The sequence below is a fragment of the Streptomyces hyaluromycini genome, from assembly GCF_002217755.1.
GTDB lineage: Bacteria > Actinomycetota > Actinomycetes > Streptomycetales > Streptomycetaceae > Streptomyces > Streptomyces hyaluromycini.
Genome location: NZ_BCFL01000043.1, coordinates 1 through 56,907, shown reverse-complemented (window position 1 = coordinate 56,907; position 56,907 = coordinate 1). Strand labels below are relative to the sequence as shown.

General features: G+C 71.5%; 51 protein-coding genes (1 of these 51 only partly in view). 34 read left to right on the top strand and 17 right to left on the bottom strand.

Features of this window, described 5'->3' with window-relative positions; translation table 11 throughout:
• From SSP29_RS50290 to SSP29_RS50265, 6 genes are all read left to right on the top strand, one after another.
• A protein-coding gene (locus SSP29_RS50290) for an exodeoxyribonuclease III (protein WP_089107739.1) crosses the window boundary here: on the top strand, nt 1–494 show its 3' portion. It extends 286 nt beyond the left edge of the window; the window shows 494 of its 780 coding nt (coding positions 287–780); its start codon lies beyond the left edge, outside the window; it ends in the stop codon at nt 492–494.
• Nucleotides 495–510: 16 nt separating this feature from the next.
• Nucleotides 511–918, top strand: coding sequence for a DUF6278 family protein (locus SSP29_RS50285; RefSeq protein WP_089107738.1), 408 nt, complete (start codon nt 511–513; stop codon nt 916–918).
• Between the two features lie 167 nt (nt 919–1,085).
• Nucleotides 1,086–1,829 (top strand): amino acid ABC transporter ATP-binding protein, encoded by a 744-nt coding sequence (locus tag SSP29_RS50280; protein WP_089107737.1) that lies wholly within the window; start codon nt 1,086–1,088, stop codon nt 1,827–1,829.
• 16 nt (nt 1,830–1,845) lie between these two features.
• Nucleotides 1,846–2,766 (top strand): glutamate ABC transporter substrate-binding protein, encoded by a 921-nt coding sequence (locus tag SSP29_RS50275; protein ID WP_089107736.1) that lies wholly within the window; start codon nt 1,846–1,848, stop codon nt 2,764–2,766.
• Between the two features lie 11 nt (nt 2,767–2,777).
• Nucleotides 2,778–3,422, top strand: a complete 645-nt coding sequence (locus SSP29_RS50270; RefSeq protein ID WP_089107735.1) for an amino acid ABC transporter permease — start codon at nt 2,778–2,780, stop codon at nt 3,420–3,422.
• Nucleotides 3,419–4,267, top strand: a complete 849-nt coding sequence (locus SSP29_RS50265; protein WP_089107734.1) for an amino acid ABC transporter permease — start codon at nt 3,419–3,421, stop codon at nt 4,265–4,267. Before SSP29_RS50270 ends, SSP29_RS50265 begins: the two co-directional genes overlap by 4 nt.
• Before the next feature lie 43 nt (nt 4,268–4,310).
• On the opposite strand, the gene SSP29_RS50260 is transcribed toward SSP29_RS50265, so the two are convergent.
• Together SSP29_RS50260 and SSP29_RS50255 are read right to left on the bottom strand one after the other, a co-directional pair.
• Nucleotides 4,311–5,879 carry a CocE/NonD family hydrolase gene (locus SSP29_RS50260; protein ID WP_089107733.1) on the bottom strand — a complete coding sequence of 523 codons (1,569 nt, stop codon included), beginning with the start codon at nt 5,877–5,879 and terminating at the stop codon, nt 4,311–4,313.
• Nucleotides 5,880–5,995: 116 nt separating this feature from the next.
• Complete coding sequence (locus SSP29_RS50255) at nt 5,996–6,760, bottom strand: hypothetical protein (protein ID WP_089107732.1); 765 nt, start codon at nt 6,758–6,760, stop codon at nt 5,996–5,998.
• Between the two features lie 143 nt (nt 6,761–6,903).
• On the opposite strand from SSP29_RS50255, the gene ggt reads away from it, so the two are divergent.
• On the top strand, nt 6,904–8,697 hold the full coding sequence (gene ggt, locus SSP29_RS50250) for a gamma-glutamyltransferase (RefSeq protein WP_174856078.1): 1,794 nt from the start codon (nt 6,904–6,906) through the stop codon (nt 8,695–8,697).
• An 85-nt stretch (nt 8,698–8,782) separates the two neighbouring features.
• On the opposite strand, the gene SSP29_RS50245 is transcribed toward ggt, so the two are convergent.
• Nucleotides 8,783–11,317 (bottom strand): ATP-dependent Clp protease ATP-binding subunit, encoded by a 2,535-nt coding sequence (locus SSP29_RS50245; RefSeq protein ID WP_089107731.1) that lies wholly within the window; start codon nt 11,315–11,317, stop codon nt 8,783–8,785.
• A 586-nt stretch (nt 11,318–11,903) separates the two neighbouring features.
• The gene (map, locus tag SSP29_RS50240) at nt 11,904–12,683 is read right to left on the bottom strand and encodes a type I methionyl aminopeptidase (RefSeq protein ID WP_089107730.1); all 780 of its coding nucleotides are present in this window, start codon (nt 12,681–12,683) and stop codon (nt 11,904–11,906) included.
• A gap of 57 nt (nt 12,684–12,740) precedes the next feature.
• Between map and SSP29_RS50235 the strand changes: the two genes are divergently transcribed.
• From SSP29_RS50235 to SSP29_RS50195, 9 genes are all read left to right on the top strand, one after another.
• Nucleotides 12,741–12,992: a helix-turn-helix domain-containing protein gene (locus tag SSP29_RS50235; protein WP_089107729.1), complete on the top strand. Its 252-nt coding sequence runs from the start codon at nt 12,741–12,743 to the stop codon at nt 12,990–12,992.
• A gap of 126 nt (nt 12,993–13,118) precedes the next feature.
• Nucleotides 13,119–14,594: a hypothetical protein gene (locus SSP29_RS50230; RefSeq protein ID WP_089107728.1), complete on the top strand. Its 1,476-nt coding sequence runs from the start codon at nt 13,119–13,121 to the stop codon at nt 14,592–14,594.
• A gap of 257 nt (nt 14,595–14,851) precedes the next feature.
• Nucleotides 14,852–15,694 carry a nitrilase-related carbon-nitrogen hydrolase gene (locus tag SSP29_RS50225; RefSeq protein ID WP_089107727.1) on the top strand — a complete coding sequence of 281 codons (843 nt, stop codon included), beginning with the start codon at nt 14,852–14,854 and terminating at the stop codon, nt 15,692–15,694.
• Nucleotides 15,691–16,974: an aspartate aminotransferase family protein gene (locus tag SSP29_RS50220; protein ID WP_089107726.1), complete on the top strand. Its 1,284-nt coding sequence runs from the start codon at nt 15,691–15,693 to the stop codon at nt 16,972–16,974. Before SSP29_RS50225 ends, SSP29_RS50220 begins: the two co-directional genes overlap by 4 nt.
• 219 nt (nt 16,975–17,193) lie before the next feature.
• On the top strand, nt 17,194–18,774 hold the full coding sequence (locus SSP29_RS50215; RefSeq protein ID WP_089107725.1) for a PucR family transcriptional regulator: 1,581 nt from the start codon (nt 17,194–17,196) through the stop codon (nt 18,772–18,774).
• Between the two features lie 170 nt (nt 18,775–18,944).
• Nucleotides 18,945–19,787, top strand: coding sequence for a nitrilase-related carbon-nitrogen hydrolase (locus SSP29_RS50210; protein ID WP_089107724.1), 843 nt, complete (start codon nt 18,945–18,947; stop codon nt 19,785–19,787).
• Nucleotides 19,788–19,880: 93 nt separating this feature from the next.
• Nucleotides 19,881–21,284 carry a dihydropyrimidinase gene (gene hydA / locus SSP29_RS50205; RefSeq protein ID WP_089107723.1) on the top strand — a complete coding sequence of 468 codons (1,404 nt, stop codon included), beginning with the start codon at nt 19,881–19,883 and terminating at the stop codon, nt 21,282–21,284.
• 11 nt (nt 21,285–21,295) lie between these two features.
• On the top strand, nt 21,296–22,315 hold the full coding sequence (locus tag SSP29_RS50200) for a TIGR03842 family LLM class F420-dependent oxidoreductase (protein ID WP_089107722.1): 1,020 nt from the start codon (nt 21,296–21,298) through the stop codon (nt 22,313–22,315).
• Between the two features lie 134 nt (nt 22,316–22,449).
• Nucleotides 22,450–23,970, top strand: a complete 1,521-nt coding sequence (locus tag SSP29_RS50195; RefSeq protein WP_089107721.1) for an NCS1 family nucleobase:cation symporter-1 — start codon at nt 22,450–22,452, stop codon at nt 23,968–23,970.
• Between the two features lie 35 nt (nt 23,971–24,005).
• Here SSP29_RS50195 and SSP29_RS50190 read toward each other — a convergent pair whose 3' ends face one another.
• Nucleotides 24,006–24,689, bottom strand: a complete 684-nt coding sequence (locus SSP29_RS50190; protein WP_089107744.1) for a hypothetical protein — start codon at nt 24,687–24,689, stop codon at nt 24,006–24,008.
• A 260-nt stretch (nt 24,690–24,949) separates the two neighbouring features.
• Nucleotides 24,950–25,219, bottom strand: coding sequence for a GlsB/YeaQ/YmgE family stress response membrane protein (locus SSP29_RS50185; RefSeq protein WP_089107720.1), 270 nt, complete (start codon nt 25,217–25,219; stop codon nt 24,950–24,952).
• A gap of 258 nt (nt 25,220–25,477) precedes the next feature.
• Between SSP29_RS50185 and SSP29_RS50180 the strand changes: the two genes are divergently transcribed.
• From SSP29_RS50180 to SSP29_RS50130, 11 genes are all read left to right on the top strand, one after another.
• A complete protein-coding gene (locus SSP29_RS50180) occupies nt 25,478–25,840 on the top strand; it encodes an ArsR/SmtB family transcription factor (RefSeq protein WP_089107719.1) in 363 nt (120 codons plus the stop codon).
• 227 nt (nt 25,841–26,067) lie between these two features.
• Nucleotides 26,068–27,771 (top strand): LCP family protein, encoded by a 1,704-nt coding sequence (locus SSP29_RS50175; RefSeq protein WP_150136515.1) that lies wholly within the window; start codon nt 26,068–26,070, stop codon nt 27,769–27,771.
• Between the two features lie 102 nt (nt 27,772–27,873).
• Complete coding sequence (locus tag SSP29_RS50170) at nt 27,874–29,670, top strand: gamma-glutamyltransferase family protein (RefSeq protein ID WP_089107718.1); 1,797 nt, start codon at nt 27,874–27,876, stop codon at nt 29,668–29,670.
• Nucleotides 29,671–29,801: 131 nt separating this feature from the next.
• Nucleotides 29,802–30,650: an inositol monophosphatase family protein gene (locus SSP29_RS50165; RefSeq protein ID WP_089107717.1), complete on the top strand. Its 849-nt coding sequence runs from the start codon at nt 29,802–29,804 to the stop codon at nt 30,648–30,650.
• A gap of 84 nt (nt 30,651–30,734) precedes the next feature.
• Complete coding sequence (locus SSP29_RS50160) at nt 30,735–32,144, top strand: phytoene desaturase family protein (protein WP_089107716.1); 1,410 nt, start codon at nt 30,735–30,737, stop codon at nt 32,142–32,144.
• Complete coding sequence (locus SSP29_RS50155) at nt 32,141–32,650, top strand: O-acetyl-ADP-ribose deacetylase (protein WP_089107715.1); 510 nt, start codon at nt 32,141–32,143, stop codon at nt 32,648–32,650. Before SSP29_RS50160 ends, SSP29_RS50155 begins: the two co-directional genes overlap by 4 nt.
• A gap of 72 nt (nt 32,651–32,722) precedes the next feature.
• A complete protein-coding gene (locus tag SSP29_RS50150; RefSeq protein ID WP_089107714.1) occupies nt 32,723–33,649 on the top strand; it encodes a YhjD/YihY/BrkB family envelope integrity protein in 927 nt (308 codons plus the stop codon).
• Nucleotides 33,650–33,913: 264 nt separating this feature from the next.
• Nucleotides 33,914–36,568, top strand: a complete 2,655-nt coding sequence (locus SSP29_RS50145; protein ID WP_150136514.1) for a winged helix-turn-helix domain-containing protein — start codon at nt 33,914–33,916, stop codon at nt 36,566–36,568.
• Nucleotides 36,569–36,679: 111 nt separating this feature from the next.
• Nucleotides 36,680–36,877 (top strand): DUF8691 family protein, encoded by a 198-nt coding sequence (locus SSP29_RS50140; RefSeq protein ID WP_089107713.1) that lies wholly within the window; start codon nt 36,680–36,682, stop codon nt 36,875–36,877.
• 126 nt (nt 36,878–37,003) lie between these two features.
• Nucleotides 37,004–37,474, top strand: coding sequence for an SHOCT domain-containing protein (locus tag SSP29_RS50135; protein WP_089107712.1), 471 nt, complete (start codon nt 37,004–37,006; stop codon nt 37,472–37,474).
• Between the two features lie 33 nt (nt 37,475–37,507).
• Entirely contained in the window at nt 37,508–37,954 is a 447-nt protein-coding gene (locus tag SSP29_RS50130) for a DUF7144 family membrane protein (protein WP_089107711.1), read from the top strand.
• Nucleotides 37,955–38,013: 59 nt separating this feature from the next.
• On the opposite strand, the gene SSP29_RS50125 is transcribed toward SSP29_RS50130, so the two are convergent.
• A complete protein-coding gene (locus SSP29_RS50125) occupies nt 38,014–38,904 on the bottom strand; it encodes a LysR family transcriptional regulator (protein WP_089107710.1) in 891 nt (296 codons plus the stop codon).
• Nucleotides 38,905–39,049: 145 nt separating this feature from the next.
• Here SSP29_RS50125 and SSP29_RS50120 point away from each other — a divergent pair, with 145 nt between their 5' ends.
• The 3 genes from SSP29_RS50120 to SSP29_RS50110 all read left to right on the top strand — a co-directional run bounded on the left by SSP29_RS50120 (nt 39,050) and on the right by SSP29_RS50110 (nt 41,996).
• Entirely contained in the window at nt 39,050–39,940 is an 891-nt protein-coding gene (locus tag SSP29_RS50120) for an SDR family oxidoreductase (RefSeq protein WP_089107709.1), read from the top strand.
• 96 nt (nt 39,941–40,036) lie between these two features.
• A complete protein-coding gene (locus SSP29_RS50115) occupies nt 40,037–41,503 on the top strand; it encodes an AlkA N-terminal domain-containing protein (RefSeq protein ID WP_089107708.1) in 1,467 nt (488 codons plus the stop codon).
• Between the two features lie 10 nt (nt 41,504–41,513).
• A complete protein-coding gene (locus tag SSP29_RS50110) occupies nt 41,514–41,996 on the top strand; it encodes a methylated-DNA--[protein]-cysteine S-methyltransferase (RefSeq protein WP_089107707.1) in 483 nt (160 codons plus the stop codon).
• A 16-nt stretch (nt 41,997–42,012) separates the two neighbouring features.
• On the opposite strand, the gene SSP29_RS50105 is transcribed toward SSP29_RS50110, so the two are convergent.
• The 5 genes from SSP29_RS50105 to SSP29_RS50085 form a co-directional block, all read right to left on the bottom strand.
• Nucleotides 42,013–43,356 carry a D-arabinono-1,4-lactone oxidase gene (locus tag SSP29_RS50105; RefSeq protein WP_089107706.1) on the bottom strand — a complete coding sequence of 448 codons (1,344 nt, stop codon included), beginning with the start codon at nt 43,354–43,356 and terminating at the stop codon, nt 42,013–42,015.
• A gap of 55 nt (nt 43,357–43,411) precedes the next feature.
• Entirely contained in the window at nt 43,412–44,683 is a 1,272-nt protein-coding gene (locus SSP29_RS50100; RefSeq protein ID WP_089107705.1) for an MFS transporter, read from the bottom strand.
• A 52-nt stretch (nt 44,684–44,735) separates the two neighbouring features.
• Nucleotides 44,736–45,914 (bottom strand): amino acid deaminase/aldolase, encoded by a 1,179-nt coding sequence (locus SSP29_RS50095; protein WP_218036983.1) that lies wholly within the window; start codon nt 45,912–45,914, stop codon nt 44,736–44,738.
• Nucleotides 45,915–46,043: 129 nt separating this feature from the next.
• Complete coding sequence (locus tag SSP29_RS50090) at nt 46,044–46,883, bottom strand: SDR family NAD(P)-dependent oxidoreductase (protein ID WP_089107703.1); 840 nt, start codon at nt 46,881–46,883, stop codon at nt 46,044–46,046.
• Between the two features lie 114 nt (nt 46,884–46,997).
• Nucleotides 46,998–47,969, bottom strand: a complete 972-nt coding sequence (locus SSP29_RS50085; protein WP_089107702.1) for an SMP-30/gluconolactonase/LRE family protein — start codon at nt 47,967–47,969, stop codon at nt 46,998–47,000.
• A 141-nt stretch (nt 47,970–48,110) separates the two neighbouring features.
• On the opposite strand from SSP29_RS50085, the gene SSP29_RS50080 reads away from it, so the two are divergent.
• Entirely contained in the window at nt 48,111–49,652 is a 1,542-nt protein-coding gene (locus SSP29_RS50080) for an aldehyde dehydrogenase family protein (protein WP_089107701.1), read from the top strand.
• An 83-nt stretch (nt 49,653–49,735) separates the two neighbouring features.
• Nucleotides 49,736–50,275 carry a class II aldolase/adducin family protein gene (locus SSP29_RS50075; protein ID WP_245883598.1) on the top strand — a complete coding sequence of 180 codons (540 nt, stop codon included), beginning with the start codon at nt 49,736–49,738 and terminating at the stop codon, nt 50,273–50,275.
• Here SSP29_RS50075 and SSP29_RS50070 read toward each other — a convergent pair.
• Complete coding sequence (locus tag SSP29_RS50070; RefSeq protein ID WP_150136510.1) at nt 50,272–50,874, bottom strand: TetR/AcrR family transcriptional regulator; 603 nt, start codon at nt 50,872–50,874, stop codon at nt 50,272–50,274. The genes SSP29_RS50075 and SSP29_RS50070 overlap by 4 nt on opposite strands.
• A 394-nt stretch (nt 50,875–51,268) precedes the next feature.
• On the bottom strand, nt 51,269–52,057 hold the full coding sequence (locus SSP29_RS50065; RefSeq protein WP_089107698.1) for an SAM-dependent methyltransferase: 789 nt from the start codon (nt 52,055–52,057) through the stop codon (nt 51,269–51,271).
• A 412-nt stretch (nt 52,058–52,469) separates the two neighbouring features.
• Here SSP29_RS50065 and SSP29_RS50060 point away from each other — a divergent pair, with 412 nt between their 5' ends.
• Nucleotides 52,470–53,234: a DeoR/GlpR family DNA-binding transcription regulator gene (locus SSP29_RS50060; protein WP_089107697.1), complete on the top strand. Its 765-nt coding sequence runs from the start codon at nt 52,470–52,472 to the stop codon at nt 53,232–53,234.
• Here the strand turns inward: SSP29_RS50060 and SSP29_RS50055 are convergent.
• From SSP29_RS50055 to SSP29_RS50045, 3 genes are read right to left on the bottom strand one after another with little or no spacing between them, the layout of a single operon-like run.
• Nucleotides 53,231–53,968 carry an SIR2 family NAD-dependent protein deacylase gene (locus SSP29_RS50055; RefSeq protein WP_089107696.1) on the bottom strand — a complete coding sequence of 246 codons (738 nt, stop codon included), beginning with the start codon at nt 53,966–53,968 and terminating at the stop codon, nt 53,231–53,233. The two genes, SSP29_RS50060 and SSP29_RS50055, sit on opposite strands and share 4 nt — an antisense overlap.
• A 56-nt stretch (nt 53,969–54,024) precedes the next feature.
• On the bottom strand, nt 54,025–54,519 hold the full coding sequence (locus SSP29_RS50050; protein ID WP_089107695.1) for an NUDIX domain-containing protein: 495 nt from the start codon (nt 54,517–54,519) through the stop codon (nt 54,025–54,027).
• On the bottom strand, nt 54,516–55,610 hold the full coding sequence (locus SSP29_RS50045; RefSeq protein WP_089107694.1) for an ADP-ribosylglycohydrolase family protein: 1,095 nt from the start codon (nt 55,608–55,610) through the stop codon (nt 54,516–54,518). Before SSP29_RS50045 ends, SSP29_RS50050 begins: the two co-directional genes overlap by 4 nt.
• Nucleotides 55,611–55,784: 174 nt before the next feature.
• On the opposite strand from SSP29_RS50045, the gene SSP29_RS50040 reads away from it, so the two are divergent.
• Entirely contained in the window at nt 55,785–56,903 is a 1,119-nt protein-coding gene (locus SSP29_RS50040) for a glycerate kinase (RefSeq protein ID WP_089107693.1), read from the top strand.
• The last annotated feature ends 4 nt before the right edge of the window (nt 56,904–56,907 follow it).

Here is a 56,907-nt window from a genome sequence, read left to right as displayed (position 1 = left end):
CGGCGACCTGCGGTCCGGTCCGGGTCTGGTCGGTGTACGTGCCCAACGGCCGTGAGGTGGACCACCCGCACTACGCCTACAAGCTCCAGTGGTTCGAGGCGCTGCAGGCCGCCGTCGCCGGGGACGCGGGCGGCAGCCGCCCGTTCGCCGTCCTCGGCGACTACAACGTGGCGCCGGCCGACGACGACGTCTTCGACACGGCCGCCTTCGAGGGCCTCACCCATGTCACCCCGGCCGAGCGCGCCGCGCTCACCGCGCTGCGCGGGACCGGCCTGACCGACGTCGTCCCGCGCCCGCTGAAGTACGACCACCCGTACACCTACTGGGACTACCGCCAGCTCGCCTTCCCCAAGAACCGCGGCATGCGCATCGACCTGGTGTACGGCAACGAGCCGTTCGCCAAGGCCGTCAAGGACGCCTACGTCGACCGCGAGGAGCGCAAGGGCAAAGGCGCGTCCGATCACGCCCCGGTGGTGGTGGACCTGGAGGTCTGAGTGTCAACCTGGGACCATGAACATCCCCTTTCTGGGTAACAGGCACGGCAAGACCGGTGATGTCCCGCACACCGCCGACCCCGATCTGCTCGCCGAGTGCGAGCTCCTGCGCGCCCAGGCGGCCGAGGAGGGTGTCGCGCTCGACGACACCCCGGCCTCGCTGGAGGCCCTCGACCAGCTGCTCCCGCGCTGGCGGGACGACGAGGAGACCCTGACCTGGCTCGGCACCGACGCCGGTCTGTATCTGGGCACCGTCCTGACCCGGACCGTGCCCGGCGCCGAGTGGGAGATCCGGGCGGACGGAGAGCCGGTCGTACGGCTCGCGTCCGGGCGGGAGTTCGAGGTCGTCGAGTCGGGTCACGACTGGGCCGCGAGCGGGGTCCCCGAACTCTCGCAGCTCTACGCGGAGGTCGCCGAGGCCTGAACAACGGCCGCCCGCGCGGAGACGGCGACGGACACGGAGTCGGCGACGGCGATAAAGACGGTGTAAATACGGCTAATGCCCGGAAAGTGCGTGTCGTGCCTCAAGGCCACCCACGGCTGGATAGTTTGCGGCAACCACGACACAGCTGAGAGCGGGTAGGGCTGCGGATGGCCGTCGATCCTCTGATCGAACTGCGGGGCGTCAACAAGTACTACGGCGAGCTCCATGTCCTCCAGGACATCGATCTCACCGTCGGCAGGGGAGAGGTGGTCGTGGTCATCGGCCCCTCGGGGTCGGGAAAGTCGACGCTGTGCCGGACGATCAACCGCCTGGAGACCATCGAGTCCGGCACGATCACCCTCGACGGGCAGCCGCTTCCCCAGGAGGGCAAGGCCCTTGCGAAGCTCCGCGCCGAGGTCGGCATGGTCTTCCAGTCCTTCAACCTGTTCGCCCACAAGACCGTCCTGCAGAACGTCTCCCTCGCCCAGATCAAGGTCCGCAGACGCAGGAGGGACCAGGCCGACCGGCGCTCGCGTGAACTCCTCGACCGGGTGGGCCTGCTGGCGCACGCGGAGAAATACCCCGCACAGCTCTCCGGCGGCCAGCAGCAGCGGGTGGCCATCGCCCGCGCCCTCGCCATGGAACCCAAGGCCCTCCTCTTCGACGAACCCACCTCCGCCCTCGACCCCGAGATGATCAACGAGGTCCTGGAGGTCATGCGGCAGCTCGCCCGGGACGGCATGACCATGGTCGTCGTCACCCACGAGATGGGCTTCGCCCGCTCCGCCGCCCACCGGGTCGTCTTCATGGCCGACGGCCGCATCGTCGAGGACCGCACCCCGGAGGAGTTCTTCACCGCCCCGCGCAGCGAGCGCGCCAAGGACTTCCTGTCCAAGATCCTCAAGCACTGAGCGGGGAGCGCCACCCATGGTCCGTACCCCCCGTGTGCCCGCCGCCCTGGCTCTGCTCATCGCCCTGCTCGTCTCTCTGCTCGCCGGCTGCGGCAAGGAGGGCAGCCCGCCGCGAAAGGGCCCCGCGGTCGGCCGGCTCCCCGTCTACCAGGTCGCGCAGGGCTTCCGGCTGCCGGACTCCCCGACCTGGACCCGGGCGAAGAAGCGCGGCCACTTCGTCGTCGGCGTCAAGGAGGACCAGCCCTACCTCGGCGAACGGGACCCGGCCGCCGGCGTCTACTCGGGCTTCGACATCGAGATCGCCAGGATGATGTCCGCCTCCCTCGGCCTCGCCCCGAAGACGATCCGGTTCCGGACCATCGCCTCCGCCAACCGCGAGACCGCCCTGCAGAACGGCCAGATCGACTACTACGTGGGCACCTACACCATCAACGACAACCGCAGGAAGCTCGTCGGCTTCGCCGGGCCGTACTACATGGCGGGCCAGTCCCTCCTTGTCCGCCGGGACGAGAACGACATCCACGGCCCCCAGGACCTGGCCGGCAAACGCGTCTGCTCGGCGGCCGGTTCCACGCCGTACCAGCGGATCAAAGCCGAGTTCCCGAAGGCGGTCCTCGTCGCCTACGACACCTACTCCGTCTGTGTCGACAACCTGCTCACCTACCAGGTCGACGCCGTCACCACCGACGACGCCATCCTCATCGGCTACGCGGCGAAGGCCCCCGGCGAACTCAAGGTCGTCGGCAGGCCCTTCTCCAAGGAGCCGTACGGCATCGGAGTCCCCCGCGGCGACACCGCACTGCGCTTCGCGATGGACGACGCACTGGAGGCACGTGAGAAGAACGGCGACTGGAAGAAGGCGTACGAGGCGACGCTCGGCCTGTCCGGCGTTCCCGCCCCGGCGCCGCCCCCGATCGACCGCTATCCCGCGAGCTGAGCGAGGACGGCATGGACGTACTGACAGACAACTTCCACACGTACGCCGAGGGTTTCCTCGGCACGGTCGAACTGACCGTCTACTCCTCTGCGCTGGCCCTTCTCCTCGGCTTCCTGATGGCGTCCTTCCGGGTCGCGCCCGTCGGCTCCCTGCGTATCTTCGGCACGGCCTGGGTCACCGTGCTCCGCAACACCCCGCTCACGCTCCTGTTCTTCGCGGTGCTGCTCGGCCTGCCCCGCTTCGGACTGGTGCTGCCCTTCAAGGTGTTCGCGGTCCTCGCCCTCGGCTGCTACACCTCCGCCTTCGTCTGCGAGGCGCTGCGCTCCGGCATCAACACCGTGCCCAGGGGACAGGGCGAGGCGGCCCGCAGCCTGGGCATGACCTTCGGGCAGACCCTCCATCTGGTGATCCTGCCCCAGGCGTTCCGGTCGGTGATCCCGCCGGTCGGCTCCACCCTCATCGCGCTCGCCAAGAACTCCGCGATCGCGGGCGCCTTCAGCGTCACCGAACTCCTCGGCACCTACCGGACACTGAGCGAGCTCGGCTACAACATCGTCTGGACGTTCGTCTGGATCGCCGTCGGCTACCTGATCATCACCCTCGCGATCAGCGCCCTGTTCAACCTGATGGAGCACGCGTGGGGAGTCGCCCGATGAGCGAGGCCACCGCGCTCTACGACATCCCGGGTCCCGTCACCAGAAGACGGCACACGGCATACGCCGTCCTGGCGACGGCCGTCCTCCTCGCCCTGCTCGCCTGGATTCTGTATCTCCTCTTCGCCACCGGCCAGTTCACGTACACGAAGTGGATGCCCTTCGCCTACGAGGGAATCCAGGAACTCCTCCTGCGCGGTCTGGGCAACACGCTCAAGGCCTTCGCGATGGCGGCCGTCCTCTCTCTCGCGCTGGGCGGGCTGCTGGCCACCGGGCGGCTCTCCGAGCACCGGCCGGTGCGGCTGCTCGCCACCTTCGTCGTGGAGTTCTTCCGTGCCATGCCCGTCCTGGTGATGATCTTCTTCGTCTTCGTGGCGCTGAAGGTCCAGCCCCTGCCCGCGCTGGTCGCCGGACTCACCCTGTACAACGGCTCGGTGCTCGCGGAGGTTTTCCGCTCCGGGGTGAACAGCGTCGAACGCGGCCAGCGGGAGGCCGCGTTCGCGCTCGGCATGCGCAAGACCCAGGTCATGTCGTACGTCCTGGTGCCGCAGGCCGTACGGGCCATGCTGCCCGCCATCATCAGCCAGCTCGTGGTGGCCCTGAAGGACACCTCGCTCGGCTATCTCATCACCTACGAGGAGTTCCTCCATGCCGGGAAACTGATCGCCTCGAACCTCGACTACGATTTGCCCTTCATCCCTGTGGTGATGGTGATCTCGCCGATCTACATCGGGATGTGCATGCTGCTCTCGTGGTTCGCCGGCTGGGTGGCCAGGCGGGAGCAGCACAGTCCCAGGACCGGGGCCGCCGAGGTGGCCCCGGCCGAACCGGGGACGCTGCTGCCGTAGGGGGCAGCGGCCAGGGCCAGGCCCGGCCGGCGGCAGCCGGAGATCACTGCTCGCGCAGCGGAACGGACACGTACGACGGGTCGTCCACCGGCGAGGAGAAGGTCAGCTGCGCGCCGGACGGGTTGTGCTCGATGTAGAGCGGATCCACGGTGTCGACCACCAGCGCGAGCCGGTGCCCGGCGGGCACGTCGTAGGCGGTGGAGAACAGGTCCAGGTCCACGTCGAACGCCCTGCCGGGAGTGCGGCCGTGCCAGGTGTACGGCGCGTTGGTGACCAGTTTGCCGACGCCGAGCGGCCCCACGTCGTAGAGGTAGGCGACGAGGGTGCCGCTCTCCGCGGTCGGGGTGAGGGTGGTGTGCAACCGGGCGGTGCCGCGCACCTGCTGGGCGCTGCCGTACCGCTCGGACTGCCAGACGGCGGCCCAGCGGCGGGGCAGCAGCGGGATCGAGGCGAGCGGGGGCAGCTGGGCGACCTGGTCGAGGATGCTGGACAGGAAGACGGTCCCGCCGTCCGCGCCCGAGTCGACGTTGGCGTGGACGGTGGCCGTGCCCGCGAGGTCGATCTTCCGTCGCGTGGCGCCGACCGACTTCCAGCCCGGATAGCCCTCGTAGCCGCCCGTGGAGCGGGACTTGAGCTCGACGGGCGGCTCGCGGTCGATCCCGTTGGCCGCGCCCTTGAGGTAGTGGTCGAACCAGCGCTCGGTGTCCGTCCACACGTCGTTGGGCAGCCCGAACAGTCCGGTCAGCTCGGCGGTGGCGTGGTCGCCGGGGCGCAGCTCAAGCCGCTTGGGGCCGGTCAGCGTGCCGTAGAAGTCGGCGATCTGGTTGGGCGGGAAGATCGTGTCGCCCCAGGCGTTGGCGAGCATGATCGCCGCGCCGTTCTTGTTGATCTGGTCGGCATAGGTCGCAGCGGAACGTTTCTTTCCCCAGTCGATCAGTCCCTGCTCCTTGGACAGGTCGGCGGCGAAGAAGTCCTTGAGGGCCTGGCTGGTCTCCGCGCTCGGGCGGCCGGTGACCAGGCCGACGCCGTCAAGGAGGGCGGTCGCCTGGGAGTGCTCCGTGCGGCCCGAGTAGATCGAGTCGATCAGGTCGGCCCAGCCGCTGAGGGAGGCAACCGCCTTGATCCGCTTGTCGTGTGCGGCCGCGAGCAGGCTGATGCCGGCGCCGTACGACACGCCCGCCATGCCGATGTGCCCGGCGTCGGACGGGGTGTTGGCGAGCGCCCAGTCGATCACCTTGGAGGCGTCGGCCACGTCGGGCGGACCCGCCACCTCTATCTCGCCGCCGGACTGCCAGAAGCCGCGGACGTTGTAGGCCACCACGACATAGCCGGAGTCGGCGAGCTTCTGGGCCTGGGCCAGGTACTGGACCTGGGGGAAGCCCCAGCTCGTGGGCATGACGAGCAGCGGGTAGCGGTGCGAGCCGTCGGCGCTCGCGGGCGTGACCACGTTCGCCTTGAGCGTCGTACCGCCGTCGCCGGTGATGTCGACGAACCGGACGCTGTTCGCGGCGGCCTGGGCGGCGGGGGTGAACCCGAGGACGCCTCCGGCGATCAGGGTCGCGGAGACGGCGCCCACGGCGGTCGTACGCAGGGCCTTGCGATGGGTTCCCACAGGTCACTCCCGATACGTGTCAATGCAAAGTGACCCGACGGTAACCGCGACCTCTTACCGCAAGTAACCCGTCAGTAAGTTACGTGCGGGTAACGATTGTTGAAGGATGCAGGTATTCAGGAGGCGCGGTGCGAAGAGGGCGCGGTGTCGGTTGCGGCGGGCGGCAGCGGCGCCTGGGCGGCACGGGTGACGTCCTCGACGAGTTCGACCACGTCGGGGCCGTACGCCTGCGAGTTGACGACCTTCAGGAGCAGCACGAACGAGTTCTTGCCATGCTTGCGGGCGAGCCGTTCGTGGTTGCGGGCGAGGTAGCGGGTGGCCGCCTGGTTGGTGATCGCGCGCTGCCCGCAGAAGAGGAACACCGGTCGGGCGTCCGCGCGTTGGCCGGCGGTGAGGCGGGCCAGCAGCACGTACTCCGTGATGCCCGGATCCAGCCGGTACCGCTCGGTGCCGATCTGGAAGGCGCCCCGGTCCGGGCCCGGCTCCGGGTCGATGTTGACGCGGATGCCGGGCAGCATCGCCGACATGTGGGCCAGCATCCGCCGGTTCGACCCCGGCCCGCCCACGCAGAACTCCGTACGCTCGCCGAAGCCCTGCTGCACGTTGTCCTGGGTGACCAGCTGGAGGTTCGCGCCGCAGTCCTTGATCAGCGCGGCCAGCTCCAGAAGCGCGAACACGTCGAAACGGTGGACCGCGGGTTCGGACGTGGCCGGATCGCGGTTGACGACCAGCAGCGACTCCGAGTTCTCCGGCAGCCCGAAGAAGGCCTGCTTGCGGCGCAGGCCGCGGCGCCACAGCGAGGTACGGGCCAGCCAGCCGAGCGCCGCGCTGATGCCGGCCGCCACGACGCCGAGGATAATGTTGCGCAGGTCGTCATTCATGGGCGCGCATGCTAGCGGGCGCAGGTGGCCGGAACGTACCCGTGTTCGAAGTGTGGCAGTCATATGACAGTGCCCTGAATGTGGCTGTCGGGGCTGTGACCCCGCCGATACGCTGCGCGGACGTTCCGGAACTGGAGGTGCGGATGCGTCGTCCTGTCGCGCGGAAACTGGCGGTCCTGGCGGTCTCGGCCGCCGTGGTGTCGGTGGGGGCGGCAGCGCCGCCCGCCTCCGGTGGTACCACCGCCGCGAAAACCCCGGTGGCCGTCGGCTACGGAGGTGCGGTGGCCAGCGTCGACGCGGATGCCACCGCCGCCGGCATCGAGGTGCTCCGCAAGGGCGGCAACGCGGTCGACGCGGCCGTCGCGACCGCCGCCGCGCTCGGCGTCACCGAGCCCTACTCCTCCGGCATCGGAGGCGGCGGCTACTTCGTCTACTACGACGCCAAGTCCCGTACCGTGCACACGATCGACGGCCGCGAGACCGCGCCGCTGACCGCTGACTCCAACCTGTTCGTGGAGAACGGCCGGCCGCTGGCCTTCGCGGACGCCGTGAGCAGCGGACTGAGTGTCGGCACCCCGGGGACGCCGGCCACCTGGCAGACGGCGCTCGGCCAGTGGGGTACGGAGCGGCTCGGTACGGTGCTGAAACCGGCCGAGCGGATCGCCCGCAACGGGTTCGTCGTCGACGACACCTTCCGGACGCAGACCGCCGCGAACGAGACCCGGTTCCGGTACTTCCCCGACACGGCGAAGCTGTTCCTGCCGGGCGGCCAGCTGCCGGTGGTGGGCTCCACCTTCAAGAACCCCGAACTGGCCCGGACTTACAAGGAGCTGGGGAAGAAGGGGGTCGCGGACATCTACCAGGGCGACCTCGGCAAGGACATCGTGTCGACGGTGAACAACCCGCCGGTGGACCCCGCTTCGGGGTGGAAGGCGCGGGCGGGCAAGCTGTCCGCGAAGGATCTGGCCGCCTACCGGGCCAAGTTGCAGGCGCCCACCGAGACCGGGTACCGCGGGCTGAAGGTGTACTCCATCGCGCCGTCGTCGTCCGGCGGGACGACGGTCGGGGAGGCCCTCAACATCCTTGAGAACACCGACCTCTCCCAGGCGAGCGAGGTGCAGTACCTGCACCACTACATCGAGGCGAGCCGGATCTCGTTCGCCGACCGGGGGCGCTGGGTCGGCGACCCCGCGTTCGAGGACGTGCCCACGAAGGGGCTGCTGTCGCAGCGGTACGCCGACGAGCGGGCGAAGCTGATCAGTGACGACGCGGTGCTGACCAGCCCGGTCGCGCCGGGCGACCCGAACAACCCCGGGTCGACGGGCACGGCGGCGCCGACCACGTACGAGGGGGAGAACACGACGCACCTCACGGTCGCCGACAAGTGGGGGAACGTCGTCTCCTACACGCTGACCATCGAGCAGACCGGCGGCAGCGCGATCACCGTGCCGGGGCGCGGGTTCCTGCTCAACAACGAGCTGACCGACTTCTCGTTCACCCCGGCGAACCCCGCGGTGCACGACCCGAACCTGCCCGGGCCCGGGAAGCGGCCGCGGTCCTCGATCTCGCCGACGATCGTGCTGGACAAGGCCAACAGGCCGGTGGTGGCGGTGGGTTCGCCCGGTGGCGCGACCATCATCACCACCGTGCTCCAGGTGCTGACCGAGTTCCTGGACCGGCATCTGCCGCTGGTGGACGCGATCGCCGCGCCCCGGGCGTCGCAGCGGAACGCGGCGAAGACCGAGTTGGAGCCGGCGCTGTACAACGACGCCGATCTGCGGGGGAAGTTGGAGGCCATCGGGCACTCGTTCTCGTTGAATCCCGAGATCGGGGCGGCTACCGGGGTGCAGCGGCTGCCGGGTGGGAAGTGGCTGGCGGCGGCGGAGACGGTGCGGCGGGGTGGAGGGTCGGCTCAGGTGGTGGATCCTGCGCCTTAGACGCCGGGTGCGGGTGCGTGGGGGCTGGTCGCCCCCACGCGGCGGAGCCGCACATCGATACAGCCCCGCGCCCCTGTCGGGGCGCCTAGCTGGTCCGGAACTCCAAGTGGCCGTCCCTCACATCCATCGTTACGTTGCTGCCTTCTGCGACCGTGCCGTCCAGCAGCAGTCTCGACAGCTGGTTGTCGACTTCCCGCTGGATGGTCCGCCGTAGCGGTCGCGCGCCGTACTCCGGCTGGTAGCCGTGTTCCGCCAGCCAGTTGACCGCCGCGTCCGTGAAGTCGGCCGTGATGCCCTGGGCGTGCAGCATGCGGCGGGTGTGTTCCAGCAGGAGTTCGGTGATCTGGCGCAGCTGTTCGCCGGTGAGCTGGCGGAAGACGACGATCTCGTCGATGCGGTTGAGGAACTCCGGGCGGAAGTGGTCCCGGAGCGGGCGCAGGACCCGTTCGCGGCGGGCCTCCTCCGACGCCTCCTCGCCTCCGGGGCCGAAGCCGATGCCGCCGCCGCCCCTGGTGATCACGTCCGAGCCCAGGTTGCTCGTCATCACGATGACCGTGTTGGTGAAGTCCACCGTGCGGCCCTGGGAGTCGGTCAGGCGCCCGTCGTCCAGGACCTGGAGCAGGATGTTGAAGACGTCGGGATGGGCCTTCTCCACCTCGTCCAGGAGGAGGAGGGAGTACGGGTGGCGGCGGACGACCTCGGTGAGCTGGCCCGCCTCCTCGTGGCCGACGTAGCCGGGCGGGGCGCCCACCAGGCGGGAGACGGTGTGGCGCTCCTGGTACTCGCTCATGTCCAGGCGGACCATCCGCTCCTCGCTGCCGAACAGCACCTCGGCGAGCGCGCGGGCCAGTTCGGTCTTGCCGACGCCGGTCGGGCCGAGGAAGAGGAAACTGCCGATCGGGCGCTGGGGGCTGGCGAGACCGGCGCGGGAGCGCATGACCGCCTCGGAGACGGCGGCCACCGCCTCGTCCTGGCCGATGACCCGCTGGTGCAGATGCGCCTCCAGGCCCAGCAGCCGCTCCTTCTCCTCCTGGGTGAGGCTGCTGACCGGGATGCCGGTCAGCCGGGAGACCACCTCGGCGATCGCCTCGGCCGTCACCTCCAGGTTCAGCCCCTCGTCCGCCTCGTCCTCGCCGGAGAGTTCGGTGATGCGGGTCTTCAACTCGCCGACGCGGTCCCGGATCTGGGTGGCACGTTCGTACTGCTCGTCGGCGACCGCCTGGTCCTTGTCCCGGGTGAGCTGCTCGATCTCGCGCTCCATGGTCCGTACGTCGCTGCCCTTGGTGCGGGCGCCCAGGCGGACCCGGGCGCCGGCCTGGTCGATCAGGTCGATCGCCTTGTCCGGCAGCCTGCGGTCGGTGAGATAGCGGTCCGAGAGCTCCACGGCGGCGACCAGCGCCTCGTCGGTGTACCGGACCTGGTGGTGGGCCTCGTAGCGGTCGCGCAGGCCGCGCAGGATCTCGATGGTGTCCGGGACCGTCGGCTCGGGCACCAGGATCGGCTGGAAGCGGCGGGCCAGCGCCGCGTCCTTCTCGATCTTGCGGAACTCCTCAAGGGTGGTCGCGCCCACGATGTGCAGCTCGCCCCGGGCCAGCGCGGGCTTGAGGATGTTGGCCGCGTCCATCGCGCCGCCCTCGCCGCCGCCCCCGGCGCCGACCACGGTGTGCAGCTCGTCGATGAAGACGATCAGCTGGTCGGAGTGCGAGCGGATCTCGCCCACGATGTTGTTGAGCCGCTCCTCGAAGTCGCCCCGGAAGCGGGTGCCCGCGACCACGGCCGGCAGGTCGAGGGCGATCACCCGGCGGCAGGCGAGCCCGTCCGGCACGTCTGCGTCGGTGATCCGCTGGGCCAGGCCCTCCACGATCGCCGTCTTGCCGACACCGGCGTCACCGATCAGCACCGGGTTGTTCTTGCCGCGCCGGGAGAGCACCTCGATCGTCTGCTCGATCTCGTCGTCCCGGCCGATGACCGGGTCGATCCGGCCCTCCCCGGCCAGCTCGGTCAGATCGCGGCCGTACTTGTCGAGGGTCGGCGTGCTGCTGGTCCGGCGCCGGGTGTCCGGCCCGGCGTGCGAGCGGTCGGTCTCCGTGGCGTCCGCCGGCAGGCCGGCGGCGGCGTACCGGGCGGCGTTCAGGATGTGGCCGGCGGCCGAGTCGGGGTTGGCGGCGAGGGCGCCCAGGACGTGTTCGGGGCCGATGTAGCCGGCTCCGCCGGCCCGGGCCAGGTCGTGTGCGTCCAGCAGGGCCCGCTTCACGGCCGGGGTGAGGGACAGCGAGGTCGGCGGGGGCGCCTCGCCGGGCGGGTGCTGGATCGGGCCCGCGCGACCGTCGATCTCCGTCGCCAGCGAGTCGGGATCGGCGCCGGACCTGCTCAGCAGGGAGCGGGTGGGCTCCGCCGTGAGTGCCGCGCGCAGCAGATGCTCGGTGTCGAGGTCCCGGCTGCCGTGTTCGGCGGCGTACTGGGCGGCGCCCTTGACCAGTTCCCTGGCCGGCTGGCTCAGGAGCCTGCCGATGTCGATCTGCCGGGGTCCCTGGCGGGCTCCGCCGCCGAAGAAGCGTGAGAGGAACTCCCCGAAGGGATCCTGTCCGTAGTCGCCCGGTCCGGGGTAGCCGCTGTTCATGAGCGTTCGTTCCGTTCCGGCGTCCCGGCGCCTTGAGGGACGCGCTCGCTGGTCGACGTGCCGGTCCACGCGGGTGCCCCTGCAGGGCCCGGTCACACCACCTTCGCACGCCCGCCGGAGGGGGGCACGTCCAGCCGTGCCGCGACGGGCCGACGGGCGGCTGCGTATGTCGCGCACTACAGCCGCCCGACCCGCCGGAAAGAATTCATCACCGGAGCCGCGCGGAGCGCGATACCGCGGTAATTGGCGTCTTTCCTGTGTCGCACCGGCCGGACCCGGAATCCGGCCGGTGCTCCCGTGCCGCGTTATGTCATGTGATCAGCGGCCGTTGGTATTCGGCCGGGGCCGCCGCCGACCCTGGGGCGGAGGCGGCGGAGGCACCGGCTGCCGTCGCGTGGGCCGGGGGAACGGAACTCGCATGCGCACGTTTTCCATGAGAACTCCTTAGCTGATTGGGCGGCTGTTTCTCCGCCCGTCACGGATATGTGTACGGGGGGTCCGTCGTCGTCGTTCAGCGTTCTGGAGAATTCATTTGTGCGGCACCGGCCCGCATATTGCGATAAGAAATGCTCAGGAAAAACCTGTGTCAGTTCTTTGAATTCCTGGCCGTGAGAACCCGCGGTCCCGCCTCCGTGATCGCCACCGAGTGCTCCACGTGGGCGGCCCGGGAGCCGTCGTTCGTGCGCAGGGTCCAGCCGTCGGGAGCCTCGTGGTAGCCGTCCCGGCCGCTGCCGATCAGCATGGGTTCGATCGCGAGGGCCATGCCGTGCCGGAGCGGGAAGCCGCGCCCGGGGCGGCCCTCGTTCGGCACCTCCGGGTCCTCGTGCATACGGCGGCCGATGCCGTGCCCGCCGAAGCCCTGCGGGATGCCGTAGCCGGCCTCCCGGCACACCCGCCCGACCGCGTGCGCGATGTCGCCGGTGCGGTTGCCGACCACCGCCGCCGCGATGCCCGCCGCCAGCGCCCGCTCCGCCGTCTCGATCAGCCGCACGTCCGCCGTGCGCGGCCTGCCGACCGTGAAGCTGATCGCCGAGTCGCCGGCCCAGCCGTCCAGTTCGGCGCCGCAGTCGATGGAGACCAGGTCTCCGTCGCGCAGCCGGTAGCCGGACGGGATGCCGTGCACGATCGCGTCGTTCACGGACGCGCAGATGACGGCGGGGAACGGGGTGGGTGCGAACGAGGGCCGGTAGCCGAGGAAGGGGGAGGTGGCTCCGGCCTCGCGCAGCACCTCCCGCGCCACCTCGTCCAGTTCGAGGAGGGAGACGCCGATGCCGGCGGCCTCCCGGACGGCGGTCAGGGCCCGCCCGACGACCTGCCCCGCCGCGTGCATGGCATCGATCGATGTGTCTGTCTTCAGTTCCACCATGCCAATTAATATACCGGCTTTCTCGACCGGGTTGGAATACCGGGTTAGAATGACGGCATGGTGCGTACCCCCCTCACCCCGGAAGAGCGCGAACGCGGCGAGCGGCTCGGGCGGTTGCTGCGCGAGGCGCGCGGCGGCCGGAGCATGACCGAGGTGGCCGCCGTGGCGGGCATCTCGGCCGAGACCCTCCGCAAGATCGAGACCGGGCGGGCGCCGACCCCCGCCTTCTTCACCGTCGCCGCGCTGGCCCGCGCGCTCGGCCTGTCGATGGACGACCTGGTGGAACGCTGCGCCCTGGTCGTCGTATGACACGCATCGGTCAAGATCGGGCAATGAGGGCTCTGCGCGCCCGCTGAAAACTCCCCGTAGCAACCCCGTAACACAACTGGTGTTGCCTACGGAGCCGGAGTGTTCCGGTCTGGCGGGAGTCGAGCGATGACTGTGGATCAACTCCCCGGCCGGGTGCGGGAGTTCGCGAACTACCTGAACGGCCTGCTGGCGCGCCTGGACCAGGGCGGCGGCTGGTGCGCCGTCTTCTGGCAGCGCGACCCCGACGGTATGCAGGCCTGTCTCGGCGGGCGCGAGGTGCCGCCCTGGGACGTCGTGGAGGCACTGCTCCAGGACCTTGCGAACGTCTACGGCACCGACGTCGCCGCCCGCGAGGCCGACCAGGCCCGGCCGCTGCACGCGGACGCGCTCGCCGCGTACGACGCCCGCCCGGGCGCGCGCGAGGACCTGAGCGACCGCCTCGACGTCACGCTCCGCGAACTGCGCTACGCCACCGAACGGCTGGCCCAGCTCGGCCGCGCCCTCGACGCCGCGCACTCCCGCGAGGAGGCCGAGGCCCTGAACATCGACCTCGCCTGGGCCCGCGACGACCACGAACGGGCGACCGCCCGGTGCGCCGAACTCCGGGCCCGGATCGGCAGGCTGGAGCACCGGGCCGAACTCGCCGGACGCCTGCGGGGCGCGCGGACGCCACAGCGCGGGGGCGACGGGGCGCTGTTCCGCGCCGGCGGACCGGCGGGGGAGACCTCGGCGACGGCCGGACCCTCCGTGCCCGGCCGCCTGAGCGGCAGCACGCCCGACGAGGGCGCGACGGCATGGGCCCCGGCCCCGGCTCCCGAGCCGGCCTCCGCCCCCGCCCCCGAGCCTGCCCCGGTTTCGGACCCCGCCCCGGCCAAGCAGCGCAAGCGGCGGCGGGGCAGTGCCCGGTTCGCCGGCATGGCCGAGGACGAGGCCGTGCCCACCGTCGTACCGCAGACGCCGGAGGTGTCCGCGCCCGCGGCCGCCACCGGCCGCCGTACCCCGCGCGGTGCCCGGTTCGCCGGGGCCACCGAGGCGCCGGCGCGGCCGGAGCCGATGGCGGCCCAGCCCGACGAGGAGGCGGGGCAGGCCGTGGCGGCCGCCGTGGAGCAGCTCGTACGGCTGCGGGCGGAGGGCCGCACCGGGGAGGCGCACGCGCTCCTGGCCGAGGCCGCGCACTGGACCGCCGCCCGGTTCCCGCTGCTCGCGGACGCCCTCCAGCGGTCCGGGCTCGGCGCCGACTGGGCCACGCTGCTGTGGGAGGCGGCCTCGCTGCCGCCCGCCCGGCTGGTCGCTGCCGCCGACGCCCTGACCGCCGCGGGCCGGACCGACGACGGCCGGCAGATCCTGCGCCAGGGCGTCGCCCGCCCCGCCACGGAGATCGGCGAGGCCGTCCTCGCCCTGGACGCGGAGGGCCGCCACCGCGAGGCCCGGGCCCTGCTGGACACCTACGTCCAGGTCCGCACCCCGGAGGAGGCGGCCCACAGCGCGGAACCGGATCCGGTACGCCTGGTGCCGCTGCTTCTTCGCTCGGCGCAGTCGTTCTCGGACCAATGCCACTGGGATGTGCTCCACGCCCTGCGAGTGGCGGGCCTCGCGGTGTGACATGCCTGCGCTGAAGCGCCCCGACAGGGGCGCTGGGGGTACCCCCGGCCGAAGGCTGGGGGAGGAACTGCGCGACCGGCCCCCACGCACCTTGAGTCGGGAACGGCGCCAAGCTGAAACGGCGCGTCCGGGACGGCCTCCGCATCCGCCAGCCAGGTTAGAAACGCGATCGACTCAGCGGCTTAACGACGATGGTCTTGGCAAGGACTCCGAGGAGGCTTACTTTCGACCCTCTACGGGCGTAGAAGGAGCAGCTCATGGCCAACGTCGTACGCGCCGCTCTGGTCCAGGCCACCTGGACCGGCGACACCGAGTCCATGGTGGCGAAACACGAGGTGTACGCCCGCGAGGCGGCCCGCCAAGGTGCGAAGATCATCGGATTTCAGGAAGTCTTCAACGCCCCCTACTTCTGCCAGGTCCAGGAACCCGAGCACTACCGCTGGGCCGAGCCGGTTCCGGACGGCCCCACCACCCGCCGTATGCAGGAACTCGCCCGCGAGACCGGCATGGTGATCGTCGTCCCGGTCTTCGAGGTCGAGCAGTCCGGCTTCTACTACAACACCGCTGCCGTGATCGACGCCGACGGCACCGTTCTCGGCAAGTACCGCAAGCACCACATCCCGCAGGTCAAGGGCTTCTGGGAGAAGTACTACTTCAAGCCCGGGAACGCCGGCTGGCCGGTCTTCGACACCGCCGTCGGCAAGGTCGGCGTGTACATCTGCTACGACCGCCACTTCCCGGAGGGCTGGCGGCAACTCGGCCTCAACGGCGCCCAGTTGGTCTACAACCCGTCGGCCACCTCGCGCGGCCTGTCGGCCTACCTGTGGCAGCTGGAGCAGCCGGCCGCCGCCGTCGCCAACGAGTACTTCGTCGCCGCCATCAACCGGGTGGGCCAGGAGGAGTACGGGGACAACGACTTCTACGGGACGAGCTATTTCGTCGATCCACGTGGGCAGTTCGTGGGGGAGGTCGCGAGCGACAAGGGCGAGGAACTCGTCGTCCGCGACCTCGACTTCGATCTGATCGACGAGGTGCGGCAGCAGTGGGCCTTCTACCGCGACCGCCGTCCCGACGCCTACGAAGGGCTGGTACAGCCGTGAACGACCTCTTCGCCCGTCACCGCCAGGTCCTGCCCGACTGGCTGGCCCTCTACTACGACGAGCCCCTCGAAATCACGCATGGCGAGGGCCGGCACGTCTGGGACGCGGAGGGCAATCGCTACCTCGACTTCTTCGGCGGCATCCTCACCACGATGACCGCGCACGCGCTCCCCGAGGTCACGAAGGCGGTGAGCGAGCAGGCCGGCCGGATCATCCACTCCTCGACGCTCTACCTCAACCGCCCCATGGTCGAACTCGCCGAGCGCATCGCCCAGTTGAGCGGCATCCCGGACGCCCGGGTCTTCTTCACCACGTCGGGCACCGAGGCCAACGACACGGCCCTGCTGCTGGCGACGACCTACCGCCGGACGAACACGATCCTGGCGATGCGCAACAGCTACCACGGCCGCTCCTTCAGCGCGGTCGGCATCACCGGCAACAAGGGCTGGTCCCCGACCTCCCTGTCACCGCTCCAGACGCTGTACGTCCACGGCGGCGTCCGCACCCGCGGCCCGTTCGCCGAGCTCAACGACCGGGAGTTCATCGCGGCCTGCGTGGACGACCTGCGCGACCTCCTCGGCCACACCCGCCCCCCGGCCGCGCTGATCGCCGAGCCCATCCAGGGCGTCGGCGGCTTCACCTCCCCGCCCGACGGGCTGTACGCGGCCTTCCGCAAGGTCCTCCAGGAGCAGGGCATCCTCTGGATCGCCGACGAGGTACAGACCGGCTGGGGCCGCACCGGCGAGCACTTCTGGGGCTGGCAGGCACACGGGCAGAGCGGGCCGCCGGACATCCTCACCTTCGCCAAGGGCATCGGCAACGGCATGTCCATCGGTGGCGTGGTGGCCCGCTCCGAGATCATGAACTGCCTCGACTCCAACAGCATCTCGACGTTCGGCGGCACCCAGATCACCATGGCCGCGGGCCTCGCCAACCTGTCGTACCACCTGGAACACGACCTCCAGGGCAACGCCCGCCGCGTCGGCGGACTCCTCATCGAACGCCTCCGCACGGTCGCCGCCCAGCTGCCCGGCGTACGCGAGGTGCGGGGCCGCGGCCTGATGATCGGCGTCGAACTGGTCAAGCCCGGCACGGACGAGGCCGACCCCAAGTCCGCCTCGGCCGTCCTGGAAGCGGCCCGCGAGGGCGGCCTCCTGATCGGCAAGGGCGGCGGCCACAACACCAGCGCGTTGCGCATCGCCCCGCCGTTGTCCTTGACGGTGGCGGAGGCGGAGGAGGGCGCGGCGATCCTGGAACAGGCGCTGCGGAGTGCCTACTAGGAGCTCCGCGGGAAGTGCCGCTGCACGCCGTGTGCCGACTGCGGCGCCGTCGTGGCTGGTCGCGCAGTTCCCCGCGCCCCTAAAAGCAGGCGGCTGCACGACGCCCCTTGAGGGGCGCGGGACTGCATTTGATATGCGGCTACCGCCGCGTGGGCGCGACCAGCCCCCACCGGCCCGCAGTCTCCGAACGCACCGAACCCGACCAAGGGACCACGCAAGATGACCGCCACCTGGGATCCCCCGAACGCCACAGACCCCATACTGTCGGTCCGCCAGATCCTCGCCCTGGAGCGGGTCCTGGCCGGCGACCCCGAGGTGGTCGCCGCCGCCGCCCACCTCGACCGCCCGGTCCGCTGGGTGCACGTCGCCGAGGCCCCCGACGTCGGCGTCATGCTCACCGGCGGAGAAATGGTCCTCACCACCGGCGTCCTGCTCGCCGGCGACGAACACAAACAGGCCGAGTACATCCAGTCCCTGCACCGGTCCGAGGCCGCGGCCGTGGTCCTCGGCCTCGGCCGCGCCTTCCCCTCCCCACCCGACGCCATGCGCCGCGCAGCGGACCGCTGCGGCCTCCCCCTGGTGGTCCTGCACCGCCCCTTCCCGTTCGCCGAACTGACCGAGGAGGTCCAGTCCCGCCTGGTCCGGCGGAAGTTCGCCGCCGTCAGCCTCTCCGAGTCGGTCCGCACCGCCCTCACCGGCCTCATCACGGCCGGCGCCCCCCTCCAGCGGCTCCTCGACGAAGTCGCCGTGCACAGCGGCTGCCCGGTCGTCGTCACCAACCTCGCGCACCGGGTCCTCGCCACCGCGGGGGAGCGCTCGGCGGTGGACGACGTGCTGCGCGACTGGGAGCGCATAGCGCGCCAGGCCGGTGGCGGCACCGGCGACGGCTGGACCCGCGCCGAACTGGGCGGCCGAGGCGAGCGCTGGGGCCAGATCATGCTCTGCGGCTACCGCGGCGACACCGCCACCGGCCGGCTGCTCGCCGACCGCGCGGCCGAGGCCCTCGTCCTGCACCGCATGCTCGGCGGCGGCTCCGCCCACACCTGGGAGGAGCAGTCCGCGCAGAGCCTGCTGACCGACCTGGTCTCCGGGGTCGTACCGGCACGGCAACTGCTGCCCAGGGCCCGGGCGGCCGGTCTCCCGGTCAACCGGCGGACCTTCGTCCCGCTCGTCGTACGGGACTCCGAACCGGCCCAGCTGGAGCGGATCCTGCGGCTGCTGGGCCTGCCCGGACTCGTCGCCGAACTCACCGAGCGCACCACCGCCGTGCTCCTCAGCCTCGCCCGCGACCAGGACGCCGACGCCCTCGCCGCGCACTTCGCCGCCCGGCTGCACGGCGAGTCGGCGGGGCCCCGGGCGGTGGTCGCCGCCGCGGGCGCCCGTACCGTCTGGGACGACGTGCCCGTCGGCCTGCGCGAGGCCCAGCACGTCGCCGACGCGGTCGCCGACACCACCGCCGCCCTCGACCTCCCGGCCGTCGTACGCCTCAAGGACGTCCACCTGCGCGGCCTGATCCGGCTGCTGCGCGACGACCCGCAGGTGCAGTCCTTCGCCGAGCGCGAGCTGGACGGACTGCTCTGCGGTACCGGCAGCGACCAGGACCTCCTTGGCGTCCTGCGGACCTACCTCGCCACCGGCCGCAACAAGTCCCGTACCGCCCAGCTCCACCACGTCTCCCGGCCGGCGCTGTACCGCCGCCTGGAGGCGATACAGACCCGGCTCGGCGTCGACCTCGACGACTTCGAGCAGGCGGCCTCCGTGCACATCGCACTCCTCGCGCACGACGCGCAACAGCAGTGAAACCTGTGACGACCTGGGAAAACGGCGGTGAAACATGGGCCAACGGCAGCGTGACACGGTGGCACGCCGGACGCCCGCAGACGTGACACGATGGCACTCAAAGCCCGCTTTCGGACTTTCTAGGCTCCTCGCACATCGAGCGACACACGCCCGAGCGACCGGAGGTCCCGATGAGCCGAGTGATTCGTGCCGCCCTCTTCCAGACCGCCTGGACCGGCGACAAGGAATCGATGATCCAGGTCCACGAGCAGGCGGCCCGCGACGCGGCCGCGCAGGGCGCCCAGGTCCTGTGCTTCCAGGAGCTGTTCTACGGACCCTACTTCTGCCAGGTCCAGGACAAGGCCTTCTACGAGTACGCCGAACAGGTCCCGAAGGGCCCGATCGTCCAGCGTTTCCAGGCCCTCGCCCGCGAACTGGGCCTGGTCCTGATCCTGCCGGTGTACGAGGAGGAGCAGCCCGGCGTCCTCTACAACACCGCCGCCGTGATCGACGCCGACGGCTCGTACCTCGGCAAGTACCGCAAGCACCACATCCCCCAGGTCCCCGGATTCTGGGAGAAGTTCTACTTCCGTCCGGGAAACGCTGGCTGGCCGATCTTCGAGACGGCCGTCGGCAAGATCGGCGTCTACATCTGCTACGACCGCCACTTCCCGGAAGGCTGGCGGGCGTTGGGCCTCGGCGGTGCCGAGATCGTCTTCAACCCGTCGGCCACCTCGCGCGGACTCTCCCGCTACCTCTGGCAGTTGGAGCAGCCGGCGGCGGCCGTCGCCAACGAGTACTTCGTCGGCGCGATCAACCGGGTCGGCGTGGAGGACCTGGGCGACAACGACTTCTACGGGACCTCCTACTTCGTGGACCCGGAGGGCCAGTTCGTCGGCGAGGTGGCCTCCGACAAGGAGACCGAACTCGTCGTCCGCGACCTGGACCTGGCCAAGCTCCGCGAGGTCCGCGACCGCTGGCAGTTCTTCCGCGACCGCCGCCCGGACGCGTACGGCCCGCTGACGGCTCCGTAAAAGCAGACGGCGCCACTCGCGCCCCAAAGGGGCGCGGGGAACTGCGCGACCAGCCACGTCGGACCCGCACGTGACCACGAACGAGAGGACCCCATGACCGGCCGGACAGTAATCCGTGGCGGACTCGTCATCACCGCGTCCGACGAGATCCACGCCGACGTCCTGATCGAGGACGGCCGCATCGCCGCCCTCGCGGCGACCGGCACCCCCGCCGCCGAGGCCTTCACCGCCGAGCGGACCATCGACGCCACCGGCAAGTACGTCATCCCGGGCGGTGTCGACGCCCACACCCACATGGAGCTGCCGTTCGGCGGCACCTTCGCCTCCGACACCTTCGAGACCGGCACCCGCGCCGCCGCCTGGGGCGGCACGACCACCATCGTCGACTTCGCCGTGCAGAGCGTCGGCCACAGCCTGCGCGAGGGCCTGGACACCTGGCACGCCAAGGCCGAGGGCAACTGCGCGATCGACTACGGCTTCCACATGATCGTCTCCGATGTGAACCAGGAGACGCTCAAGGAGATGGACCTGCTGGTCGAGGAGGGGGTGACCTCCTTCAAGCAGTTCATGGCCTACCCGGGCGTCTTCTACTCCGACGACGGCCAGATCCTGCGCGCCATGCAGCGCTCCGCCGAGAACGGCGGCCTGATCATGATGCACGCCGAGAACGGCATCGCCATCGACGTGCTGGTGGAGCAGGCGCTGGCGCGCGGGGAGACCGACCCCCGCTACCACGGCGAGGTCCGCAAGGCGCTCCTCGAAGCCGAGGCCACCCACCGGGCCATCAAGCTCGCCCAGGTGGCCGGCGCCCCCCTCTACGTCGTGCACGTCTCGGCGATGGAGGCGGTCGCCGAGCTGGCCCGGGCCAGGGACGAGGGGCTCCCGGTCTTCGGCGAGACCTGCCCCCAGTACCTCTTCCTGTCGACGGACAACCTCGCCGAGCCCGACTTCGAGGGCTCGAAGTACGTGTGCAGCACGCCGCTGCGCCCCAAGGAGCACCAGGCCAAGCTCTGGCAGGGCCTCAGGACCAACGACCTCCAGGTCGTCTCCACCGACCACTGCCCCTTCTGCTTCGTCGGCCAGAAGGAACTCGGCCGCGGCGACTTCTCGAAGATCCCCAACGGCCTGCCCGGCGTCGAGAACCGGATGGACCTGCTGCACCAGGCCGTCGTCGACGGGCACATCTCGCGCCGCCGCTGGATCGAGATCGCCTGCGCCACCCCGGCCCGGATGTTCGGCATGTACCCGAAGAAGGGCACCATCACCCCGGGTGCCGACGCGGACGTCGTCATCTACGACCCCCATGCGGAGCAGGTCGTCTCCGCCGAGACCCACCACATGAACGTCGACTACTCGGCGTACGAGGGCAAGCGCCTGACCGGCCGGGTCGAGACGGTCCTCTCGCGCGGCGAACCCGTCATCACCGAGCGGGAGTACACCGGACACGCCGGGCACGGCGTCTACACCCCGCGCTCCACCTGTCAGTACCTCAACTAGGAGTGGCGCCCATGGACTTCGGACTCGTCCTGCAGACCGACCCGCCCGCTTCCAAAGTCATCAGCCTGATGAAACGGGCCGAACGCAACGGCTTCCGCTACGGCTGGACCTTCGACTCGGCCGTGCTCTGGCAGGAACCGTTCGTGATCTACAGTCAGATTCTCGCCAACACCAGCAAGTTGACGGTCGGGCCGATGGTCACCAACCCGGGCACCCGCACCTGGGAGGTCACCGCCTCCACCTTCGCCACCCTCAACGACATGTTCGGCAACCGCACGGTCTGCGGCATCGGCCGCGGCGACTCCGCGATGCGGGTGGCCGGCCGCAAGCCCAACACCCTCGCCCGGATCAGCGAGGCCATGAAGGTCATCCGCGCCCTCGGCAGCGGCGGCGAGGCCGACCTCGGCGGTACCGTCATCAGGTTTCCCTGGGTCAAACCGGGCGCCCAACTCCCCGTCTGGATGGCCGCGTACGGCCCGAAGGCCCTGAAGATGACCGGTGAGGAGGCCGACGGGTTCATCCTGCAGCTCTCCGATCTCTACCTCACCGAGTACATGGTCAAGGCGGTGAAGGACGCGGCCGCGGCCGCCGGACGCGACCCGTCCGAGGTCAAGATCTGCGTCGCCGCCCCCGCCTACGTCACCGAGGACGACTCGCCCGAGGCCCTCGCCCACGCCCGCGACCAGTGCCGCTGGTTCGGCGGCATGGTCGGCAACCACGTCGCCGACCTGGTCGCCAAGTACGGCGAGCACTCCGCCGCCGTACCCGACGAACTCACCGACTACATCAAGGCCCGCCAGGGGTACGACTACTCGCACCACGGTCGCAGCGGCAACCCCGACACCGAGTTCGTACCCGACGAGATCGTCGACCGCTTCTGCGTCATCGGCTCGGCGGACAAGCACATCGAGAAGCTGAACGCCCTGCGCGAACTGGGCGTCGACCAGTTCGCCGTCTACGACATGCACGACGCTCAGGAGGCCACCATCGACGCGTACGGGACGAAGGTCATCCCGGCCGTCAACGGCTAGCCCGCTCCTGACAGTTGGTCTCCCCCTTCCCGCCGTCCCGGGAAGGGGGTCAGGGCGCCGCCCCACACGCGTACCCCCCGCCCCGCCCGCCCGCACGGCCTTTCCCGTCCCACCTCACCCCGATTGGCCTGCCCATGACCGACACCGCTCCCTCGGCCATACCCATCTACGGTCAAGTCTCCCTCCCCGACGGGCGCGTCGAGCTCACCCCGGGCTCCCCGCCGCCGAGCGGTCCGTACGCCAACGAGGACCTGCTGCCGGTCCCCGTCGAAAAGCGCACCTGGACCACGTACAACTTCTCCGCGCTCTGGGTCGGCATGGCCCACAACACGGCCTCCTGGACCCTCGCCTCCGGGCTCATCGCGGTCGGCATGGACTGGAAACAGGCCGTGTTCACCATCGCCCTCGCCAACCTGATCGTCCTCGTGCCGATGCTGCTCACCGGACACGCCGGACCCAAGTACGGCATCCCCTTCCCGGTCTTCGCCCGCGCCTCCTTCGGCGTGCGCGGCGCCAACCTCCCCGCCGTCGTACGGGCGTTGGTGGCCTGCGGCTGGTTCGGCATCCAGACCTGGATCGGCGGCGAGGCCATCTACTTCCTGGCCGGCAAGCTGATCGGCGACAGCTGGGCGAACGCCTCGCACATCGGCGGCTACGCCTGGACCATGTGGCTGTCGTTCGCGCTCTTCTGGGTGCTCCAGGTCGCGATCATCTACCGGGGCATGGACACCATCCGCCGCTTCGAGAACTGGGCCGCGCCCTTCGTGATCGTCGGCGCCGTCGTGATGCTGATCTGGATGAGCAACAAGGCCGGCGGCCTCGGCCCGCTCTTCGACCAGCCCTCCAAGCTCGGCTGGGGCGGCGGCTTCTGGAAGATCTTCTGGCCGTCCCTGATGGGCATGATCGGCTTCTGGTCGACGCTGTCGCTGAACATCCCCGACTTCACCCGGTACGGCAAGAGCCAGAAGGCGCAGACCTGGGGCCAGGCCCTCGGCCTGCCCACCACCATGACCCTCTTCGCCTTCCTCTCCGTCCTGGTGACCTCCGGCTCGCAGGCCGTCTACGGGCAGCCCATCTGGGACCCGGTCCAGCTGGCCGCGAAGACGGACAACGTGGTCGGCCTGCTCTACGCCCTGGTCACCGTCCTCGTCGCGACGCTCTCCGTGAACATCGCGGCCAACCTGGTCTCGCCCGCCTTCGACTTCTCCAACATCGCGCCCCGGAAGATCAGTTTCCGCACCGGCGCCCTGGCCACCTGCGTCCTCGGCGTGCTGATCTTCCCGTGGAAGCTCTACTCCGACCCGCAGGGCTACATCTTCACCTGGCTCGGCCTGGTCGGCGGTCTGCTCGGCACGGTCGCCGGCATCCTCATCGCCGACTACTGGATCCTGCGCCGCACCCGCCTCGACCTGACCGACCTGTACCGCACGGGCGGCCGTTACTGGTACGACGGCGGCTGGAACTGGCGGGCGGTCGTCGCCTTCCTCGTCGGCGGCATTCTCGCGATCGGCGGCGCCAGCTTCAAACCGCTGATCGACGGCCGCCCCATCCCGGCGCTGTCCTCGCTCGCCGACTACGGCTGGGCGGTCGGCCTCGGCACGTCCCTGGTGCTGTACCTGGGGCTGACCCAGCTGGTGCGGCCCAAGGAGGCGTGAGAAGGAGGCGTGCGCACGAAGGGCGGCCAGTGCGGCTACTGGCTGCCCTTCAGCGCGGTCACCGCGCTCTTCGCCGCCTGGATGGCACCCTTGTTGATCACGTCGGTGCTGGGCGCCTTCTTGGACTCGAAGTCGCTGCCGTTGTAGGTGACAACCACCAGCGCGTTGGAGACCTGGGCCATCACCACGCCCTCGCGGGTCTGCTGTTTGTCCTCGGTGGTGAGGTTCACGACCGAGTAGCCGCTGTCGCCGAGCCCCGGCACCGCCCCGCCGCCGCTCTTCTCGGCGACCCGGTCCTTGTACTCCTTCGCGGCCGCCGCGTCCGTGTCCATGATCTCGAAGGAGACGTCGAGCCAGCGGTAGTCGTACCCCTTGAGCGCGTTCCAGGAGCAGGTGCGGCGCAGCTTGGTGTCCGTGGAGGGGATCTCCTTGCCGGCCGTCTTCGCGCCGGGCACCAGGGACTTGATGGTGGCGACGGGGATGCTCCCGCAGGGGGCGGGGGCGGCGGAGTACGTCTTGGTGGCAGCCGTCGACGCCGAGGACGTCGACGGGGCGTCGCTCCCCGACTGGCCGGCCGTCTGCTGGGCCGAGGTGTCACCGGAGGTGCCGGCGGACGTCGTCGTGTCCGGGCCCGACGCCATCACCCAGCCCGCACAGGCGAGCACGGCGACCGGCGTGAGGCGCGCGGTGAGGGCGAGCGGCAGTGGAAGAGAACGCAAGTCGCACTTCTCGCTGGGGGACGGTGTGCGGAGGAGTCCGCACTGCGGACGGGACGCCAGTTTCACACGAGTCCCTGTGGGGCGGAAGTGGAATCCGTGCCTTGCCTGTGGGCCGGACGCGGCGCCCTGTTGACATCGGCCGCGGCCCGTCCCCCTACATCCGGAATGTCGCGCGTCCACGGTCCCTGTACATCCGGAATGTCGTGACTGCATCCGGCCTTCGAGGGTGACGGGGGTCACCGTCGCGCCGGTCCGGTGTCTCAGGCGCGCCGCGAGTTGCCGAACAGCAGCCGGTAGCCGATCAGCAGGACCAGGGAGCCGGCGATCGCGGCGCCCCAGGTGTAGAGGTCGAAGAAGTGGTTCTGCACCGGCCGGTCGAGGAAGCGGGAGGAGAGCCAGCCGCCCACGAAGGCGCCCGCGATGCCGATGAGGGTGGTGCCGATCAGGCCGCCCGGGTCGCGGCCGGGCAGCAGGACCTTGGCGATGGCTCCGGCGAGGAGACCCAGGACGATCCAGCCGATGATGCCCACGTTCGTTGTCCTCCAGTGCGAGTGCTGCGTGTGCCGCGGTACGGGTGCCGCTCCGCTGAGTTGCGTTGTTGCGCAAGCTTATGAACGGCGATGGCCGCCGGCCACGCCTGACGTCGAGCCGTCGATGATCTGTCACCCGCTCATGACAATGCGGGGAACACGTGGCGGACATTGCGGGGAGGCCGTGTTGGGAGCGGTGACCGCACGCCTACACTGAGTGGGCGTCTGTGCGGCGACTGTGATGGGAGGGAGCGGGCTGTGGGGGAGGACATCGGGGGCTTCACGGACCCCTCCGACGGGGTGCTGACGGAGGCGGCCGCGGTGTTCGGGCTGCTCGCCTCGCCGGCCCGGCTGCACATCATGTGGGCGCTCTCCCAGGGTGAGAGCGACGTCACGCGCCTTGCCGACCGGGTCGGCGGCGCCCTGCCGGCGGTCAGCCAGCACCTGGCCAAGCTCAAGCTGGCCGGTCTGGTGCGGTCCCGGCGGGAGGGCCGGCGGCAGGTCTACTACGTGGACGATCCGGACATCGTGACCGTGGTGCGGGTGACCGTCGGGCAGTTGACCGCACGCTCCCACCAGGCCCCGGTGCCGGTGCGGCGGTTGTACGAGGCCGGCGTCTGACCGCGCGGACACACAGCGGTGCGCGAGGGCCGACGGTGCGTGTGTCCCGGAGGTTTCATGAGATCCCTCACCTGTGAATTCGGGTGGGGTCTGTGCTGTCGGGGCTGTGGGTTTGTTAGATTGCGCAATCACGCAACCCAAGAGGGCCCACCTCGCGGCGGCCCGTATCCCGCCGCGCACGCCCGACCGTACCCGCAGACGGACCCGACCGTTCATGGGAGTGGAAGATGACCGACCCGTGGGACGGCCCGGGAGGCCAGGCCACGCGCAACCGCACCGACCGGGTGCCCGGACAGCGTGGAGCCCTGCCCGACGGGACGCGGCCGACCGGCGGCCGTGCCGCCGCCCGGCAAGCGGCCAAGACCCGCGGCGGCAGCCGGTCCCGGCGGGCCAAGCCGGCCGGCCGCGGCAAGCGGGTCCTGAAGATCGTCGGCCTGGTCACGGCCGTCCTGGTGCTGGTCACGGCCGGCGCGGGCTGGTGGTTCTACCAGCACCTCAACGGCAACATCAACAGCGTCTCCCTCGACGGCAAGGGCGGCACCGAGAAGGCCGACGCCTTCGGCCGGACCCCGATCAACATCCTGGTGATCGGCTCGGACGCCCGTACCAGCACGACCGACTGCAAGCTCGGCGGCGGCTGCAAGGAGACCGGGGTACAGAGCGGCAACGGCAACGCGGACGTGGAGATGGTCGTCCACATATCCGCCGACCGCTCCAACGCCACGGTCATGAGCATCCCGCGTGACACCATGGTCGACGTCCCGGCCTGCAAGGACACCGAGAACAACACCTCCACGTCGGGCTACTACGGCCAGGTCAACAGCGCCCTCCAGTACGGGCCCGCCTGCCAGGTCGACACCATCCACCAGCTCACCGGCATCCCCATCGACCACTTCGTCAAGCTGGACTTCTCCGGCGTGGTCAAGATGTCCGACGCGGTCGGCGGTGTCTCCGTATGCGTCAACTCCAACGTGTACGACACCTACTCGCACCTGAAGCTGTCCAAGGGCACCCACACCCTCAAGGGCGAGGCCGCGCTGGAGTTCGTCCGCTCCCGGCACGGTTTCGGCGACGGCAGCGACCTCGGCCGTACCGTCTCCCAGCACATCTTCCTCAGCGCGATGATCCGCAAGTTCAAGAGCGCGGGCACCCTCACCGACCCCACCGCCGTATACAGCCTGGCGGACGCGGCCACCAAGGCGCTCACCGTGGACGACGGCCTCGGCAGCGTCAAGAAGCTGATCTCGCTCGCGGCCGACGTGAACAAGGTCCCCACCAAGCGGATGACCTTCACCACCATGCAGACCGCGCCCGACCCGAACAACAGCAACCGCGTGGTGGTCGGCGAGGGCGCCAAGGACCTGTTCGCCACCATGGCCAACGACCAGTCGCTGACCACCAGCTCGGGCAAGAAGTCGTCGGCGGCCTCGGCGACCGCGAGCGCGAAGCCGACGCCCACCGCGACCGTCCCCGCGTCCCAGATCGCCGTGACCGTCGAGAACGGCACCGACATCACGGGCCGCGCCTCCGCCATCGCGAACTCCCTGATCTCGCAGGGCTTCAGCACCGGCACGAGCACGGCCAACGCCCCGAACTCCGCGACCACGACCACCCTGACCTACGGCAGCGGCGACAAGGCCGAGGCGCAGACCGTCGCCAAGGCCCTGGACCTGCCCAGCTCGCACCTCAAGTCGGGCAGCGGCACCGGCGTCACCCTGGTGATCGGCAGCGACTGGTCGACCGGCACCTCCTTCCCGGCGAGCGCCGGCGACACCAAGGCGGCCGTCGCCAACGCCAACGCCTCGACCGCCAGCGACTCCAAGACCTGCGCCAAGGTCAGCCAGTACAAGACGGTCAGCCTCAACGGGATCGCGATGACACCGGCCCAGGCGTACGCGGCGGCGACCAGCAAGCCCGACTCGGACAAGTGACGGGGCGGAGGCGAGCCCCGGGACGGGGTTCGCCTCGCCACGGCCGTGAAAGCATGTAACCGCCAGACACCTGGCCCGGCCGTGCGCACAGCGAGGTGACAGATGCAGTTCACCACCCGTCCCACCCTCCAGGGCACCTTCGGCATGGTGTCGTCCACGCACTGGCTGGCCTCCCAGTCGGCGATGGCCGTCCTGGAGAACGGCGGCAACGCGTACGACGCGGCCGTCGCCGGCGCCTTCGTCCTGCACGTGGTCGAGCCGCACCTCAACGGGCCGGCCGGCGAGGTGCCGATCCTGCTCGCCCCGGCCGGCGGCGAGGTGCGGGTGCTGTGCGGACAGGGTGTGGCCCCGGCCGGCGCCACTGTCGCCCACTACCGGGGGCTCGGCCTGGACCTCGTCCCCGGCACCGGACCGCTGGCCGCGGCCGTCCCCGGTGCCTTCGACGCCTGGCTGCTCCTGCTGCGCGACCACGGCACCAAGCCGCTGGACGAGATCCTGGCGTACGCCATCGGCTACGCCGAGCACGGGCACCCGCCCGTGGAGAACGTGGGCGCGACGGTGGAGAGCGTCCGCAAGCTGTTCGAGACCGAGTGGACCTCCTCGGCCGAGCTCTACCTGCCCGGCGGCCGGGCACCCCGCCCCGGCGAGCTCTTCCGCAACCCCGCCCTCGCCGCCACCTGGAAACGGCTGCTCGCCGAGACCGCGGGCGCCGGGGACCGGGAGGCCCGCATCGACGCGGCCCGCGAGGTGTGGCGCACCGGCTTCATCGCCGAGGCGCTGGTACGGCAGGCCGCCCGCCCCACCCTGGACACCAGCGGCACCCGGCACACCGGCACCCTGACCGCCGCCGACCTGGCCGCCTGGTCCGCGAGCTACGAGAGCCCGGTGTCGTACGACTGGAACGGCTGGACCGTGTGCAAGGCGGGCCCCTGGAGCCAGGGCCCGGCTCTCCTCCAGCAGCTCGCCCTGCTGCCGCCCGAACTGCCCGCCTACGGGTCGGCCGACTACGTCCACCTCCTGGTCGAGGGCTGCAAGCTCGCCATGGCCGATCGCGAGGCCTGGTACGGGGACGCGGCCGAGGTGCCGCTGGCGGACCTGCTCTCGCAGACGTACAACGCCGGGCGGCGGGACCTGATCGGCGCCAAGGCCTCCGACGAGCTGCGGCCGGGCGGCCCCGGCGGACGCGTGCCCCGGCTGCCCGGGTACGCGCGCGTGGAGGCCGACAAGGGCGCCGCCTTCGACCCGCTGGGCGCCGGTGAGCCGACCGTCGCACAGGTCGCCGCCGACGGCGGCACCCGGGGCGACACCTGCCACCTGGACGTCGTCGACCGCTGGGGCAACATGGTCGCGGCCACGCCCAGCGGCGGCTGGCTCCAGTCCAACCCCGTCGTCCCCGAGCTGGGCTTCCCGCTGGGCACCCGGCTCCAGATGGCCTGGCTGGAGGAGGGCCTGCCCAACTCCCTCACGCCCGGGCGGCGCCCCCGCACCACCCTCACCCCGTCGATCGCCCTGCGCGACGGCGTCCCGGTGCTGGCCTTCGGCACGCCCGGCGGCGACCAGCAGGACCAGTGGCAGCTGCACTTCTTCCTGGCCGTCGCGCTGCGCGGCGAGGTCCGCGGCGGCCTCGACCTCCAGGGCGCGATCGACGCCCCGAACTGGCACAACGACAGCTTCCCCAGCTCCTTCCACCCGCGCGGCCGCCGCCCCGGCAGCCTGACCGTCGAGTCGCGCACGGACCCGGAGACCGTGGCGGAGCTGCGGCGGCGCGGCCACGACGTGACGGTCGGGCCGGGCTGGTCGGAGGGGCGGCTGTGCGCGGTGGCGCGGGACCCGGAGACGGGGGTGCTGTCGGCGGCGGCCAACCCGCGCGGGATGCAGGGCTACGCGGTGGGACGCTGACGCCGACGCGCTGACCTGCGACGTCCGTCGAGGGCCCGCTGAGCGCCGGCACCGCCTGTTCGTCCGCATTCCATGCGCCGTACATCCAACCCGTGGGGATTATTGTCAGCGGCGCGTGCTCTCATGGAGGCATGATCGAAGCAACGGAGACCATCGACGAGTTTCTCCTCCAGCACGCCGGTGACGTCGAGGACGCCGTCCGCAAGGCCGCCCGGACCGAGATCCTGCCCCGCTGGCGCCGGCTCGCCGACCACGAGGTCGACCAGAAGAGCGGCCCGCACGACCTGGTGACGGACGCCGACCGGCTCGCCGAGCGGTACCTCACCGCGGAGCTCGGGGCCCTCCTGCCCGGCTCCGTCGTGGTCGGCGAGGAGGCGGTGCACGCCGACCCGGAGACGTACGACGCGCTCCAGGGCGACGCGCCGGTGTGGATCGTCGACCCGGTCGACGGCACCCGCCAGTTCGTGCGCGGCGAGGACGGCTTCTGCACGCTGGTGGCGCTCGCCCACCGGGGCGTCCTGCTCGCCTCCTGGACCTACGCCCCGGCCCGCGAGCAACTCGCCACCGCGGCAAGGGGGAAGGGCGCCTTCCTCGACGGCGAGCGGCTGCTCGCCGGTGCCCCCGAGGCGGGCCGTGACCTCCGCATAGCCACCTCCCACCCGGACTACACGACCGACGCGCAAAAGCGCGCGCTGTTCCCGCTGTGGACCGACGGCGTCGCCCCGCGTGCCTGCGGTTCGGCGGGCCTGGAGTATCTCGCCGTCGCCCGGGGCGAGTTGGACGGCGTCGCGTTCAGTTGGGAGGCTGCGTGGGACCACGCGGCCGGGCTGCTGCTGGTCGAGGAGGCGGGCGGCGTCCACCTCACACTGGCCGGCGAGCCGTTCCGGATCACGGGTGACAACGTCCTGCCGTTCACCGCGGCCCGGGACGCCGCCACCGCCCACCGGATCGTGGACCTGCTGCTGAACCCGCACTGGTAACCCGAGCGAGGGGAGTGTCAGTCCCCCGGCATATCCTGAACCCGAGTGGCCATCGGCTGACGAAGGGGTCCGAAGGTGCCGTCGATGCTCGATGCGGTCGTGGTGGGGGCGGGGCCGAACGGCCTGACGGCCGCCGTGGAGCTGGCCCGGCGCGGCTTCTCCGTGGCGCTCTTCGAGGCACGGGACACCGTGGGCGGCGGCGCCCGCACCGAGGAGCTCACACTCCCCGGCTTCCGGCACGACCCGTGCTCCGCGGCCCACCCGCTCGGCATCAACTCGCCGGCGTTCCGCGCCCTGCCCCTGGAGCGGTACGGCCTGGAGTGGCTGCACGCGGACCTGCCGATGGCGCACCCGTTCCCCGACGGCCGCGCGGCCGTGCTGGCCCGTTCCGTCGCCGAGACCGCGGCCTCCTTCGGACCGCGTGACGCGGGCACCTACCGCAGGCTGGTGGAGCCGTTCCTGCCCAAGTGGGACACCCTGGTCCGGGACTTCATGTCCCTGCCGCTGACCGCGCTGCCACGCGACCCGGTCACCCTCGCCCGGTTCGGCCTGGCCGGACTGCCGCCCGCCACCCTGCTGCTGCGCCGCTTCCACGACGAGCGGGCCCGCACCCTCTTCGCCGGACTCGTCGCCCACGTCATGGCCCCGCTCAGCGGCTTCGCCACCGGCGCCGTCGGCCTGGTCTTCGCGCTCGCCGCGCACGCCCGCGGCTGGCCGGTGGCGCGGGGCGGCTCCCAGGCCATCTCCGACGCCCTCGCCGCGTATCTCACGGATCTCGGCGGCGCGATCCACACCGACTACGAGGTCAAGCGCCTCGACGACCTGCCGCCCGCGCGGTCGTACATCTTCGACACCTCGCCCACCGCCCTGGCCCGCATCGCCGGCTTCGGCACCTACTACCAGGGCTACCGCTACGGCCCGGGCGTCTTCAAGATCGACTACGCGCTGGACGGGCCGGTCCCCTGGACGGCGCCGGAGGCCCGCCGCGCCGGGACCGTGCAGATCGGCGCGGACAGCGCGGAGATCGGCACCGCCCTGCGCGCCGCCTCCCGCGAGGGCCGCGCCCCCGACCGGCCGTTCATGATCACGGTGCAGCCGAGTGTCGTGGACCCGAGCCGAGCCCCTGACGGCAAGCAGGTGTTCTGGGCCTACGCCCATGTGCCCAGCGGCTGGACCGGCGACCTCACCGAGGTGATGGAGCGTCAACTGGAGCGCTTCGCCCCGGGGTTCCGCGACCGCGTGCTGGCCCGCGCCACCGCCGGCCCCGCCGAACTCGCCGCCCGCAACGCCAACTACGTCGGCGGCGACATCGGCACCGGAGCCGTCTCCGGCCTGCAGATCATGCTGCGCCCCAAGCTGTCCCTGTTCCCGTACGGCACCCCGCACCCGGCCGTCTTCATCTGCTCGTCCGCCACCCCGCCGGGACCGGGCGTGCACGGCATGTCGGGGCACAACGCGGCGAAGGCCGTGTGGAGGAGGTTGCGACAGTCATGACCCGTATCACCCTCGTCCAGGGCGACATCACCCGGCAGAGCGTCGACGCCATCGTCAACGCGGCCAACTCCTCCCTGCTCGGCGGCGGAGGCGTCGACGGCGCCATCCACCGCCGCGGCGGCCCCGCCATCCTCGCGGACTGCCGCAAGCTGCGCGCCTCCCACTACGGCAAGGGCCTGCCCACCGGACAGGCCGTCGCCACCACGGCCGGCGACCTCGACGCCCAGTGGGTCATCCACACCGTCGGCCCCGTCCACTCCCCGAGCCTGGACCGCTCCGAGCTGCTCGCCTCCTGCTACCGCGAGTCCCTCAAGCGCGCCGACGAACTCGGCGCCCGCACGGTGGCGTTCCCCGCCATCTCCACCGGGATCTACGGCTGGCCGATGGACGACGGCGCCCGGATCGCCGTCGAGACCGTCCGGGACGCGGACACGGCCGTCGAGGAGGTGCGGTTCGTGCTCTTCGACGAGCGTGCCTACGAGGCGTTCGCCCGGCAGCTGCCCTGACAGCACGGCACGGCACGGGGTGCCGTCGCACCGCCCGCCCCGCACCCTGGACGGCAGGGAAAGGAGCAGGCGATGCCGACCAGCGGGCGGAGGCCGCGCAGCGGGTCCCGGTTCGGCGTGTCCCGGTGGCGCGAGCGGACCGCACGCCTGGTCGCCGCCGCGAAGGCCGCGCACCGGCGGGCGGAGACCCGGTTCCCCGTCGTCACGCACCTCGCGGAACGCATGGTGTCCGTGAACATCTTCGACACCGCCACCCGCCTGGCCGCCCAGTGCTTCCTGACCGCCGTTCCGCTGCTCTTCGTCTTCGCCGCCTACGCCCCGCCGGTCGTCCGTGACCAGCTGCTCCGCTCCATGCGCTCGGTGTTCGGACTGACCGGCCCGGTCGACACCGGAGTCCAGCAGCTGATGCAGCCCCCGAACGAGAGCCTGCGGCAGACCACCGGCGTGGTCGGCGGACTCATGGTGCTGATCTCGGCCACCGCCGTCAGCCGGGCCGTGCAACGGCTGTGCCAACGCGCCTGGGCGATCCCCCGCGGCGGCATCCGGGTCGCCCCCTGGCGCTGGGTGGCCTGGCTCGCCCTGTGGATCGGTGCCCTGCTCCTGCAGGGCACCCTGCACAACGGCCTCGGCCTGGGCGTCTGGCTGGGCATCCCGGTCACCCTCGTCTGCCAGACCGGCCTGTGGTGGTGGACGCAGCACCTGCTCCTCGGCGGCCGGATCGCCTGGCGACCCCTGCTGCCCGGCGCCCTGCTCACGGCGGCCGCCCTCACCGCCCTGACCGGGACCGCCCGGCTGTACCTGCCGCGCACGCTCGACCGCACCGTGGCCGAGTACGGCTCGGTGGGCTCGGTGTTCGTGCTCCTGTCCTGGCTGATCGTGGTCTGCCTGGCCGCCACCGTCAGCGTCAGCACCGGAGCGGTCCTCGCCCAGGAGCCGTTCCTCGCCACCCGCCTCGGCAGCCCACCGCCCGGCCGGGACCCGGAGGCGCGGACGTCCTGACGCCGGGGCGTGGGGTGCCGGGGTGCCGGGACGGCCGGATGCCGGGGCGGCGGGCTGCCGGGATACCGGGATGGCGGGGCGCCGGGGCGGCGTGGATGCCGGGATGCCGGGGCGGCCGCCGGTGCCGAGGGACGGCCGCCGGCCACCGAGGGACCGGCGACGGGCCGTAGGCCCCACCACGCGCCCTGCGCGGCGGCGCCGACGCTGGGATCCTGATCGGGTGGAGTGCCGACCACGGCCGACCGGACCCGGGAGGTGATCTCTGTGGCCGCGAGGGACGACAGCACACGGGGGCCGGCCGTCGGGTACGCCGATCCACTGGGGGAGCCGTTTCTGCGCACCCGGTTCGCCGTGCCGGCCAGACCCGCCACCTTCGTCCGCAGACCCAGGCTGACCGCACACCTCGACCAGGCCCTCGACACCCCGCTGACCATGGTCAACGGCGCCGCCGGAGCCGGCAAGACCCTCCTCGTCGCCGACTGGGCGGCCGGGCTCGGCCAACCGGTCGCCTGGCTCACCAACGAGGCGGGCGACCAGGGACCCGGCATGTTCTGGGCCTATGTGCTGCACGCCCTGCACACCGCCGGAACCCCGCTGCCCGCCGGAATCGGCGGCTCTCCCGAGGGCATCCGCATGGTGGACCACCGGCTGCTGGCCCGCCTCGCCGACGAACTGAACGGACGCGACCGGCCCGCGATCCTCGTCCTCGACGAGTTCGACCGGCTGGCCGCCCCGGAGACCGCCGAGCAGCTGGAATTCGTCCTCCACCACGCCGGACGGGGACTGCGGCTGATCCTCGTCACCCGCACCGAACCCCTGCTGCCCCTGCACCGCTACCGGGCCGCGGCGGCCATGACCGAGATCAGGAACCAGGAGCTGGCCTTCACCCCCGAGGAGGCGGCCGACCTGCTGGCCCGGCACGGCCTGCGGCTGCCTGCCCACGCCGCCCGCGCCCTGGTGGAGCGCACCGGGGGCTGGGCGGCCGGACTGCGCCTGAGCGCCCTGGCCGCCCAGCAGAGCACGGACCCGGAGACGTACCTGAAGGAGTTCGAGGCCGGCCACAGCACCATCGCCGACTTCCTCCTCGCCGAGGTGGTCGGACGGCAGCCGCCCGAGACGCAGGACCTGCTGCTGCGCGTCAGCGTCCTGGACCGGTTCGGCCCCGAGCTGGCGGAGGCGCTGACGGGCCGCCCGGACGCCGGGCCGCTGCTGGCCGGGCTGTGCCGGCAGAACGCCTTCGTCGAGGACCTCGGACACTCCTGGTACCGGCTGCATCCGCTGTTCGGGGAGATCCTCGGGGTCCACCTGCGGGCGCGCTCCCCGGGGCTCGAACCCGAACTGCACCGGCGCGCCGCCCGGTGGCTGCGGGCCCACGGCGCGGTGCCCGACGCACTGGCCCACGGCGCGGCGGCCGCCGACTGGGAGTGCACCGCCGGCATCCTCGTCGACGACCTGGCGATCGGCCGGCTCCTCACCGGTCTGCGCGCCGACGACCTCACCCGGCTGTTCTCCGGGATGGGCCCGGAGGCCACCGGAGCGGCCGTGGACCTGGTGCGCGCGGCCCGCGCGCTGTCCGAGCACGATCTCGACCACGGCCTGGCCCACCTCGGCCGCGCCGAGGAGAGCCTGCCCCCCGGTGCGACCACCGCCGCCGGCCGGCTGAGCTGCGTGCTCCTGGAATCCCTCGCGGCCAGGCTGACCGGTTCCCCGGACCGCGCCGAGCAGGCGGTGTCCGAGGCCGCGCGACTGCGCCGCGAGGTGCCGGCCCACCTCCTCGCCAGGCATCCCGAGCTCACCGCCCTGCTCCAGACCCATCTGGGCTCGGCCCGGGTGTGGGCCGGGCACTTCGACGAGGCGCGCGCCGCCCTGACCGAGGTGGCCGACCTGCCCGGTGACGCCGTGACCGAACTGCCCCGGGAGGACTGTCTCGGGCACCTGGCCCTGATCGACTACTTCGACGGCCGGCCCGACCGCGCGGAGAGCCGGGCCCTGGCCGCGACGGACGCGACACGGCACTGCGGCGGACGCCCGTTCCCCGGCGCCGGGCTCGGACAGCTGGTGCTGGCCGCCGTGGCCGTCGACCGCGACGAGTTGGGTCGGGCCCGGGCCCTGCTGGCCGAGGCCGCCGAGTACGGCCCCGGCCCCGGCGTGCCCGACCCGGTGACCGAGGCGTACCGCGCCCTGGTGACGGGCCGGCTGCACCTCGCCCTCGGCGACCCGGCCGCCGCCGCGCACGCGGCCGACCCGGCCGTACGGACGCAGGTGACCTCGCCCTGGGCCGAGGCCAACGCGGCCCTGGCCGCCGCGGCCGTCCTGCTCGCCGAGGGCCGGCCAGGCCGGGCCGCCGAGGTGCTGGACGGGATCGAGCGCCCCGGCGGACCCGTGTGCGCCGCGGAAGTCGCGTGGGCACGGCTCGCCGCCGGCCACCGTGAGGAAGCCGTCGAGACGGCCGGGCGGCTGTGCACGGAAGGCCGGACCGGCCTCGGGGTCACGGTCCGGGCCACCCTGGTGCGGGCCCGCGCCGCGGCCGAGGCGGGGGACGCCGGCACCGCCCGCAAGCTCCTCGCCAGAGCCCTCCTGGAGGCACGCCGGGACCGGCTGCGACGTCCGTTCCTCGACGCCGGGCCGGGGATCCGCCGCCTCCTGGACACCCCGCCGCTGCACGGCCTGGCCGCGGGCTGGCTGTACGGCGACGGCCCCGGCGCCGACTCCCCGCCGCTGCTCGTCGAGGAGCTGAGCGGCCGTGAGCGCGAGGTGCTCGGCCGGCTGGCGCAGATGATGTCCACGCAGGAGATCGCCGCCGATCTGTACGTCTCCGTGAACACGGTGAAGACGCACCTCAAGAGCATCTACCGGAAACTCGGCGTGGGCCGGCGCGGTGACGCGGTGCGCCGGGCCCGCGAGCGCGGACTGCTGTGACCGCTGCCGGCACCGGCCCCCGGTTCACCTGCGCCGGGTGAGGCCGGCGGGTGGCCGGGGGAGGCAGGATCACCGGACAGACCGCAGCAGACCCGCGGCGGGAGACGGCTCATGCGCTACGAGATCCGCGTCGAAGGGACCATGTCGGAGACGCTGACCCGGGCCTTCCCGGAGATGGAACACGTGACGATGTCCGGCGAGACGGTCCTGTTCGGCCCCGTCGTCGACGAGGCGCATCTGTACGGCCTTCTGAACCGCTGCCTGTCGCTGGGGCTGCGGGTCGTGGAGATGCGGCGCCTGCCGGAGTGACCGGGGCGCGGTCGCGGGAGCGGCGCACGATCACCCGCACCGGGTGAGGAACCCCGGCGCCCGCCGTGCGCACGCTGGGACGGCAGGGCGCGGCCGACCGGCCGGCGCCGTGGACGGAGGACGTACATGAGCGCGCAGACCTACCTCGCATACGACTATCCGCTGCTGAGCGCCTTCTGGACGATGCTGTGGCTCTTCCTGTGGATCATGTGGCTCGTCCTGCTGTTCCGGATCATCGTGGACATCTTCCGCGACGACTCGATGGGCGGCTGGGCCAAGGCCGGCTGGCTGGCCCTCTGCATCGTGGTCCCCTTCCTGGGCGTCCTCGTCTACGTGATCGCCCGCGGCAAGGGCATGGGACAGCGGGAGATCGCCCAGGCCCGCGACCAGCAGAAGGCGTTCGAGTCGTACATCCGGCAGACCGCGCAGGGCGGCCCCGGGCAGACCAGCAGCGTCGACGAACTGGCCAAGCTCTCCGAGATGAAGTCCCGCGGTGACATCTCGGACGAGGAGTTCCGCAAGGCCAAGGCACTCGTCCTGAGCGACTACGGGCCGGCCGAGCGCTCCGGCTCGGTGCCCACCGCCCACGGGCGCTGAGCACCCCCTCCGAGAACGAATCGAGGCAGCCCTATGACCGCCACACATCCCGCGCACCACCCGCACCAGCACACCGCCAAGATGGCGTGGGCCGGAGGACTGACCGCCTTCGCCGCCGTCATGCTCCTGATCGCCGGCCTGCTCGCGGTGTTCCGGGGCATCATGGCGATCGCCCAGGACGACGTCTTCGTGGCGACCCCCAACTACGTGTTCAAGTTCGACCTCACCAGCTGGGGCTGGATCCATCTGGTCCTGGGCGTGATCGCCGTGGTCGTCAGCATCGGCCTCTTCCAGCCGGCCGCGTGGGCACGCGGCGCCGGTGTGGCCATCGCCGCGCTGGTGATCATCGCCAACTTCCTGTCCCTGCCGTACTACCCGGTCTGGTCCGTGGTGATGATCGCGCTGTCCGGGTTCATCATCTGGGCGCTGTGCGTGGCGCGCGGCGACGACTCGGCGGAAACGGGCACGGACCTGGGCTGACGGCCCGGCCCGTGCCGCACCCCGCGTGCGGGACTCCGGTCACACCGAGTCCCGCACGTTCAGCGTGACCTGTCAGCACCGTCGGGCACCAGCCGGGCCTCGGCCGCGCGGCGGAAGGCCGTGCCCAGAGGGTGCTGGTCGCCGGCGCGCGTGGCCAGCACGACCTGGACGGGGGCGGCGTCCTCGACCGGGACGAGGGTGATGTCCGGCCGCACACTGCCGCGGAACCCGGCCGGCGCCAGGGACACCACCTCACCGCTCGCGACCAGCTCCAGCTTGTCCTCCAGCGTCTCCACCATGGGGCCCAGGTTGGTGTGGCCGGGGGGATTCGCCCCGATCCGGTCGGCGCCGGTGAAACGGGGGAGCGGCTCGTCGGCGAAGTCGGCGAGGGTGACCGACTCCTTGCCGGCCAGCCGGTGGCCGAGCGGCACCAGGAGGACGCGCGGCTCGTCGTAGAGGACCGTGATGTCCAGGCCGTCGGAGGAGAACAGGAACCGGGTCACCACCACGTCGACCCGGTGGTCCAGCAGCGCGTCCCGCGGTTCGTTCCAGTCCACGTGCAGGGTGCGGACGTCGGCCGCCGGGTGGCCGTGGCGCAGCTCGCGTACGGCCGGGGTGACGATCATGTTGGTGGTGTAGCCGACGGTGAACGTGCCGTGCGCGGCCGCCGAGCGCGCACTCGCGGCGGCCCGGCCCGCCGTCCGCAGCAGCTCCCTGGCCTGGGGAAGGAAGACCTCCCCGGCCTCGGTGAGCCGGGTCCCGCGCGGCGTGCGGTCGAGCAGCCGGGCGCCCAACTGGTGCTCCAGACGCCGGATCTGACGGCTCAGCGACGGCTGGGCGAGATGCAGTGCGTCGGCCGCGCGGCCGAAGTGCAGCTCCTCGGCGACCACGGTGAAGTAGCGCACCAGGCGCAGCTCCAGGTCCACCGGCGGTACGAGGGAATCGGGCACGCCTCGACTCTACTCCCGCCGCCGTGAGCTGCGGTCATGACCGGACGGGCATCACCGGGTGCGGAACAGGTCTTGGACCCGGGGCCCGGGCCGGGCGCACGCTGGAGTCATCCCAGCACATTCACTCTCCGTGAGGTGATTCGTCATGCGTGTGTTCGTCACCGGCGCCACCGGGTTCATCGGCAGCGCGGTCGTCCGCGAACTGCTCGGCGCCGGCCACCAGGTGCTCGGTCTCGCCCGCTCGGACGCGGCCGAGGCGGCTCTGAAGGAGGTGGGGGCGGAGGTGCACCGGGGCGACCTGAACGACGTCGACGGGCTACGGGGCGCGGCGGGAGCGGTGGACGGGGTGGTCCACACGGGGTACAACCATGACTTCTCCGACATGCCCGGCGCTCTCCGTACCGAACTCGACGCGCTGAAGGCCCTCGGTGACGCGCTCGCCGAGTCCGGCCGGCCTCTGGTCGTCACCTCCGTGACCGGCCTCCTCGCCCCGGGCCGCCTCGGCACCGAGGAGGACACGCCCGACCTCGCGGGCCCCGGCGCCCACCGGGCCGAGGCGGAACGCTCCGCCCTGGCCCTGGCCGACCGCGGGGTGCGGGTGTCGGTGATCCGGCTCCCTCAGGTGCATGGAGCAGGCGACCACGCCTTCGTCCCGTTCCTGATCGGCGTCGCCCGCGACAAGGGTGTCGCCGCCTACCTGGGGGACGGCACCAACCGCTGGTCGTCCGTGCACCGTCTCGACGCCGCCACCCTCTACCGCAAGGCCGTGGAGACGGCTCCGGCCGGGGCCGTGCTGCACGCGGTCGCCGACGAGGGCGTCCCGCTCCGCGGCATCACCGAGGTCATCGGCCGCCGCCTCGACGTGCCGGTCGTTTCCCTCGCACGGGAGGAGGCGTCCGGCCACTTCGGCTGGATGGCGGCCTTCGTCGGCAACGACAACCCGACATCCGGCGCCGCCACCCGCGAGCGGTACGACTGGCGGCCCGCGCAGCCGGAGCTGCTGGCCGACCTCGACCAGGACCACTACTTCGGCTGAGCCCCCCGCCCGGCCTCAGGTCAGCCCACCTTGGTGTCGGATTTCCGCCAGCATCGGCCCCACCCGGTGGCCGATGCTGGACCCATGCAGAAAGGGATGCACCTCGACCGCGAGCACTGCGTGCGGGCCGTGCAGTCGAAGGACGCGCGGTTCGACGGCTGGTTCTTCACGGCCGTCCTGACCACCCGCATCTACTGCCGGCCCAGCTGCCCGGTGGTACCGCCCAAGCCCGAGAACATGACGTTCTACCCGAGCGCGGCCGCCTGCCAGCAGGCCGGGTTCCGGGCCTGCAAGCGCTGCCGTCCCGACACCAGCCCCGGTTCCCCGGAGTGGAACCAGCGCGCCGACCTGGTCGCCCGCGCCATGCGGCTGATCGCCGACGGGGTCGTGGACCGCGAGGGCGTTCCCGGCCTCGCCGGCCGCCTCGGCTACAGCCCCCGGCAGGTGGAGCGCCAACTGCTCGCCGAACTCGGCGCCGGCCCGCTGGCCCTCGCCCGCGCCCAACGCGCCCAGACCGCACGCCTGTTGATCGAGACGACCGCCCTGCCGATGGCGGAGATCGCCTTCGCGGCCGGCTTCTCCTCGATCCGCACCTTCAACGACACCGTCCGCGAGGTCTTCGCCCTCTCCCCGAGCGAACTGCGCGACCGCCGCCCCAAGTCGGCGCATCAGGCCCCGGGCGCACTCGCCCTCCGCCTGCCCTTCCGCGCCCCCCTCAACCCCGACAACCTCTTCGGCCACCTCGCGGCCACCGCCGTACCCGGCGTCGAGGAGTGGCGGGACGGCGCCTACCGGCGGACCCTGCGGCTGCCGTACGGCCACGGCATCGCCGCCCTCGCCCCGAAGCCCGACCACATCGCCTGCCGGCTCACCCTCAGCGACCTGCGCGACCTGCCCGTCGCCATCAGCCGGTGCCGGCGGATGCTCGATCTGGACGCCGACCCGGTCGCCGTCGACGACCGGCTGCGCGCGGATCCCTTCCTGGCGCCGCTGGTCGACAAGGCGCCCGGGCGGCGGGTGCCGCGCACGGTCGACGAGGCGGAGTTCGCCGTCCGGGCCGTGCTCGGCCAGCAGGTCTCCACGGCGGCCGCCCGCACCCACGCGGCCCGCCTGGTGACCGCCCACGGCACCCCGGTGGACGACCCCGAGGGCGGCCTCACCCATCTCTTCCCGTCCCCCGAGGCGCTCGCGGAGGTGCCCCCCGACTCCCTGGCGATGCCCCGCACCCGCCGCACCACCTTCACCACACTGGTCGGCCGGCTCGCGGACGGCACCCTCCACCTGGGCGTCGAGAGCGACTGGTCCGAGGCGCGCGCCAAGCTCCTCGCCCTCCCGGGCTTCGGCCCGTGGACCGTCGACGTCATCGCCATGCGCGCCCTCGGCGATCCCGACGCCTTCCTCCCCACCGACCTCGGAATCCGGCGCGCCGCCCAGGAGTTGGGCCTGCCCGGCACCCCGGCCGCCCTCACCGCACGCGCGGCGGCCTGGCGCCCCTGGCGGGCCTACGCCGTCCAGTATCTGTGGGCGACCGACAGCCACCCGATCAACTTCCTACCCGTATAAGGACGTTGCCGTGAAGAACCACACCGTGACCGACAGCCCCTACGGCCCCCTCACCCTGGTGGCCGAGGACGGCACCCTCTGCGGCCTCTACATGGAGGACCAGCGCCACCGCCCGCCCGAGGAGACCTTCGGCGACCGCGACGACGACCTCTTCGCCGAGGCCGAGGACCAGCTCTCCGCCTATTTCGCGGGCGAGTTGAAGGAGTTCACCCTCGAACTGCGCCTGAACGGCACCCCGTTCCAGCGCGGTGTCTGGGAGCAACTGCGCCTGATCCCCTACGGCGAGACCCGGTCGTACGGCGAACTGGCCGAAGCCCTGGGCAATCCGCAGGCCTCCCGCGCGGTCGGCCTCGCCAACGGGAAGAACCCGATCGGCATCATCGTGCCCTGCCACCGTGTGATCGGCGCGAACGGCAGCCTCACCGGCTACGGCGGCGGCCTGCCCCGCAAGCAGCGCCTGCTGGACTTCGAACGGGGAGCGGGCCTCTTCTGACAGCCCGGCGACCGGGTCAGTCGCCCAGCACCCGGCGCAGATAGGCGTTGCCGAAGCGCCGGTCGGGGTCGAGCCGGTCGCGCAGTGCCCTGAACTCGTCGAACCGGGGATAGGCGGTCGCGAAGTAGGCGGCGTCCCGGGTGTGGAGCTTGCCCCAGTGCGGCCGCCCCTCGTGCGCGACGAAGATGCGTTCCGCCTCGGCGAAGTACCGCCGGCAGGGCATGCCCCGGTACACATGGACGGCGATATAGGCGCTGTCGCGTCCGGACGCCGTGGAGAGGGCGATGTCGTCGGCGGGGGTGGTGCGGACCTCGACCGGGAAGCCGATACGCAGATCGGAGCGCTCGACCATGGTCTTGAGCTCGCGGAGGGTGTCGAGGACGGCCGCGCGCGGGACGGCGTACTCCATCTCGATCATCCGGACGCGGCGCGGACTGGTGAAGACCTTGTAGGGGATGTCCGTGTAGGTCCTGGCCGAGAGGCCCCGGCTGGTGATCCGTGCGATCGCCGGTACGGCGGCGGGAACGGCCCGGCCCACGGAACTGAGCGCCTGGAAGACGTTGTTGGAGAGGAACTCGTCGGCGAACCACGCCTTGAGCCGGCCCAGCGGTGCGTGCGGGCCGACGGTCCGGTTGTTGCGCAGGGTGGTGCAGTTGTCCGTGTGCGGGAACCAGTAGAACTCGAAGTGGTCGTTGTGCGCGTGGAGTTCGTCGAAGGCCGCGGTGACCTTGTCGAACGTCATGGGTTCCTCCTGCGCGGCGAGGAGGAAGAGCGGCTCGACGGCGAAGGTGAGCGAGCTGACGACACCCAGGGCGCCGAGTCCGACGCGCGCCGCCGCGAACACCTCCGGGTTCTCCGTCGCCGAGCACCTCAGCAGCGAGCCGTCCGCCGTCACCAGTTCCAGGCCACGGATCTGCGCGGAGATGGCACCCGAGGCGCGCCCGGTGCCGTGGGTGCCCGTGCTGGTGGCGCCGGCCACGGTCTGTTCCATGATGTCGCCCATGTTCGTGAGCGACAGGCCCTGCGCGGCCAGAGCCATGTTCAGCGTCCTGAGCCGGGTGCCCGCCGCCACCGTGACGGTGCCGGCCTCCCGGTCGATCGCCCGGATGCCGCTGAGCCGGTCGGGGCGGATCAGTACGCCGTCGGTGGCGGCGGCGGTGGTGAAGGAGTGGCCGCTGCCCACCGCTTTCACGGGCAGCCCGTCCTCGGCCGCCTGGCGGACGACGGCGCACAGCTCCGCCACCGAGGCGGGGGAGACCACCCGGGCCGGGCGGGCGGTGACGTTCCCGGCCCAGTTCCGCCAGGTGTCCGGCTTCGGGCTCGTTCTGTGCTGGGGGACGTCGGAGCGGAGGGTGTCCACGGCTTTCCTTCCTTCTGGGGGTATCGGGGGTCGGGCGCGGGGTGGCCCGGCGCCGCTATCTGACGGACCGAACGCGGTACACGAGCAGGACCCCCACGCTCGCGGCCACGCCGACGCAGGAGAACAGGAGCGGATAGCCGCGGTCGGAGGTGATGACGAAGCTGGCGATCAGAGGGGCCAGCGCGGGCGGGACGATCGTGCCGATGTTCATGATCCCGAGGTCCTGGGCCCGGCTCTCGGCATCCGGCAGGACCTGGGTGATCAGAGCCTGGTCGACGGCCATGTAGGCGCCGAAACCGCCGCCCATGACGGCGGACGCGACCAGCGTGACGCCGAAGTCGGGGAAGCTCGCCAGCAGGAAACCCGAGGTCGCCTGGAGCAGCGCCGCCAGTGCCACGAAGATCCGCCGTCTGCCGAGGCGGTCGGAGAGCACCCCGGCGACGGAGCTGGCCAGGACACCGGCCAGGAGGTACAGGGCCGTGCAGGCCAGCAGGCTGCCGGCCGGATCGGGGACCTTCAGGTCGTCGGTCAGGAAGTAGAGGGTGTAACAGACACCCAGCGAGTTCGCCAGGTTGACCAGCAGCCGTCCGCCGAACGCCCAGGCGAAGTCACGGTTCCTGAGCGAGCGGCCCATGGAGGTGAGCAGCGTGCGCAGCCGCAGCGCGGGCTCGGAGCCGTACGTGGTGTCACGGAAGCGCGCGAGGAACGGCAGGGTGCAGACGATCAGCAGGGCCGCGACGACGAGGTAGCCGCTCGCGGGGGAGAGCGCGAACGCGGAGACGAGGGCGATGCCGGTCACCACGCCGAGGGACTGGGGGCCGTAGATCGTGCTGGACACCACGCCGCGCTGGCCGACGGGGACGCGGTCGGCGATCATGGCGGTCAGCCCGGCGGTGGCGGCGCTGAGGCCGACCATGCTCGCCGACCACGCCAGGGTCACGCCGGTCACCGTCGTCTGCTCCCCGGTGACGGCCAGCCCGGCCGCGAAGGACAGCGCACCGCCCGCCAGCCAGAGCCTGCGTCGTCCGAAGCGGCTCCGGGAGCGGTCGCACAGCGCCCCGCACACCGGGAGGGCGACGAGTGAGACCAGTCCGGCGAGGGCGTTGACGACGGCGAGGCTCCGGACCTTGGACGCCGGGTCGATGATCTCCAGCTGCTGGGGCAGCAGCAGTTGCAGGGGGACCAGACTCGCCATCCAGTATCCGAACCAGACCAGGCCGAACAGGGTGATCCAGCCCCGGGAGACGGGATCGGTCGGCGCATGGCCGGCGTCGGTCGCGGCAGCGGCCGCCGGCATGGGGGCCGGAGGGTGGAAATCGGTGGGCATACGGCCTCCGGGGAGCGGAAACGAGGCTGTTCGGGACCGGATCAGGAACGGCTCACAGGAAGGCGTGTCCCTCGCCCCGGTAGGTCGCGACCTCGTCGACGATCTCCGCGCCGGACACCAGGTGGAGTGTGTTGACGCGTTCGCACAGCTCGCCGGCCTTGGCGTGCCGGAACCACACGTGGTCGCCGAGCCGCAGTCCGTGCGCGGCGGCGCCCAGGACCGGGGTCTGGACCTCGCCGGCCCCCTCCCGGGGGTTGGTGCGCAGGCCCTGCGGCCAGGTCAACGTGGGCTGACGGTCGAGGCCGGCCGGGCCGGAGGCGATCCAGCCGCCGCCGAGCACGGTGGCGATCCTGGCGCTCGGGCGGCGCACCACGGACATGACGAAGAAGGCGGCGGGACGGGGGCGGAAACGCCGGTAGAAGTCGAAGAGCCCGGGCCCGTAGAGCCCCGATCCGGCACCGATCTCGGTGATGACGTGTTCGGAGGAGGTCTGTTCGATGGAGCCCGTACCGCCGCCGTTGACGAACTCCAGCGGTGCCACGGCCTCCACGGCGGCCACGACCGCCGCGCGCCGGTCGGCCAGTTCGGCGGCGGAGAGGCGCTGCATGGCGCGGATCGCGGCCCGCCTGAGCAGCGACCCGGGCTGGTTGTCGCCCAGGCCGGCGATCTGGCCCTCGTAGGACATGAGCCCGGCCAGCCGGAATCCGGGCCGGTCCTGGACGGCGCGGGCGAGTGCGGCGGCCTGCCGGGGGGAGTGCACGGGCGACCGGTACGGACCCAGGTGGACGCGGCCTCCGGCCAGTTCCAGCGAGGCGTCCAGATCGATGCAGACGCGGATGTCGGGGCGGGAGGCGCCCACCGCCTCGTCCACGAAGTCCAGCTGGCCTATCGAGTCGATCATGAGGGTGATGCGCGAGGCCGCGCGCTCGTCCGAGGCGAGCCGCCGCAGTGCGGTGCGGTCCGTCGTCGGATACCCGATCACCACGTCCTCGTGCTCCTCGGCCAGCCACAGGGCCTCCGGCAGCGTGAAGGCGAGGATTCCCCGGTACCCCGGACGCCGGACGGCACGCCCGATCAGCTCGCGGCTGCGGACCGACTTGCTGGCCAGACGGATGGTCGCCCGTCCGGCCGCCCGCTGGGGCAGCTCGGCGGCGTTGCCGTCGAAGGCGTCCAGATCCACCACGGCGAACGGCGGGTCCAGGTGTTCCGTGGCCCGGTTCAGCTGGATCATCCGGTCCTGGTCCGGTCCGCCGACAGCGGCTGCGGCCCCTTTGGCGTCCTGCCGGAACGTGCCGTGCGTACTCACATCCGCACCCTTTCTGGGAGGTTCGTTCGAAGAGCGGGCGGGGGAAAGCCCCCCTCAGTTCCCGGATGACGGGATCCCCGGAGCGGAGAGCAGCCGTGCCCGTTGCCGCCGGCCTCTGGCCTCGACGACGGGGATGATGCGGCGCATCAGCCCGGGGAGGACTCCGGCGATCCGCTGCACGCGGCCGGCGATCGGCGGGAACACCACTTCGACCGGCCTGCTGGTGACCGCGTCGACAACGGCCTCGGCGATCTGCTCCGGGGCGTACGACTTCTCCGCGAAGGCGATGGCGGAGGTGGGGTCTGCCATCTCCTGGACGAGCATGCCGGTCCGGGTGGACGGCGGGTGGACGATCGTGAAGTCCACCGGTCCGTCGCGTTCCTCCATCGCGACGCTGTGGTGGAAGGCGCGAAGTCCGTGCTTCGTCCCCCCGTAGGTGGCGTATCCGGGCAGTGGCAGGAACGACGTCATGCTGCAGACGTTGATGATGTGACCGTGGCCCTGCGCGGTCATGCGTCCGAGCGCCGTGCAGACCCCCGTGACGGTGCCGAGCAGGTTGATCTCGACGATGTCGCGGTGCTGCTGGGGGCGGAGATCGCGGGCGTTCCCGGTGTGGGTGATGCCGGCGTTGTTGACCAGCACGTCGACGGCCCCGAATCGTTCCTGGGCCGCGTCGAAGGCCCGGCTCCACTCCTCGGGGGAGCGAATGTCCAGGGCGTGGGCGGCGGCGCGTTCGCCGAGGGCGCGGGCCCGGGTCAGGACGGCGTCCTCGTCCACGTCGGTCAGCAGGACGCGATGGCCGCGGGCGATCGCCAGTTCCGCGATGGCGGCTCCGATGCCGCCGGCCGCGCCGGTCACGAGGATGACCCGGCTCTTCTCTGATGTTCGGGACATGGCCACAGACTCTCCTGGTCAACTGTCCAAGTCAATTGTTCAGATCGAATTCGCGCGAATTGTTGCTTCGGGACTTCGGAACTTCGGAACTTCGGGACTTCGGGACTTTGGGGCTCACATCCGCACCAGCTCGACGCGGCCGCCGTTGAGTTCGGCGGCGCGGACGGGGTCGTCCGTCGGGGCGGTGGCGGCGAAGAGGGTGCGCCCGTCGGCTCCGGCCATCAGGCAGCTCAGGGTGTGCTGGCTCGTGGCGACCCGTTCGACGACCCGGCCGCCCGGTGCGACGCGCACGCACTCACCTCGCAGGGCGTTCGCGACCCATATCGACGTGCCGTCGGCGTCCCATGCGATGCCGTCCGGTGCGATCGGGGACGAGGAGCGCCTGGAGACGGCGGGGTGGTCCAGGACCGCCGAGATCCTGCGGGTGATGCGGCCGGCCGTCCCCGGGTGGTTCACGAGGCGCCACAGGAGCGGTGGGATCAGGGGTGCCCACGGTCTCGGATCCGTCAGGGAGCCGTCGGGGTTCCTGGAGAAGGCGGTCAGTCGCATGGCCAGGCTCTCGGCCACGATCACGCTTCTGCCGTCGGGACTGAGCAGGGTCCCGTTCGGGAAGAGCAGGGGCTCGGTCAGCCCGAGCAGGCTGCCGTCCGGCGCCAGGCAGGCGACCGGCGCTCTCGGCGGGCCGGGCGGCGCGTAGAGCATGGAGTTCGGGTGTGCACGGACGTGGGCGTGGTAGTCGAAGCCGAAGTTGCCGACGTAGGCACACCCCTCGGGGTCGACGAGCATGTCGTTGACGGGACCGCCGGCGATGTGGCGCAGGTCGGCGTGTTCGACCAGTCCGCCGTCGGCCTCCAGGCGGTACACGCAGCCGCCGTCCATGGAGACGACGAGCAGGCGGCCGTCGGGCAGCCAGCCGAGTCCGCCCGCCCTGCCGGGGACCTTGAGCACCGTCTCCGGCTCTCCGGTGCCGTCCCATCGGTGCACCGTGCCGTGCGCGAGATCCGAGAACCACAGGGCTCCCCGGTGCCAGCGCAGGGACTCGGGAACGCCCAGGCCGCTCAGTGCGACCGATGCCGTCCTTTTCATCCGACCGCTCCTTCAGGGCGCGGGATCGAGAGGGTTCAGCACTCCTCCCGCGACTTGGACGCTTGTACAAGACGCTTGACTTGTACGGGCGACCGTCTCATTCTGGGCGAAGAGAAGTCAACGTTCCGGTGGGGAGTTTTCGTGACCCAGAACCAATCCCTCGTCGCAGCAGGACCTCCGGCGGGGGCACGTATCGCGGTGGACGACCCCGCCACCGGAGCGGTGGTCGGCGAGGTGCCCGACACGTCCGCGGAAGAGGTGGCGCGGGCGGTGGAGCGTGCCCGGCGGGCGCAGCGGGGCTGGGCCGGGCTGGACACCCGGGTTCGCGCCGGGTTCCTGGCGCGCGGCCGCCGCTGGCTGCTGGCCCACCGGGAGGAGGTCGCCGACCGCATCGTCGAGGAGAACGGCAAGGCGCGGGAGGATGCGATCGTCGAGATCGTCTACTGCGCCGCCGCCTTCTCCTACTGGGCGAAGCGGGCCCGCGGCCTGCTCGCGCCGGCGAAGGTCCGCTCCCTCTCGCCCTTCGTCCTCGGCCGCAGCATGTACACGCGCAGGGTGCCGCGCGGTGTCGTCGGAGTCATCGGCCCCTGGAACAACCCGCTGCTCAACTCCTTCGGGGACGCCGTCCCCGCGCTCGCCGCCGGCAACGCGGTCGTCCTCAAGCCCTCCGAACAGACCCCGCTCACCGCGCTGCTCATGGAGCGGATGGCCCGCGAGTGCGACTGGCCCGAGGGCGTCTTCCAGGTCGTCACCGGCGCGGGCGCCACCGGGCGCGCGGTCGTGGACACCGTGGACTTCGTGATGTTCACCGGATCGACCAGGACCGGCCGCCAGGTCGCGGCCCGGGCGGGCGAGCGCCTCGTCCCCTGCTCACTGGAGCTCGGCGGCAAGGACGCCCTGGTCGTCCTCGCCGACGCCGCCCTGGAGCGGGCCGTCAACGTCACGATCCAGGGGGCCCTGTCCAACGGCGGGCAGATGTGCACCTCGGTGGAGCGGGTCTACGTCGAGGCGCCGGTGTACGACGCGTACCTCACCCTGCTGCGGGAACGGTTCCAGCAGGTCACCTCGGGCCGGCCGGCCGGGCTCGGCAGCGTCGACGTGGGCGCCGTCACCTTCCCGCTCCAGCTGGCGGTCATCGAGGACCATGTCGAGGACGCCGTGCGCAAGGGCGCCCGCGTGCTCGTCGGCGGACGGGCCTCCGCAGGACCCGGCAGGTTCTTCGAACCGACGCTGCTCGTCGACGTCGACCACAGCATGAAGTGCATGCAGGAGGAGACCTTCGGCCCCACACTCCCGGTGATGAAGGTCGCCGACGCTGAGGAAGCCCTCCGCCTGGTCAACGACAGCAGATACGGCCTCCAGGCCTCGATCGTCGGATCGGACATGAAGCGCGCCCGCCGCCTCGCCGAACGGTTCGAGGCCGGATGCGTCACCATCAACGACGCCCAGACCAACTACATGGCCCTGGGCCTGCCGATGGGCGGCTGGAAGGAGTCGGGCCTCGGGGTCCGCCACGGGGCCGAGGGATTCCTCAAGTACACCCGGCTCCAGGCCGTCAGCGCGAACCGGTTCCCGATGCGCCGGGACATGCACATGATCCCGTACGAGCCCTCGGCCTACCGGTTCCTCCTCCGCCTGGTGGACGTCATGTACGGCAGAGGCCTGCGCGGCCGCGCCGATTAGCGCCGCACGAACCCGCAGTTGACGCAGTTCACGCACCCGGCACTTCACGAGAGGGCCAGACCATGACCATGACCCCCGAAGCGATGACACACGCTTCCGTCGGCACCCTGCCCGAAGGCGTCTCCCTGCCGCTGCCCCAGCGGAACCTGAGCTTCGAGCAGGAGCGCGCGGTGCGCAAGCAGGAACTCGCGGCGGCGCACACCCACTCCGTGCACGGCAAGGCCTTCTCCAGCCTCGGCGTCCCGCTGGCACCGATCACCCAGGACGCCTGCGCCTTCTACGAGGACCACGGCATCTACTCGGACTACCGGGGCGTGGTGAACGACACCGAGGAGGGCCGGCGCATCGGCGCGGCCCTGGGTGACGGCAAGGCCGTCGTGCTGCGGAACCACGGACTGCTCACGGTCGGCGCGTCCGTCGCCGAGGCGGCCTGGTACTTCATCACCATGGAACGGTCCTGCCAGGCCCAGCTGCTGGCCATGGCCGCCGGGGAGCCCGCACTCATCGACCCCGAGACGGCGCGGACCGTCCGCGACCAGATCTCCGGTCCGCTGGCGGGCTGGTTCCAGTTCCGTCCGCTCTGGGACCAGGTCACCGCGGAACAGCCCGACCTGTTCGACTAGGCCGCTCGCGGGCGGGCCAGCGTCAGGAGGTGATCGCCGGTCAGGCGCAGGACCTCGCGGCTGTGCTCGCTGTCGCGGTCGACCAGCCAGCTCAAGGTGATGCCGTCGAGCACCGCGTTGAGGTACCGGGCCAGCACCGGGACGGGCACGGCCCACTCGATGCCCGCGGCCTCGGCGGCCTCCTCCAGGAGCTCCTGGTGGACCTCGCGGTAGTGCTGGTACTGACGCCGGGCCAGGTCCTCGAACCCGGCCTGGCGCAGGGCGTAGTGCGTGAGTTCATAGCTGACCTGGTGCTCTCCCGGACTGAGCTCGACGGTGCCCCAGAAGGCGCCCAGGCTCCTGGTGATCCGCGATCCGAGGTCGCCCTCCCCTTCGAACGTCTTCCGCGCGGCGGTCACCGTGGCGTCGGTGAAGCGGGTGAGGACCTCCTGAAGCAGTTCCTCGCGCGAGTTGAAGCAGTAATGGAAGACGCCCAGCGGCATTTTCGCCTCGTTGACGATGGCCCGTGTGGTCGCCTTCACGACGCCCTCCCGGATCATCACCCGAAGCGCCGCCGCGATCAGCTCCTCGCGTCGGTCCTTCGCTGCCATACGGGACATCTGGCTCGCCTTCTGCTTCGAGAACGGAATGCGTGTGCCCCCATGCTATCGCAGCGTCTTGGACGGTTGACCAAATCCGCGATTCTTCGCTTCCGCACCCGCAGCGCCGCAGTGTGGGGCACTGTCACGCTTCACGGGGCCGAAGTGACAGTCACCCTCGAAGAACCCGTTGCCTCGGAGGAAGCCCAGCCTTTCGCAGTCCGCCGGTGCGGTCGTGCCGCCGGCTCCGGCACCGTGACTCGAAACGGGGCCAGAGCCGGATCGCTGCCCGGAGTGCTGGAGCGGCACCGGCGACGTACTGCCCGCCTGATCGGGCAAGTCAAGTCCGCGGTCAAAGAGTTGGCGGTGCAGCCCGCCGTCGTCGGCCGTCCCTGCCCTCGGGTGCGAGACATCCTTACGGCACGCGGGCGACGCCGACGTAGAAGCCGCTCAGTTCCTCGGTGGGAGCCGGTGAATCCTTGTACCACCTGGTCGCTGTGACCAGCCCTGGAGCCACCAGTTCCAGGCCCTCGAAGAACGGCTCGATCTCGGCCCGCGTACGCATGCGCAGCGGGATCTCGCCCTTGCGGTAGGTCGTGGTCACCGACTTGGCGAGGTGCGGGTGCTCATCGGTGGTGCCGTGGGAGAACATGAAGTAACTGCCCGGGGGCAGCGCGTCGAGAAGCGTCCGTGTAAGACCGTAGGGGTTTTCGTCGTCGGTGATGAAGTGCATCAGCGCGATCATCGACAGCGCGACGGGCCGGGTGAAGTCCAGGAACGTACGGGCGTGGTCGAGGATGACTCCCGGCTTCCGTACGTCGGCCTCGATGTAGTCGGTGCTTCCCTCGGGACTGCTGATGAGCAGAGCCTCGGCGTGCCGCAGCACGATGGGGTCGTTGTCGGCGTAGGCGATCCGCGCCGACGGCACTATGCCTTGCACGATCTGATGCAGGTTCGGCTGGGTCGGGATGCCCGTACCGATGTCGAGGAACTGGTCGATGCCGTTGCCGGCCAGCCAGGCCGCCGCGCGGTGCATGAACGCCCTGTTGCGCATGGCGTTGAGACGCGCTTCCGGCGGCAGCTTCGACGCCACCTCCTCGTCAACCGGATAGTTGTCCTTGCCGCCCAGCAGCCAGTCGTAGACGCGTGCCGGGTGGGGCCTGCTGGTATCGATACGACTTTCGCAGGAGGGGTCTGCCGTCATGCATGACTCCAGCGTGTGACTAGATCGCTGACCGACTCACCGTGGTCGCTTCGGGCGCCGTGGAAGAGGCAGTAGAGGGCATGGCGATTGTGCCATCGGCCCAGCCCTCACGCAGAATTGGCGCTCGATGTCCGCGCGACCGGTCGCGCCGCGGTGCTGGCCTCCCGCTTCCGAGAGGGCGGAGGTCCGGTCCTTGATCCGATAAGCGAGGGGCGACGGGTCGTACCCGCGTGTGCGTGTCGAGGGCAGTCGGCAGGAGGGCGTGTGCGGATGTGACCGGGAGCAGCAGGCCGGTGTGATTTGCCGAGATCCGAGTCTGCGGCGACACGGCATGAGTATGGGTGTCGCCTCGGCTCAAAGTGACTTGAGGGCAAGGGAGTTGTCCAGCCGGGGCCGTGTAGTGTCTTGCCGCGTGCTGGCTGAACAACGACATCAACTCATCCTGCAGGCGTTGAGATCCGGCGGCACCGCCACCGTGACGGATCTTGCCGGTCGCCTGGAAGCCAGTGCCGCGACAGTCCGTCGTGATCTCCTCAAGCTGGAGGAGGACGGGTTGCTCACGCGTGTTCATGGCGGAGCGGTCATCGAGGAGGACCCCGCGCCGTTCACCGAGGCTGCCGAAGCCCAGTTGGATGCGAAGGACGCCATAGCCGCCAAGGCGGCCACGATGATCGAGGACGGTCAGTCGGTCATCCTCGACTCCGGTTCGACCGTCTACCGCCTGGCCCGCCGGTTGCACGGGCGTCGGATCACCGTGATCACCAACAACCTGGCGGTGTACGAGGAACTCGTCCCGGACGAGAACGTCGAGCTCATGTTGCTCGGCGGCATGGTCATCCGGGAATCGCGCATGCTGGACGGCTTCATGGCAGAGGACAACCTTCGCCAGGTGCACGCCGACTGGTTCTTCATGGGGGCTTGCGGCGTCCGCGCGGGTGCTCAGGTCATGGACACCACGGTCGCCGAAGTACCGGCCAGACGTGCCATGATCGCCGCCAGCGACAAGGTGGCTCTGCTTGTGGACGACACCAAGTTCCCCGGAACCGGCATGGTGAAGATCTGCGATCCGGAGGACCTGGACGTCGTCGTGACCAACGCACGGTCCGGCACTGCGGCCTGGACGGCGTTGGAGGAAGCGGGCGTGATCGTGATGCGGGTGAGCCCCGGCAGAGCCTAGGAGCCGCTCTCCCCGCTCAGCCGATGTACCAGCTTGGGCAGCGCGGTACCGATCGGTTCGCGGATGATCTCGTCGGCGAGTTCGTCGTACGGCGTCGACTCGGCGTTGACGATGACGAGCCGGGCGCCGTGGTCGGCGGCCACGCCCGCGAGGCCGGCGGCGGGCTGGACCTGGAGGCTGCTGCCGACGGCGATGAAGACGGTGCAGGCCTTGCTGATGGCGAGGGCCTCGCCGAGGACGTCCGGGTCGAGGCGTTCGCCGAACATGACGGTCGCGGACTTGAGGATGCCCCCGCACTGCAGGCACGGCGGGTCCTCCTCGCCGGCCTCGACGCGGGCGATCGCGTCCGCCATCGGCCCCCGGACATGGCACTTGGTGCACACCACGCTGCGCGCCGATCCGTGCAGTTCGAGGACCTTGCGGGCGGGCATCCCGGCGAGCTGGTGCAGTCCGTCCACGTTCTGCGTGATCACCCGTACGGGTGTACCCGACTTCTCCAGTTCGGCGACGGCCCGGTGTGCGGCGTTCGGCTCGGCCTTCAGCGTCCGGTTCTTGCGCCGCATCTGCCAGGACCGGCGCCGGATCTCCGGATCGCCCATGTAGTACTCGTACGTCACGAGCTTCTCGGCCTCGGGATCCTTCCGCCACAGCCCGTTCGGGCCGCGGTAGTCGGGGATCCCGGAGTCGGTCGAGATACCGGCGCCGCTGAGGATGGCGACGAGGGGCTTGGTCATGTGTTCGAGGGTAGGGCGGGGCCGGTGCGGGCGGCGAGCGGATATCGGTGGGCTGCTCAGCTCACCCGGTGGCCGTTCTCCAGCTCGGCGGTGCCCGAGCCCTCGGTCAGGACGTCCAGTGCGGCCAGGACGCGGCGGCCCAGCGAGCCCGGCAGATGGGCGGTGAGTTCCGCGCGGGGGACCAGCCGCCAGGACACCAGCTCCTCCTCCTGGAGGCGGATCGCCTTGAGGTCCGCGGCCGAGACGACACCGCCGTCGTAGAGGTAGGCGACGATCGGCGGCCGGCCCGTGCCGTGCACCCAGTCCACGGCCAGCAGCCGGCCGATCTCGCGGTCCAGGCCGATCTCCTCCAGGGTCTCCCGGCGGGCGCCCTGGCGCGGCGTCTCCCCGTCGTCGGACTCGACGGTTCCGCCCGGCAGGGCCCAGCCCTCCCGGTAGTTGGGCTCGACGAGCAGCACCCGTCCCTCGGCGTCCCGGATGAGCGCGGCGGCCCCGGCGAGGATCCGGGGAAGGCTCGCGATGTACTCGGCGTATGCGTCAGTCGTGGTCACTCGGGAAGAGTAGCCAGTGCGGACTCCGCGTTCGTCCGGGCGAGGCGCGCGGTGCGCTCCGCCAGGTCGCTGATGCGGGCCCCGTCGAAGCCGAAGACGGCGCTGCGGACCGTGTCCTCAAGGGGGGCCTTCCACTGGTCCGGGACGGCCCTCGCGCCGGTCAGCACCCCGGCCACCGAGCCCGCCGTCGCGCCGTTGGAGTCGGTGTCCAGGCCGCCGCGCACGGTGAGGGCGATGGTTCGGGTGAAGTCGCCGTCGCCGTACAACAGCCCGGCGGTGAGGACGGCCACGTTCGGGACGACGTGGATCCAGCCGAGGCCGGAGGTCTCGGCCGAGACGGTGGTGAGGGTGTCCTCCCAGCTCAGCCGGGTCTCGTGGAGGGAGACGACCCGGCGCACGGTCCGGGCCAGGCGGCAGCCCGCCGGTACGACGGTGAGCGCGGTGTCGACCGCCTGCCGCACCGTCGGCGCGGTGAACGCCGCCGAGACCAGCGCGGCGGCCCACATCGCGCCGTACACCCCGTTCCCCGAATGGGAGAGCACCGCGTCGCGGCGGGCCAGGGCGGCGGCCCGCCGCGGGTCTCCGGGGCAGGTCCAGCCGAAGACGTCGGCGCGGATCAGGGCGCCGATCCACTCCTGGCAGGGGTTGTCGTAGGTGGCGGTGAGGGGCGGTTTCAGCCCGTTGACGAGGTTGCGGTAGGCGGCCCGTTCCGCCGTGAAGGTCTGGAGGTACGGCAGCCGTTGCAGCCACAGCTCGCCGACCTGCTCGGTGCTGAAACCGAAGCCGTGGGTCTCCAGCAGGTGCAGGCCGAGGATCGCGTAGTCGACGTCGTCGTCGCGGCAGCTGCCGTGGACGCGGCCGCGTACGCACTGCCGCCACTCGGGGCGCAGCTCGCGGGCGTCGCTCTCGTCGGCGGGCTCGGGGAGGTAGTCGCCGAGCGGCAGGGCGGCGGCCCGCCGCAGATAGCCGTCGATGCGCTCACGGGTCCACAGATCGCCCCGCTCGACCGGTTTGCCGAGCATGTTGCCCGCGATCCGGCCGAGCCAGCCGCCGAGCACACGGTCGGCGAACTCGGGTCCCATAGTGCTCATGGCTGTGGTCTACCCGTTTTCGGGCCTCCTGTCTTCCCAGCCGGTTCCCAGCCCCTTCCCAGGCTTCGGGCGGGGCATGACGGGGAGGGCGTCCTCCGGTTAAGGTCACAGCGGCGCGACTGGCCTTGACGTGCACGAGGCCCGGAGAGCAAGGGGATACAGGTGACACAGCGCGTGCTCATCGCCGCGGACAAGTTCAAGGGCTCGCTGACGGCCGTGCAGGTCGCCGAGCGGGTCACGGCGGGGCTCAGGCGGATCGTGCCCGGCCTCGACGTCGAGGCGCTGCCCGTCGCGGACGGCGGGGACGGCACGGTGGCCGCGGCCGTCGCGGCCGGATTCGAACGGCACGAGCGGGCGGTCGCCGGGCCGCTGGGGCAGGAGGTCACCGCCGCGTTCGCGCTGCGCGACGGCACCGCGGTCGTGGAGATGGCCGAGGCGAGCGGCCTGCAGCGGCTGCCCCGCGGTGTCTTCGCGCCCCTGACGGCCTCCACGTACGGCTCCGGAGAGCTGCTGCGGGCCGCGCTGGACGCGGGTGCGCGCACCATCGTCTTCGGGGTCGGGGGAAGTGCAACGACCGACGGCGGCGCCGGGATGCTGTCGGCGCTCGGGGCGCGGTTCCTGGACGAGGAGGGCGAACCGGTTCCGCCGGGCGGCGGCGGCCTCGCCGACCTGGCCCGCGTGGACCTGTCCGGCCTGGACCCGCGCCTGTCCGCCGTCGATCTCGTCCTCGCCAGCGACGTCGACAACCCGCTCACCGGCCCGAAGGGCGCGCCCGCGGTGTACGGCCCGCAGAAGGGGGCCTCGCCGGACGACGTGGCGGCCCTGGACGAGGCGCTGACCCACTTCGCGAAGATCCTGGAGGCCGAGGCCGGCCCGCGCGCCGTCGAGTACGCGACCGCGCCGGGTGCGGGGGCCGCCGGAGGCATCGGATACGGCGCCCTGCTGCTCGGTGCCCGCTTCCGGCCCGGTATCGAGGTGATGCTCGACGTCCTGGGCTTCGCGCCCGCGCTGGAGCGGGCGTCGCTGGTGATCACGGGCGAGGGTTCGCTGGACGAGCAGACCCTGCACGGGAAGGCGCCGGCCGGGGTGGCGGCCGCGGCGCGCGCCGCGGGCAAGGAGGTCGTGGCGGTGTGCGGCCGGCTCGCCCTGCCGCCGGCGGCGCTCGGCCGGGCCGGGATCCGCCGGGCCTACCCGCTGACCGAGGTCGAACCCGACGTGGTGAAGTGCATCGCGGACGCCGGGCCGATCCTGGAGCGGGTGGCGGAGCAGATCGCGCGGGACTTTCTCTGCTGAGGGC

What these genes read in the sequence shown, in the direction of transcription:
- SSP29_RS50285 (WP_089107738.1), top strand. Translation starts at nt 511, where the DNA reads ATGAACATCCCCTTTCTGGGTAACAGGCACGGCAAGACCGGTGATGTC.
- SSP29_RS50280 (WP_089107737.1), top strand. Translation starts at nt 1,086, where the DNA reads ATGGCCGTCGATCCTCTGATCGAACTGCGGGGCGTCAACAAGTACTAC.
- SSP29_RS50275 (WP_089107736.1), top strand. Translation starts at nt 1,846, where the DNA reads ATGGTCCGTACCCCCCGTGTGCCCGCCGCCCTGGCTCTGCTCATCGCC.
- SSP29_RS50270 (WP_089107735.1), top strand. Translation starts at nt 2,778, where the DNA reads ATGGACGTACTGACAGACAACTTCCACACGTACGCCGAGGGTTTCCTC.
- SSP29_RS50265 (WP_089107734.1), top strand. Translation starts at nt 3,419, where the DNA reads ATGAGCGAGGCCACCGCGCTCTACGACATCCCGGGTCCCGTCACCAGA.
- SSP29_RS50255 (WP_089107732.1), bottom strand. Translation starts at nt 6,760, where the DNA reads ATGAATGACGACCTGCGCAACATTATCCTCGGCGTCGTGGCGGCCGGC.
- ggt (WP_174856078.1), top strand. Translation starts at nt 6,904, where the DNA reads ATGCGTCGTCCTGTCGCGCGGAAACTGGCGGTCCTGGCGGTCTCGGCC.
- SSP29_RS50245 (WP_089107731.1), bottom strand. Translation starts at nt 11,317, where the DNA reads ATGAACAGCGGCTACCCCGGACCGGGCGACTACGGACAGGATCCCTTC.
- map (WP_089107730.1), bottom strand. Translation starts at nt 12,683, where the DNA reads ATGGTGGAACTGAAGACAGACACATCGATCGATGCCATGCACGCGGCG.
- SSP29_RS50235 (WP_089107729.1), top strand. Translation starts at nt 12,741, where the DNA reads ATGGTGCGTACCCCCCTCACCCCGGAAGAGCGCGAACGCGGCGAGCGG.
- SSP29_RS50230 (WP_089107728.1), top strand. Translation starts at nt 13,119, where the DNA reads ATGACTGTGGATCAACTCCCCGGCCGGGTGCGGGAGTTCGCGAACTAC.
- SSP29_RS50225 (WP_089107727.1), top strand. Translation starts at nt 14,852, where the DNA reads ATGGCCAACGTCGTACGCGCCGCTCTGGTCCAGGCCACCTGGACCGGC.
- SSP29_RS50215 (WP_089107725.1), top strand. Translation starts at nt 17,194, where the DNA reads ATGACCGCCACCTGGGATCCCCCGAACGCCACAGACCCCATACTGTCG.
- SSP29_RS50210 (WP_089107724.1), top strand. Translation starts at nt 18,945, where the DNA reads ATGAGCCGAGTGATTCGTGCCGCCCTCTTCCAGACCGCCTGGACCGGC.
- hydA (WP_089107723.1), top strand. Translation starts at nt 19,881, where the DNA reads ATGACCGGCCGGACAGTAATCCGTGGCGGACTCGTCATCACCGCGTCC.
- SSP29_RS50200 (WP_089107722.1), top strand. Translation starts at nt 21,296, where the DNA reads ATGGACTTCGGACTCGTCCTGCAGACCGACCCGCCCGCTTCCAAAGTC.
- SSP29_RS50195 (WP_089107721.1), top strand. Translation starts at nt 22,450, where the DNA reads ATGACCGACACCGCTCCCTCGGCCATACCCATCTACGGTCAAGTCTCC.
- SSP29_RS50175 (WP_150136515.1), top strand. Translation starts at nt 26,068, where the DNA reads ATGACCGACCCGTGGGACGGCCCGGGAGGCCAGGCCACGCGCAACCGC.
- SSP29_RS50170 (WP_089107718.1), top strand. Translation starts at nt 27,874, where the DNA reads ATGCAGTTCACCACCCGTCCCACCCTCCAGGGCACCTTCGGCATGGTG.
- SSP29_RS50165 (WP_089107717.1), top strand. Translation starts at nt 29,802, where the DNA reads ATGATCGAAGCAACGGAGACCATCGACGAGTTTCTCCTCCAGCACGCC.
- SSP29_RS50160 (WP_089107716.1), top strand. Translation starts at nt 30,735, where the DNA reads ATGCTCGATGCGGTCGTGGTGGGGGCGGGGCCGAACGGCCTGACGGCC.
- SSP29_RS50155 (WP_089107715.1), top strand. Translation starts at nt 32,141, where the DNA reads ATGACCCGTATCACCCTCGTCCAGGGCGACATCACCCGGCAGAGCGTC.
- SSP29_RS50150 (WP_089107714.1), top strand. Translation starts at nt 32,723, where the DNA reads ATGCCGACCAGCGGGCGGAGGCCGCGCAGCGGGTCCCGGTTCGGCGTG.
- SSP29_RS50140 (WP_089107713.1), top strand. Translation starts at nt 36,680, where the DNA reads ATGCGCTACGAGATCCGCGTCGAAGGGACCATGTCGGAGACGCTGACC.
- SSP29_RS50135 (WP_089107712.1), top strand. Translation starts at nt 37,004, where the DNA reads ATGAGCGCGCAGACCTACCTCGCATACGACTATCCGCTGCTGAGCGCC.
- SSP29_RS50130 (WP_089107711.1), top strand. Translation starts at nt 37,508, where the DNA reads ATGACCGCCACACATCCCGCGCACCACCCGCACCAGCACACCGCCAAG.
- SSP29_RS50120 (WP_089107709.1), top strand. Translation starts at nt 39,050, where the DNA reads ATGCGTGTGTTCGTCACCGGCGCCACCGGGTTCATCGGCAGCGCGGTC.
- SSP29_RS50115 (WP_089107708.1), top strand. Translation starts at nt 40,037, where the DNA reads ATGCACCTCGACCGCGAGCACTGCGTGCGGGCCGTGCAGTCGAAGGAC.
- SSP29_RS50100 (WP_089107705.1), bottom strand. Translation starts at nt 44,683, where the DNA reads ATGCCCACCGATTTCCACCCTCCGGCCCCCATGCCGGCGGCCGCTGCC.
- SSP29_RS50095 (WP_218036983.1), bottom strand. Translation starts at nt 45,914, where the DNA reads ATGATCCAGCTGAACCGGGCCACGGAACACCTGGACCCGCCGTTCGCC.
- SSP29_RS50090 (WP_089107703.1), bottom strand. Translation starts at nt 46,883, where the DNA reads ATGTCCCGAACATCAGAGAAGAGCCGGGTCATCCTCGTGACCGGCGCG.
- SSP29_RS50085 (WP_089107702.1), bottom strand. Translation starts at nt 47,969, where the DNA reads ATGAAAAGGACGGCATCGGTCGCACTGAGCGGCCTGGGCGTTCCCGAG.
- SSP29_RS50075 (WP_245883598.1), top strand. Translation starts at nt 49,736, where the DNA reads ATGACACACGCTTCCGTCGGCACCCTGCCCGAAGGCGTCTCCCTGCCG.
- SSP29_RS50070 (WP_150136510.1), bottom strand. Translation starts at nt 50,874, where the DNA reads ATGTCCCGTATGGCAGCGAAGGACCGACGCGAGGAGCTGATCGCGGCG.
- SSP29_RS50065 (WP_089107698.1), bottom strand. Translation starts at nt 52,057, where the DNA reads ATGACGGCAGACCCCTCCTGCGAAAGTCGTATCGATACCAGCAGGCCC.
- SSP29_RS50055 (WP_089107696.1), bottom strand. Translation starts at nt 53,968, where the DNA reads ATGACCAAGCCCCTCGTCGCCATCCTCAGCGGCGCCGGTATCTCGACC.
- SSP29_RS50045 (WP_089107694.1), bottom strand. Translation starts at nt 55,610, where the DNA reads ATGAGCACTATGGGACCCGAGTTCGCCGACCGTGTGCTCGGCGGCTGG.